Origin of the sequence: Rossellomorea vietnamensis NBRC 101237 (genome assembly GCF_001591825.1) — a bacterium.
Classification (GTDB): domain Bacteria; phylum Bacillota; class Bacilli; order Bacillales; family Bacillaceae_B; genus Rossellomorea; species Rossellomorea vietnamensis.
On the sequence record NZ_BCVQ01000030.1, the window covers coordinates 1 to 49,340 of the forward strand.

General features: G+C 46.0%; 51 protein-coding genes, 1 riboswitch and 1 other annotated feature. Of the genes, 20 read left to right on the top strand and 31 right to left on the bottom strand.

The window, feature by feature from the left end; genetic code table 11:
* Positions 1 to 355 precede the first annotated feature (355 nt).
* Positions 356 to 577, top strand: a complete 222-nt coding sequence (locus BVI01S_RS14650) for a DeoR family transcriptional regulator (protein WP_034765604.1) — start codon at positions 356 to 358, stop codon at positions 575 to 577.
* A gap of 103 nt (positions 578 to 680) precedes the next feature.
* Here BVI01S_RS14650 and BVI01S_RS14655 read toward each other — a convergent pair whose 3' ends face one another.
* Positions 681 to 1,406, bottom strand: coding sequence for a pseudouridine synthase (locus tag BVI01S_RS14655; protein ID WP_305793839.1), 726 nt, complete (start codon positions 1,404 to 1,406; stop codon positions 681 to 683).
* Between the two features lie 142 nt (positions 1,407 to 1,548).
* Positions 1,549 to 3,168 carry a putative polysaccharide biosynthesis protein gene (locus tag BVI01S_RS14660; protein ID WP_034765599.1) on the bottom strand — a complete coding sequence of 540 codons (1,620 nt, stop codon included), beginning with the start codon at positions 3,166 to 3,168 and terminating at the stop codon, positions 1,549 to 1,551.
* Positions 3,169 to 3,365: 197 nt separating this feature from the next.
* Here BVI01S_RS14660 and BVI01S_RS14665 point away from each other — a divergent pair, with 197 nt between their 5' ends.
* Positions 3,366 to 4,628 carry a BaiN/RdsA family NAD(P)/FAD-dependent oxidoreductase gene (locus tag BVI01S_RS14665; RefSeq protein WP_034765596.1) on the top strand — a complete coding sequence of 421 codons (1,263 nt, stop codon included), beginning with the start codon at positions 3,366 to 3,368 and terminating at the stop codon, positions 4,626 to 4,628.
* 47 nt (positions 4,629 to 4,675) lie between these two features.
* On the opposite strand, the gene BVI01S_RS14670 is transcribed toward BVI01S_RS14665, so the two are convergent.
* The 6 genes from BVI01S_RS14670 to BVI01S_RS14695 form a co-directional block, all read right to left on the bottom strand.
* Complete coding sequence (locus tag BVI01S_RS14670; RefSeq protein ID WP_034765594.1) at positions 4,676 to 4,858, bottom strand: sporulation protein Cse60; 183 nt, start codon at positions 4,856 to 4,858, stop codon at positions 4,676 to 4,678.
* A 111-nt stretch (positions 4,859 to 4,969) separates the two neighbouring features.
* Positions 4,970 to 5,284 (bottom strand): rhodanese-like domain-containing protein, encoded by a 315-nt coding sequence (locus tag BVI01S_RS14675; protein WP_034765802.1) that lies wholly within the window; start codon positions 5,282 to 5,284, stop codon positions 4,970 to 4,972.
* Positions 5,285 to 5,466: 182 nt separating this feature from the next.
* The gene (gene leuS / locus BVI01S_RS14680) at positions 5,467 to 7,881 is read right to left on the bottom strand and encodes a leucine--tRNA ligase (protein ID WP_061810761.1); all 2,415 of its coding nucleotides are present in this window, start codon (positions 7,879 to 7,881) and stop codon (positions 5,467 to 5,469) included.
* Positions 7,882 to 7,946: 65 nt separating this feature from the next.
* Positions 7,947 to 8,169 (bottom strand) — a binding site (T-box leader).
* Between the two features lie 156 nt (positions 8,170 to 8,325).
* Entirely contained in the window at positions 8,326 to 9,102 is a 777-nt protein-coding gene (locus BVI01S_RS14685; protein WP_061810762.1) for a 3-hydroxybutyrate dehydrogenase, read from the bottom strand.
* 4 nt (positions 9,103 to 9,106) lie between these two features.
* Entirely contained in the window at positions 9,107 to 10,429 is a 1,323-nt protein-coding gene (locus BVI01S_RS14690; RefSeq protein ID WP_061810763.1) for a GntP family permease, read from the bottom strand.
* A 272-nt stretch (positions 10,430 to 10,701) separates the two neighbouring features.
* The gene (locus BVI01S_RS14695) at positions 10,702 to 12,060 is read right to left on the bottom strand and encodes a sigma-54 interaction domain-containing protein (RefSeq protein ID WP_034765588.1); all 1,359 of its coding nucleotides are present in this window, start codon (positions 12,058 to 12,060) and stop codon (positions 10,702 to 10,704) included.
* A gap of 175 nt (positions 12,061 to 12,235) precedes the next feature.
* On the opposite strand from BVI01S_RS14695, the gene BVI01S_RS14700 reads away from it, so the two are divergent.
* A complete protein-coding gene (locus BVI01S_RS14700; RefSeq protein ID WP_061810779.1) occupies positions 12,236 to 12,739 on the top strand; it encodes a cupin domain-containing protein in 504 nt (167 codons plus the stop codon).
* Positions 12,740 to 13,064: 325 nt separating this feature from the next.
* On the opposite strand, the gene BVI01S_RS14705 is transcribed toward BVI01S_RS14700, so the two are convergent.
* The 3 genes from BVI01S_RS14705 to BVI01S_RS14715 all read right to left on the bottom strand — a co-directional run bounded on the left by BVI01S_RS14705 (position 13,065) and on the right by BVI01S_RS14715 (position 14,843).
* Complete coding sequence (locus BVI01S_RS14705; RefSeq protein WP_061810764.1) at positions 13,065 to 14,252, bottom strand: MDR family MFS transporter; 1,188 nt, start codon at positions 14,250 to 14,252, stop codon at positions 13,065 to 13,067.
* A gap of 136 nt (positions 14,253 to 14,388) precedes the next feature.
* Positions 14,389 to 14,553, bottom strand: a complete 165-nt coding sequence (locus BVI01S_RS14710) for a hypothetical protein (RefSeq protein ID WP_060672924.1) — start codon at positions 14,551 to 14,553, stop codon at positions 14,389 to 14,391.
* The gene (locus BVI01S_RS14715; RefSeq protein ID WP_034765559.1) at positions 14,550 to 14,843 is read right to left on the bottom strand and encodes a YtzC family protein; all 294 of its coding nucleotides are present in this window, start codon (positions 14,841 to 14,843) and stop codon (positions 14,550 to 14,552) included. The genes BVI01S_RS14710 and BVI01S_RS14715 overlap by 4 nt, the downstream gene beginning before the upstream one ends.
* A 200-nt stretch (positions 14,844 to 15,043) precedes the next feature.
* Between BVI01S_RS14715 and mnmL the strand changes: the two genes are divergently transcribed.
* Together mnmL and mnmM are read left to right on the top strand one after the other, a co-directional pair.
* The gene (gene mnmL, locus BVI01S_RS14720) at positions 15,044 to 16,009 is read left to right on the top strand and encodes a tRNA modification radical SAM protein MnmL/YtqA (protein WP_156477343.1); all 966 of its coding nucleotides are present in this window, start codon (positions 15,044 to 15,046) and stop codon (positions 16,007 to 16,009) included.
* A complete protein-coding gene (gene mnmM / locus BVI01S_RS14725; protein ID WP_061810765.1) occupies positions 16,006 to 16,578 on the top strand; it encodes a tRNA 5-(aminomethyl)-2-thiouridylate-methyltransferase MnmM in 573 nt (190 codons plus the stop codon). Before mnmL ends, mnmM begins: the two co-directional genes overlap by 4 nt.
* Before the next feature lie 40 nt (positions 16,579 to 16,618).
* Here mnmM and BVI01S_RS14730 read toward each other — a convergent pair whose 3' ends face one another.
* From BVI01S_RS14730 to BVI01S_RS14745, 4 genes are all read right to left on the bottom strand, one after another.
* On the bottom strand, positions 16,619 to 17,623 hold the full coding sequence (locus BVI01S_RS14730; protein WP_034765553.1) for an LLM class flavin-dependent oxidoreductase: 1,005 nt from the start codon (positions 17,621 to 17,623) through the stop codon (positions 16,619 to 16,621).
* Between the two features lie 104 nt (positions 17,624 to 17,727).
* Complete coding sequence (locus tag BVI01S_RS14735) at positions 17,728 to 20,130, bottom strand: immune inhibitor A domain-containing protein (protein WP_061810766.1); 2,403 nt, start codon at positions 20,128 to 20,130, stop codon at positions 17,728 to 17,730.
* 322 nt (positions 20,131 to 20,452) lie between these two features.
* On the bottom strand, positions 20,453 to 21,526 hold the full coding sequence (tbcS, locus tag BVI01S_RS14740; RefSeq protein WP_061810767.1) for a tetraprenyl-beta-curcumene synthase: 1,074 nt from the start codon (positions 21,524 to 21,526) through the stop codon (positions 20,453 to 20,455).
* A 13-nt stretch (positions 21,527 to 21,539) separates the two neighbouring features.
* Positions 21,540 to 22,343 (bottom strand): alpha/beta hydrolase, encoded by an 804-nt coding sequence (locus BVI01S_RS14745; RefSeq protein WP_061810768.1) that lies wholly within the window; start codon positions 22,341 to 22,343, stop codon positions 21,540 to 21,542.
* An 84-nt stretch (positions 22,344 to 22,427) separates the two neighbouring features.
* On the opposite strand from BVI01S_RS14745, the gene BVI01S_RS14750 reads away from it, so the two are divergent.
* The gene (locus tag BVI01S_RS14750) at positions 22,428 to 22,943 is read left to right on the top strand and encodes a gamma carbonic anhydrase (RefSeq protein WP_034765544.1); all 516 of its coding nucleotides are present in this window, start codon (positions 22,428 to 22,430) and stop codon (positions 22,941 to 22,943) included.
* 113 nt (positions 22,944 to 23,056) lie between these two features.
* Here BVI01S_RS14750 and metK read toward each other — a convergent pair whose 3' ends face one another.
* Positions 23,057 to 24,259: a methionine adenosyltransferase gene (gene metK, locus BVI01S_RS14755; protein ID WP_061810769.1), complete on the bottom strand. Its 1,203-nt coding sequence runs from the start codon at positions 24,257 to 24,259 to the stop codon at positions 23,057 to 23,059.
* A 216-nt stretch (positions 24,260 to 24,475) separates the two neighbouring features.
* Positions 24,476 to 24,619, bottom strand: a riboswitch (SAM riboswitch).
* A 319-nt stretch (positions 24,620 to 24,938) separates the two neighbouring features.
* Between metK and pckA the strand changes: the two genes are divergently transcribed.
* Positions 24,939 to 26,528: a phosphoenolpyruvate carboxykinase (ATP) gene (gene pckA / locus BVI01S_RS14760; protein WP_061810770.1), complete on the top strand. Its 1,590-nt coding sequence runs from the start codon at positions 24,939 to 24,941 to the stop codon at positions 26,526 to 26,528.
* 61 nt (positions 26,529 to 26,589) lie between these two features.
* Here the strand turns inward: pckA and BVI01S_RS22585 are convergent, their stop codons facing one another.
* Positions 26,590 to 26,739 (bottom strand): lmo0937 family membrane protein, encoded by a 150-nt coding sequence (locus tag BVI01S_RS22585; protein ID WP_106298475.1) that lies wholly within the window; start codon positions 26,737 to 26,739, stop codon positions 26,590 to 26,592.
* Positions 26,740 to 26,921: 182 nt separating this feature from the next.
* Between BVI01S_RS22585 and BVI01S_RS14765 the strand changes: the two genes are divergently transcribed.
* Complete coding sequence (locus BVI01S_RS14765; RefSeq protein ID WP_061810771.1) at positions 26,922 to 27,713, top strand: GNAT family N-acetyltransferase; 792 nt, start codon at positions 26,922 to 26,924, stop codon at positions 27,711 to 27,713.
* Between the two features lie 38 nt (positions 27,714 to 27,751).
* Here the strand turns inward: BVI01S_RS14765 and BVI01S_RS14770 are convergent, their stop codons facing one another.
* A complete protein-coding gene (locus tag BVI01S_RS14770) occupies positions 27,752 to 28,312 on the bottom strand; it encodes a biotin transporter BioY (protein ID WP_034765532.1) in 561 nt (186 codons plus the stop codon).
* A 165-nt stretch (positions 28,313 to 28,477) separates the two neighbouring features.
* Between BVI01S_RS14770 and BVI01S_RS14775 the strand changes: the two genes are divergently transcribed.
* Entirely contained in the window at positions 28,478 to 28,810 is a 333-nt protein-coding gene (locus BVI01S_RS14775; RefSeq protein WP_034765530.1) for a hypothetical protein, read from the top strand.
* A gap of 39 nt (positions 28,811 to 28,849) precedes the next feature.
* On the opposite strand, the gene BVI01S_RS14780 is transcribed toward BVI01S_RS14775, so the two are convergent.
* Positions 28,850 to 29,092: a DUF2584 domain-containing protein gene (locus tag BVI01S_RS14780; RefSeq protein WP_034765527.1), complete on the bottom strand. Its 243-nt coding sequence runs from the start codon at positions 29,090 to 29,092 to the stop codon at positions 28,850 to 28,852.
* Positions 29,093 to 29,118: 26 nt separating this feature from the next.
* The gene (locus tag BVI01S_RS14785) at positions 29,119 to 29,901 is read right to left on the bottom strand and encodes an alpha/beta hydrolase family protein (protein WP_034765524.1); all 783 of its coding nucleotides are present in this window, start codon (positions 29,899 to 29,901) and stop codon (positions 29,119 to 29,121) included.
* Between the two features lie 231 nt (positions 29,902 to 30,132).
* Between BVI01S_RS14785 and BVI01S_RS14790 the strand changes: the two genes are divergently transcribed.
* From BVI01S_RS14790 to BVI01S_RS14800, 3 genes are all read left to right on the top strand, one after another.
* Positions 30,133 to 31,089, top strand: coding sequence for an ABC transporter substrate-binding protein (locus BVI01S_RS14790; RefSeq protein WP_156030222.1), 957 nt, complete (start codon positions 30,133 to 30,135; stop codon positions 31,087 to 31,089).
* A 69-nt stretch (positions 31,090 to 31,158) separates the two neighbouring features.
* The gene (locus BVI01S_RS14795; RefSeq protein ID WP_034765516.1) at positions 31,159 to 31,935 is read left to right on the top strand and encodes an ABC transporter ATP-binding protein; all 777 of its coding nucleotides are present in this window, start codon (positions 31,159 to 31,161) and stop codon (positions 31,933 to 31,935) included.
* Complete coding sequence (locus BVI01S_RS14800; protein WP_439951113.1) at positions 31,916 to 32,716, top strand: ABC transporter permease; 801 nt, start codon at positions 31,916 to 31,918, stop codon at positions 32,714 to 32,716. Before BVI01S_RS14795 ends, BVI01S_RS14800 begins: the two co-directional genes overlap by 20 nt.
* On the opposite strand, the gene ytkD is transcribed toward BVI01S_RS14800, so the two are convergent.
* The 3 genes from ytkD to BVI01S_RS14815 all read right to left on the bottom strand — a co-directional run bounded on the left by ytkD (position 32,706) and on the right by BVI01S_RS14815 (position 34,058).
* Positions 32,706 to 33,179 carry an RNA deprotection pyrophosphohydrolase gene (gene ytkD, locus BVI01S_RS14805; protein ID WP_061810773.1) on the bottom strand — a complete coding sequence of 158 codons (474 nt, stop codon included), beginning with the start codon at positions 33,177 to 33,179 and terminating at the stop codon, positions 32,706 to 32,708. The genes BVI01S_RS14800 and ytkD overlap by 11 nt on opposite strands.
* 94 nt (positions 33,180 to 33,273) lie before the next feature.
* A complete protein-coding gene (locus tag BVI01S_RS14810; RefSeq protein ID WP_034765509.1) occupies positions 33,274 to 33,612 on the bottom strand; it encodes a hypothetical protein in 339 nt (112 codons plus the stop codon).
* A 56-nt stretch (positions 33,613 to 33,668) separates the two neighbouring features.
* Positions 33,669 to 34,058, bottom strand: coding sequence for a phage holin family protein (locus BVI01S_RS14815; protein ID WP_034765507.1), 390 nt, complete (start codon positions 34,056 to 34,058; stop codon positions 33,669 to 33,671).
* A 205-nt stretch (positions 34,059 to 34,263) separates the two neighbouring features.
* Between BVI01S_RS14815 and BVI01S_RS14820 the strand changes: the two genes are divergently transcribed.
* Entirely contained in the window at positions 34,264 to 34,509 is a 246-nt protein-coding gene (locus BVI01S_RS14820; RefSeq protein ID WP_060672906.1) for a DUF6154 family protein, read from the top strand.
* Between the two features lie 57 nt (positions 34,510 to 34,566).
* Here BVI01S_RS14820 and BVI01S_RS14825 read toward each other — a convergent pair whose 3' ends face one another.
* On the bottom strand, positions 34,567 to 34,749 hold the full coding sequence (locus tag BVI01S_RS14825; RefSeq protein WP_061810774.1) for a hypothetical protein: 183 nt from the start codon (positions 34,747 to 34,749) through the stop codon (positions 34,567 to 34,569).
* Positions 34,750 to 34,905: 156 nt separating this feature from the next.
* Between BVI01S_RS14825 and ytzI the strand changes: the two genes are divergently transcribed.
* On the top strand, positions 34,906 to 35,079 hold the full coding sequence (gene ytzI / locus BVI01S_RS22590; RefSeq protein ID WP_224522108.1) for a YtzI protein: 174 nt from the start codon (positions 34,906 to 34,908) through the stop codon (positions 35,077 to 35,079).
* Between the two features lie 41 nt (positions 35,080 to 35,120).
* On the opposite strand, the gene BVI01S_RS14830 is transcribed toward ytzI, so the two are convergent.
* Complete coding sequence (locus BVI01S_RS14830; RefSeq protein ID WP_034765503.1) at positions 35,121 to 35,594, bottom strand: S-ribosylhomocysteine lyase; 474 nt, start codon at positions 35,592 to 35,594, stop codon at positions 35,121 to 35,123.
* A gap of 177 nt (positions 35,595 to 35,771) precedes the next feature.
* Between BVI01S_RS14830 and yidD the strand changes: the two genes are divergently transcribed.
* The 5 genes from yidD to BVI01S_RS14855 all read left to right on the top strand — a co-directional run bounded on the left by yidD (position 35,772) and on the right by BVI01S_RS14855 (position 40,463).
* On the top strand, positions 35,772 to 36,008 hold the full coding sequence (gene yidD, locus BVI01S_RS14835; RefSeq protein WP_061810775.1) for a membrane protein insertion efficiency factor YidD: 237 nt from the start codon (positions 35,772 to 35,774) through the stop codon (positions 36,006 to 36,008).
* A 161-nt stretch (positions 36,009 to 36,169) separates the two neighbouring features.
* The gene (locus tag BVI01S_RS14840; RefSeq protein WP_061810781.1) at positions 36,170 to 37,087 is read left to right on the top strand and encodes a metal ABC transporter solute-binding protein, Zn/Mn family; all 918 of its coding nucleotides are present in this window, start codon (positions 36,170 to 36,172) and stop codon (positions 37,085 to 37,087) included.
* Positions 37,088 to 37,214: 127 nt separating this feature from the next.
* The gene (locus tag BVI01S_RS14845) at positions 37,215 to 38,573 is read left to right on the top strand and encodes a cytochrome ubiquinol oxidase subunit I (RefSeq protein ID WP_034765501.1); all 1,359 of its coding nucleotides are present in this window, start codon (positions 37,215 to 37,217) and stop codon (positions 38,571 to 38,573) included.
* 18 nt (positions 38,574 to 38,591) lie between these two features.
* The gene (locus BVI01S_RS14850) at positions 38,592 to 39,623 is read left to right on the top strand and encodes a cytochrome d ubiquinol oxidase subunit II (protein ID WP_034765498.1); all 1,032 of its coding nucleotides are present in this window, start codon (positions 38,592 to 38,594) and stop codon (positions 39,621 to 39,623) included.
* Positions 39,624 to 39,740: 117 nt separating this feature from the next.
* Complete coding sequence (locus BVI01S_RS14855; RefSeq protein WP_061810776.1) at positions 39,741 to 40,463, top strand: 3-ketoacyl-ACP reductase; 723 nt, start codon at positions 39,741 to 39,743, stop codon at positions 40,461 to 40,463.
* Between the two features lie 58 nt (positions 40,464 to 40,521).
* On the opposite strand, the gene menC is transcribed toward BVI01S_RS14855, so the two are convergent.
* From menC to BVI01S_RS14885, 6 genes are all read right to left on the bottom strand, one after another.
* Positions 40,522 to 41,631 (bottom strand): o-succinylbenzoate synthase, encoded by a 1,110-nt coding sequence (gene menC / locus BVI01S_RS14860; RefSeq protein WP_061810777.1) that lies wholly within the window; start codon positions 41,629 to 41,631, stop codon positions 40,522 to 40,524.
* Entirely contained in the window at positions 41,621 to 43,111 is a 1,491-nt protein-coding gene (locus BVI01S_RS14865; RefSeq protein ID WP_061810778.1) for an o-succinylbenzoate--CoA ligase, read from the bottom strand. The genes menC and BVI01S_RS14865 overlap by 11 nt, the downstream gene beginning before the upstream one ends.
* Before the next feature lie 90 nt (positions 43,112 to 43,201).
* A complete protein-coding gene (gene menB / locus BVI01S_RS14870; RefSeq protein WP_034765489.1) occupies positions 43,202 to 44,020 on the bottom strand; it encodes a 1,4-dihydroxy-2-naphthoyl-CoA synthase in 819 nt (272 codons plus the stop codon).
* A gap of 15 nt (positions 44,021 to 44,035) precedes the next feature.
* Positions 44,036 to 44,845, bottom strand: a complete 810-nt coding sequence (gene menH / locus BVI01S_RS14875) for a 2-succinyl-6-hydroxy-2,4-cyclohexadiene-1-carboxylate synthase (protein ID WP_034765488.1) — start codon at positions 44,843 to 44,845, stop codon at positions 44,036 to 44,038.
* Positions 44,826 to 46,580 (bottom strand): 2-succinyl-5-enolpyruvyl-6-hydroxy-3-cyclohexene-1-carboxylic-acid synthase, encoded by a 1,755-nt coding sequence (gene menD / locus BVI01S_RS14880; protein WP_034765485.1) that lies wholly within the window; start codon positions 46,578 to 46,580, stop codon positions 44,826 to 44,828. The genes menH and menD overlap by 20 nt, the downstream gene beginning before the upstream one ends.
* Complete coding sequence (locus tag BVI01S_RS14885) at positions 46,573 to 47,979, bottom strand: isochorismate synthase (RefSeq protein WP_034765477.1); 1,407 nt, start codon at positions 47,977 to 47,979, stop codon at positions 46,573 to 46,575. The genes menD and BVI01S_RS14885 overlap by 8 nt, the downstream gene beginning before the upstream one ends.
* Positions 47,980 to 48,284: 305 nt before the next feature.
* Between BVI01S_RS14885 and BVI01S_RS14890 the strand changes: the two genes are divergently transcribed.
* Positions 48,285 to 49,208 carry a 1,4-dihydroxy-2-naphthoate polyprenyltransferase gene (locus tag BVI01S_RS14890; protein WP_156030212.1) on the top strand — a complete coding sequence of 308 codons (924 nt, stop codon included), beginning with the start codon at positions 48,285 to 48,287 and terminating at the stop codon, positions 49,206 to 49,208.
* Positions 49,209 to 49,340: the final 132 nt, after the last annotated feature.

Genomic DNA, 49,340 nt, shown 5'->3' on the forward strand with positions numbered 1-49,340 from the left:
GGAAAGGAACGGTCTACGTTTTATTTCTACACACGTCCTACTTCCTATCATCTGTTAGGCAGCAATACTTTACACGAGAAGAGCATTATAGATATTAATACATATTTTTAGCATTTTCTTCATATTCTAGGAATACACCCAACAAGTTACTAGGTAAATTGTTTGTAAATTTGGACAATATTCTAGAAATTTTGTCGGATTAGGAGTACAATGTAATTGTCTGACATCTTATGAGTAAACTCTATTTGTAGAAAAGGGGTTGTCTAAAGCGCATAGTACATATGGTAGCACGTGAGGTGCACACATGACGCATGTAGTCTTTGCCTTTTTGGAAAAATGATGAGGGAGTGGTTTTTTGAAACCTTCAACCAATCGTATGCTCACTAGAATCAAAGCTGTATACATGTACATCAAACAGAAGGGTACTGTAACAACTCAAGATCTTGTAGACGAATTTGGCATTACTCCTCGCACCATACAAAGAGATCTCAACGTGTTAGCCTATAACGACCTTGTCCAAAGCCCGAGCCGGGGTCAATGGACAACTACAGAGAAAAAGGTGAAGTTGACGTCGTAAACAGACGTTGACGGTTACCGCCTAAATTAAAACTGACTAACTAAAATCATTAATAACAAAAAAACGGGACAGCACCTTTATCGAAGGGTGCTGCCCCGTTTTTTTATTGTGGTTTATATTCTTTCAGAAGGGTTACTTCCTCTTCCGTCAGTTCACGGTACTCACCAAGCTCCAGGTCTTCATCAAGCTCCAGAGGACCCATGGTCAAACGCTTCAGATAGACTACGCGCTTCCCGACACTTTCAAACATCCTTTTCACCTGATGGAACTTCCCTTCGGTAATCGTCAATTCGATATCCGAAGTCAGACCCGATTTTAAGATCGTTAGATCCCCCGGCTTCGTTTCATACCCATCGTCCAAAGTAACACCATTTTTGAATGCTTCCACATCGGCTTCGGTCACTTCTCCGTCGATCACGGCAAAATACGTCTTTGGCACATGTCGCTTCGGTGAAAGAAGCTGATGGGATAATTGACCGTCGTTCGTGATCAGAAGGAATCCTTCTGTATCCTTGTCCAGTCTTCCCACTGGAAACGGATTGAAGATTTGATCTTCCAGCTGAAGTAAATCAATGACCGTTTCATCCTGTCCGTCTTCAGTGGCGGAAATGACTCCCGGCGGCTTATTCATCAGCAGGTAGATGAATTCCTTATACTCGACCTGTTCACCGTACAGCATGACGGTATCCTTTTCTGTATCAATATGGACCTTTCCATCCTTGATGACTTCCCCATTCACCTGAAGGCCGCCATCCTTCAATAGTTTCTTTACTTCCTTCCGGCTGCCATAGCCCATGTTCGCAAGCATTTTATCTATTCTCAAGTCGATCACACTCCATTCATTATTCCTTTTAAGGTCGTACTTCAACGGGCATGCGCCCTTCCTTCTATTATTCTTCACACAGGCTGCTGAAGGTAAGCAGCTTTACTCAAAATAAAAAAGGGATGATCACGCATCATCCCTTTTTCTTTTACCCGATACGCAGCTTACTGCGGATCTTCGAAATCTTGTCACCGAACAATTTGTCTGCGAGTTTGCTTCTTAAGCTCAGGTAGAAGTATACGAGTGCTCCCACTCCGCCGCAGATGGCTACAAGGATGATGGATTGAAATCCTGTCTCCGGACTAAGGAATTTAACCAGGACAGCATACAGCACCAATACGACCCCTGCCATGACGGCATTCAAAGCGCCGATGAACATGGTCCTTCTCAAAATCAACCTGAATTGATATCGTGCGTACTTTTTGATCACATAGAGATTGATCAGGATTGCCACTGCATATCCGATCGTTGTCGCAAGCACGGCCCCCTGTGTTTCAAACAGGCGAATGAGCGGGATGTTCAGGACCAGCTTCAGAAGCAGGCCTACAAGCAGGCTGAAAATCGTGAACTTCTGCTCATCGATCCCTTGAAGGATCGCTGCTGTCACCGCAAATAATGCAAACAGGATCGCTACAGGGGCATATGATCGTAAAATCGACGTCCCGAGAGCGTCACTGTGATAGAACAACGTATACATCGGTTCAGCCAAAAGGGCCAGTCCGAGTGCTGCCGGCACGGTCAGAAACAACAGAATCTGAAAGGTCTGATCAATGTTCCTGCGCATCGTCTTCCGGTCACCGCTCGTATACGATGTCGTAATCAGCGGAATCAGCGTCATGGAAAAAGCTGTCGCCAGTGATACCGGAATGATGACGAGTTTGTGCGTATAGAAGTTCAATACGGCAAAAGCATGGTCCGAGACTTTCGCGTTCCCGATATCTGCCATGGCAGTGTTGAACGTGATCTGATCAACCAGTTGAAACAATGGATTGGCGAGTCCCACAAAAATGAAGGGAATCGAATAGGCAATGATTTCTTTGTACATTGCTTTTAACGAAACCTCTGCGTTCCCCCGGTCCTCTTCAAGGAGTTCATCCAAATGAGGTTTCCGCTTGAACCAATACCAGATCAAAGCTCCGAGACTTGCAAGCCCCCCAACGAACGCTGCAAATGTCGCAACGGAAATGGCCGTTGTCACGGTCCCATCCAGTATGTTCAATACGACATAAATCCCGCCAAGGAGGAAGACGATCCGGACGATCTGTTCGATCACCTGGGAAACCGCTGTCGGCCCCATGGATTGATGACCCTGGAAGAATCCCCGGATCAAACTCATGAACGGAATGATGATCAGGGCAAAGCTCACGGCCCGGATGACAGTGGTCACCTGAGCAACGGAAATGACCTGCTCATCGCTTTTGATCGTCATTTCTGCAAAGATCGGTGCGAATGCATACATGATGAGGAATGATACGACACCAGTCAGCGTCATGAGCAAGAGCCCGGATTTAAATAATTTCCGCCCTACGGCATATTCCCCGATGGCATTATATTTTGAAACGAATTTTGAAACGGCCAGTGGCACTCCTGCAGTCGCTACTGTCAGAAAGATCGTATAAGGTACATATCCATATTGATAAAGGGATGCCCCTTCTTCATGACCTTTTAACAAATCATCAAACGGTATAACATAAAAAAGACCCAAAAACTTCGAAATAAAGGTCCCTAACGTTAAGATAAACGTTCCTCTTATTAATTTAGATGACATAGTATCCCTCTCTATATATCTTGTTGCCCGTTACACAAACAAAATAAAATCCAACTCGAAATTTACACACTATCAGTAGTTTACTACTGTACGAATCGAATGACAATTTTTTTCGAATGTTGTATTTAAAACCCATCCCCTTTAAAATAAGGTGAAACTTCTTTTCTAGAAGCGAATATTAAAAGTTGGTGGAAAAAATGGTAAAAACATACGATGTCATCATCATAGGCGGAGGACCATCGGGCTTGATGGCCAGTATCGCAGCCGGGGAAAACGGCGCGAAAGTCCTCCTTGTAGATAAAGGGACAAAGCTTGGAAGAAAGCTTGCGATATCAGGTGGGGGCCGCTGCAATGTGACCAACCGCCTTCCTGTAGAGGAAATCATCAAACATATCCCCGGAAACGGGCGTTTTCTATACAGTGCATTTTCAGAGTTTAATAATGAAGATATCATTTCCTTCTTTGAAAACCTGGGAATTCAGCTGAAAGAAGAAGATCACGGACGGATGTTCCCTGTTTCGAACAGGGCCATGGATGTCGTGGAAGCTTTACTCGGGCGTATGAAGGAATTGAAGGTCGACACCCGGACAAGTACCAGTGTTGAAGAGGTTCTGTACGAAAACGGCAAAACGGCGGGCATCCTCTTAAAAGACGGGGAAACGATTGCTGCCAATGCTGTCGTGATCGCGGTCGGAGGAAAGTCCGTCCCTCACACCGGGTCGACAGGTGACGGGTACCCATGGGCGACGAAAGCCGGTCATACGATCACGGATCTGTTTCCGACAGAGGTTCCCCTTACGTCGGACGAACCATTTGTGAAAAAGAAAGAACTTCAGGGCCTTTCTTTGCGAAGCGTCGATTTAAGCGTGCTGAATCCGAAAGGGAAAAAGATCGTCACCCATAAGATGGACATGATCTTCACCCACCTCGGCATTTCCGGACCGGCTGTTCTCCGCTGCAGCCAGTACGTCGTAAAGGCCATGAAGAAATGGAACCTGACACACGTGGCCATGCAGATCGACTCCATGCCCGATCAAAATGAAGAGCAGTTATTCCAATCCCTGCATAAACAAGTGAAGGAAGATGGAAAGAAAGCGGCGAAAAATATCTTTAAAGGCCTGGTTCCTGAGCGGTACCTGCTATTTCTACTTGACCGTGCAGAAATCGATCAGGACGAAAAAGGGGATCACATCTCCTCAGAAAAGATCCGTCACTTTGCCAAGCTCTTAAAGCAATTCACCTTCAATGTGAACGGCACCCTATCCATCGATAAAGCCTTTGTAACGGGAGGCGGAGTGTCCATCAAAGAAATCGAACCGAAAACGATGGCTTCGAAAAAGATGGAGGGTCTCTTCTTCTGCGGGGAAGTGCTGGATATCCACGGATACACAGGCGGTTACAATATCACCTCTGCCTTAGTGACCGGCCGGCTTGCCGGGTTGAATGCAGCAAAGGTTTAATGGTCAAAAAGAAAGGTTGATCCTCACACCATGAGCGATCAACCTTTTTATTTTCTATACACGACCATGGCAGAGAAGCAATAGATCTGGTCCTCCACTTCCTCCGACATCGCAGCCACATGATATTTAATATCCACAATCTTCTTATCATCCATTTTACTGAGAAAATGGTTCATATCTTTCTCTAAATCTTTTTCATGTTCGTAATCGAATACCTTCACCTGGATCATGGGATCCCCTCCCGGATTGTTTTTGGTATTAGTATTGTCAGAATAGTTTATTTTCAAACAACAAAAAAAGCACACCCCTAAAAAAGGATGTGCCCCCGACTAAAAACACCATTATTTCTTCGCTGCCGTATCCCCGGCCCAGTTCATCATGCCGCCTTCCATGTTCACCACTTTATAGCCTTGTTCCTGCATATAGTGAGCAACATTTCCACTCCGGTTTCCGGAGCGGCAGATAAAGATATACTCCTTATCCTTATCGAATTGATCAAGTGACTCAGGGATTTCCCCCATCTTGATATGCTTCGCTCCCGGTATCATACCCTCTGCCACTTCTTCATCCTCACGCACATCCACTAGTAACAGATCTTCACCATTCTTCAACTTCTTCTCAAGCTCATCCGTTGTAATCGTCTTAATAGTATCCATATTCAACTTCCTTTCAGCATACATTTAATCATTCACCAAGATTATACCAAAGCCTGTCCCCAGAACAAAAACATCAGATCCAAAAGAAAAACCAAAAAGAGGGACGGACCTCATCGAAACGCCGATTTAAAGCGATTCCCGCTTAAAATCAGGCCCATTTCGAGGTCCGTCCCTCCTATTTATCAGTTGGCTACGATGTTGACTAGTTTGCCAGGTACGGCGATGACTTTGCGGATGGTTTTGCCTTCGATTTGTGTTTTGATTTCATCGTTTTCCATCGCTGTTTTTTCCAGGTCATCTTTGGTCATGTCGCGTGGGATCATGACTTTGGCTTTCACTTTTCCGTTTACTTGAAGAACGATTTCGACTTCGTTGTCCACAAGCTTCGATTCATCGAATGTCGGCCATGCTTCGTAAGAGATCGTTCCTTCATGACCAAGCTTGCTCCAAAGTTCCTCTGTCATATGAGGCGCGATTGGAGACAGAAGCTTGATGAAGCCTTCAACGTAATCCTTCGGTAGGGTTTCCGCTTTGTAGGCATCATTGATGAATACCATCAGCTGTGAAATCCCTGTGTTGAAACGAAGTCCCTCATAGTCCTCCGTCACTTTCTTAACGGTTTGGTTATACGTTTTATCAAGGTCACTGTTCGGTGCATCTTTCACTTTAGAGGATAATGAACCATCCTCTTCGACAAGAAGGCGCCATACACGATCAAGGAAACGACGTGCTCCATCAAGACCGTTTGTGCTCCAGGCGATGGATGCTTCCAGTGGACCCATGAACATTTCATATAGACGAAGGGTATCGGCACCGTGAGATTCCACAACTTCATCCGGGTTCACGACATTCCCTTTTGATTTACTCATTTTTTCGTTGTTTTCCCCAAGGATCATTCCTTGGTTGAATAGCTTTTGGAATGGCTCCTTCGTCGGAACTACGCCGATATCATAAAGGAATTTATGCCAGAAACGTGCGTACAGTAAGTGAAGGACCGCATGCTCGGCTCCTCCGATATACGTATCCACCGGCAGCCACTCCTGCATTTTCTTCGCATCGGCAAGGGCATCTTCGTTATGTGGATCGATATAACGGATATAGTACCAGCAGCTTCCTGCCCATTGCGGCATCGTATTGGTTTCACGACGACCTTTTTTGCCTGTTTCAGGATCCTCGACGTTCACCCATTCACTGATGTTCGCAAGTGGAGATTCACCTGTACCGGACGGTTTGATTTCAGTCGTCTTCGGAAGAACAAGCGGAAGTTCACTTTCTGGAACAGTCGTTGTCGTACCATCTTCCCAGTGGATGACTGGAATTGGTTCACCCCAGTAACGCTGGCGGCTGAATAACCAGTCGCGTAGACGGTACGTGATTTTCTTCGTTCCGATATTCTTCTCCTCTAACCAGGAAATGGCTTTGGCGATTGCTTCTTCCTTTCCAAGTCCATCAAGGAAACCGGAATTCACATGATCTCCGTCACCTGTGTACGCTTCTTTTTCAACGTTTCCACCAGCGACGACTTCCACGATTGGAAGATCGAATTCTTTCGCAAACTCATAATCCCGTTCGTCATGGGCAGGAACGGCCATGATGGCACCGGAACCGTAGCTCATCAGAACGTAGTCGGCGATCCAAATCGGCATTTTCTCACCGTTAGCCGGGTTGATCGCATAAGCTCCTGTGAAAACACCCGTTTTTTCTTTCGCAAGATCTGTACGTTCAAGATCACTTTTCGACTTGATCTTGTCGATGTACTCATCCACTTTCGAGCGCTGTTCGTCCGTTGTGATTTCTGCGACGAACGGATGCTCAGGAGCAAGAACCGCATAGGTCGCACCAAAGATTGTATCCGGACGTGTCGTGAATACATCGAATGATTTGTCATGACCCTCGATGGCAAAATTCACTTCTGCCCCTTCAGAGCGCCCGATCCAGTTACGCTGCATATCTTTAATGCTTTCCGGCCAGTCAACCTCTTCAAGGTCTTCAACAAGACGATCGGCATAAGCCGTGATCTTCAGCATCCACTGCTTCATCGGACGGCGCTCTACAGGATGACCACCGCGTTCGCTTTTCCCGTCGATGACTTCTTCATTGGCAAGGACCGTTCCAAGTGCCGGACACCAGTTCACTGCAACCTCATCTACATAGGCCAATCCTTTTTCATAAAGCTTGGTGAAGATCCACTGCGTCCACTTGTAGTAGCCGGGATCCGTCGTATTTACTTCACGGTCCCAGTCATATGAGAAACCAAGTGATTTGATTTGTCGGCGGAATGTATCAATATTTTTTTGAGTGAATTCTGCCGGATCATTCCCTGTATCAAGGGCATATTGCTCAGCCGGTAAACCGAATGCATCCCAGCCCATTGGATGAAGGACATTGTACCCCTGCATACGCTTCATGCGGGAAAGGATGTCCGTTGCCGTAAAGCCTTCCGGATGCCCGACGTGCAGACCGGCACCAGATGGATACGGGAACATATCCAGTGCATAGAAATTGGACTTCCCTTCGTCTTCCGTTGCCTTGAACGTTTTATTCTCTTCCCAATACTGCTGCCATTTCGTCTCAACACTTTTATGATTAAAACTCATATTGAGATCCTCCTTTAGTTTTCATGTTCTTTTAAAAAATAAAAAAACCCTCATCCCAAATAAATATTTGGGACGAGAGTTTGTATGTACATTCTCCCGCGGTACCACCCACATTAGTGTACGCGCACTCAGCTTCATTCATCCTTAACGCGGAAAACGGCAAGTCTTACTGTTACTTCACACTTGCAACTCAGCAGGCGAGTTCATGATGCTTCTGGTTGACTTTCACCACCCGTCAACTCTCTACGACAGAAAACCGTCACTACTACTCCTGATCAACGTTTCAATATAAGTAAACACTATATGTATTCACTATTTTAGTGAAAAATATACAGATGCGCAAGCCTATTATTGGTTTGCGGATAAGAATTTTGTCATTTGTTTAAGAGTATGTTCGAAAATAATAGAAACGGTTCCCTAAAGAACCGTCTCTCCTCCATCATTCTATTGAACCGTATAGCCGCCATCCAGTACGACTGCCTGCCCGGTGATCCCTTTTGCGGCATCACTGCACAGGAACATCGTATAGTCGGCAATTTCTTTTACGTCCAGGAGCCTTTTCTGAGGCACCAATGGATAGATGACTTCTTCGATCACTCTCTCGAAAGGGACGTTGCGCGTCTTTGCGAGATCTGCCAGTTGATTCCGGACCAATGGCGTATCCACGTAGCCCGGACAAACCGCATTCACGGTGATCCCGTGCTCTGCCGTTTCCAGTGCGGCGACTTTCGTTAAACCGATGACTCCGTGTTTCGCAGAATTATAGGCGGCTTTGCCTGAAAAACCGACCAATCCGTTAATGGATGCCATGTTGATGATCCGTCCCGATCCCTGCTTTTTCATATGGGGAAGAGCATGCTTGATCGCAATAAATGGAGCCGTCAGCATGACTTTTAACAGGAGCTCGAACTTTTCAGTAGGGAACTCCTCGATATGTGATACATGCTGAAGCCCCGCATTGTTGATCAGGACATCGAGCTGCCCGAAATGAACCACCGTTTTTTCGATCGCTTCTTTTAATTCTGATTCAGATGTTACGTCACAGCCCAGTCCGATAACCTCATATCCTTCTGCTTTAAGAGATTCTGAAGCTTCCCCCACAGCATCTTCCTTCAAATCCGCCAGGACGACTTTCGCTCCTCCAGCGGCAAATTCCCTGCCGATTTGGTAACCGATCCCCTGTGCTGCACCTGTTATGAATACCACTTTATTTTCTACCATTTTCTTAAATCCCCACTCCCAGGCTGAATAATACAATCGCCAGTGCCAATCCGATAAGCGGGACGATGACGGTCAATGCTCCGACAGCGCCATACGCTTCTCCGTGTGATTCATTACAGATCGAGCGGATCGTCGTCACGACGTAACCATTATGCGGAAGTGAGTCCAGTGCTCCTGAAGATATCGCCACTACCCGGTGAAGAGCTTCTGGGTTCACACCCATATCGACATAGTGCGGTGCAAGGATCGGCAGGGCAATCGCCTGACCACCCGAAGCCGAACCAGTCATACCGGCGATGACACTGACGGCGATGGCTCCTCCGATCAGTGGTGAACCAGGAATATTCGTCATGACATCGACTGCTGTAGTGAAGGCAGGAACCGCTTTGGCCACCCCACCGAAACCGACAACGGCTGCCGTGTTCCCGATGGCGATCAACGCTCCGACCGTCCCTTCGGAGACCGCTCCCCAGAAGCCTTTGAAATACTTACGATTCAACGCATAAGCAGAAATGACCCCACCGAGCAAGGCGATGATCAGAGCCGATTGTTTTAAAGAATCGTGGAATGAAAAAGCCAGGATGAGGACGACCAATAACGGGATCAATCCCATGAACGGGTTTGGTAACGGCCTGCCTTCATCTATGACAGGATCTTCCTCACGGGCGTGGAATTTCTCTCCTTTTCTCACAGCCTTCGTGATCATGCGCTTTAACCACCAGTACCCAAACACCGCCATGAATACAGCAACGATCAAGCTTACCTCCCAGCCTGCATAAGGCGTTGTGTTTAAGTATTCGATGGGAATCCAGTTCTGGATCTCCGGTGAACCGGCTGAGGTCATCGTGAACGTGACCGAACCGAACGCCAGTGCCGCCGGAATGAAACGACGTGGCAGATCCGCTTGTTTAAACAGACTCACCGCCATAGGATAAACCGAGAATGCAACGACGAACAGGCTGACTCCCCCGTACGTTAAAACCGTACAGGCAAGTACGATGGCAAATACTGCATATTTCATCCCCAATTTTTCTACTACAAAACGGGAGACACTGTCTGCGGCCCCGCTATCCTCCATCACTTTCCCGAACACGGCTCCCAGTAAGAACATCAAGTACCAGGCAGCGACAAAGCTTGTGAAACCTGACATATAGTTCGTGACAAGATCTGCTTCACCTTTTCCCGCCAGTTGCGGAAAAAGCGGCATCCCGCTCAGCACTGCGACGAATAATGCCGAGATGGGTCCAACGATCAGGATGTTCATGCCCCTCATCGTTAAATAGATTAATAAAATGAGTCCTCCAATCAAACCGATCATGCTTAACATGATATTTCCCCCTTTGTTCTCTAAAGATGATGACGCTTACATTTTTAATCTTGCTGCGTGTGCTCCCCTTTCCAAAAAATATGTTCACTTATTACACATGCAATAATTGTGCCAACTTTCAGATTACTACAAAAACACTCGTGGCGAATTTGCTAAGTCCGAAATACTGGACAAATCCACTCATAAGTCACGAAATGTTCACCATTTTTCTAAAAAATAAGATAGTCCGGAAAAGCGGACTGTTTTCCACGTTTCCGGACTATCTAATGAGTTTATAGAAGACCATACTTATTTAATTTTTCATACATACTGGATTTACTGATTCCCAGTGACTTGGCAGCCTTTCTCTTATCGGGCTGGGCTTGCAGACTCTGGGTGAGAACGGACTTTTCCGTTTCTTCCAGGATTTCTTTCAACGTTTTAGAGCCCACTCCATATACATTACCCGACTTCATATACGTCGGTAATGACTGAAGGGAAATGGTGCTCCCATTCGTCAGGTAGGTGGAAGCGTGAATGACATTTTCCAGTTCACGGAGATTCCCGGGCCAGCTGTAGGAAAGAAAAATCCGCATCACCTCCTGGTCGAAATCCTTGATGCGTTTTCCCGAGGATTTTGTGGATTTCTCCAAGAAAAAGGATGCGAGGGTTTCAATATCGTCTTTCCGCTCACGCAGTGGAGGGATCTGAAACGGGATGACATTGATCCTGTAATACAGGTCACTCCGGAATCTCTTTTCTTCCATCATTTTCTCCAGCGGACGGTTCGTGGCGGCAATGATCCTCACGTCCACATTCTGTACCCGGGTTGAACCGACAGCCTCGACCTCCCCTTCCTGTAATACTCTGAGAAGCTTCGCCTGCATATTAAGGGGCATATCACCGATTTCATCAAGGAACAATGTCCCCTTATGGGCAAGCTGGAATTTCCCTTTCTTTCCGCCCTTTTTGGCACCGGTGAATGCTCCTTCTTCGTACCCAAAGAGCTCCGACTCCAAAAGTTGCTCAGGGATAGCAGCACAGTTCACTTTAATGAAGGGCTGTCCGCTTCTTTCACTCAGCTGATGGATACTGTGTGCGAACAGCTCTTTACCCGTTCCGCTCTCCCCTCTGATCAGGATAGAGATATCACTCGGGGCGATCATTTGGGCTTTGTCCTTCAATTCATTCATACCGGGTGATTCCCCGATGATGTCATTGAGAGAGTATTTGACCCCGGTATTGATATCCTGTATGTAACTCTGGATCTTTGACATCATGTTTTTCACATGTGAACTCATTTGCATCCATTCACTCGTGTCACGGAAAATGACGGATCCGAATGCCCCGATCACCTTCCCGTCCACCAGAATCGGGATTCGGTTGGCGATCATGTAGTTTCCTTTAATATATTGGAGATCTGCCACCTCTTCTTTCCCGCTCTCCGCCACTATGTGCATCCTCGTGTTTTCAATCACGTTTGTTACGTGAGATCCTATCGCTTTATCCCGTTCAACCTCAAGAAAGCGACAGTAATTGTCGTTTATATAGATGATGATCCCTTCGTCATCGACGACGACCAACCACTCGAAAGCGTTTTCAAGAATGATTTCAATCATGTCGACGGACACCTTTTTCAATAAACTGCTCATTTCCCATCGCCTCCGCTGTTTTGCAAGAGAATATACACTTCTATAGTAGCACATCCTTTCAGGCGTTTTTTGAAAACCATTTATATTTGTCAATAATTTCAATTACCAGTCGGGATTCGGTTTAATGCCTGTCGTATTAGGGAATCTTCTTAACAATGAATGGAGGAATGAAAGGATGAAAATCGCAGAACTGAAAATATTTTATTTCGAAGACGATGGAATCATCCCGAATAACCCGGACCTGCCCGTACTCATTTACCGGAACGCACTCGATGAGTCAAATGAAGCCGAAGAGATCTTCAATCGAAATCACTGGCTGAACAGCTGGACAAATGGCATTTACGATTATCACCATTATCACAGCAACGCCCATGAAGTATTAGGTGTCATGCAGGGTGAGGCAACCGTTCAATTGGGCGGGGAAATGGGCGAAGAAGTGACGGTTCATCAAGGGGATGTGATGGTACTGCCAGCCGGGACGGGTCATAAGAAATTGAAAGCAAGTCCGGACTTTAAAGTCGCCGGCGCTTATCCTGACGGGGATCGTTATAATCTAAAAAAGGGTTCATTACGCGAACGTCCCAGTGTGTTAATTGAAATCAAAAACGTTTCTCTTCCAACATCAGACCCTGTATTTGGCGATAAGGGTCCTCTGATAAAATATTGGCTCAAAAAATGAGTTAGAAACCATTCTGCACTGTATTCATTCCTATTTCTCTATAGTAATGCTTCTTAGAAACGACTATCATTCCTTATAAAAGCACATTATAATCTTCGGTTAAAGATTATATTTATAAAATAGTCTTGTTTTCTTTCAAGTCCTATGCTATTCTATTATAGCGATGAGCTGAATTGTGTAAGTCGGTGATCACGTCCTTGTGACAACAAACGATGTGGCGTTTGCTGATCATCCGCCTCAATTTTTTGCAAGTGGGCTTCCATAGGAAATGGGAGCCCTTTTTATATGGAGAAAACCCCCAATGACTCATTCATTGGGGGTTTCTTCATTGTTGAACGGATACTGTCACGGCGCTTTTCTTTTTCAAAGGACGGTCATATTGACTGGTAATCCATAATGATACGACGAAAAACGCGATCAGCGTCATGAAGAGCACCTGCATGCTGAATACATCCACCAGCACTCCTCCGATAAACGGACCGATCATTCTACCACCCGTTGCCGTACTGTTGACGATCCCCTGGTAGAATCCTTCCCTGCCCTTTGGAGCAAGTGAGTTGGCGATCGTCGGTACCGCCGGCCAAATGAGCATCTCACCGATCGTTAAGATGATCATGGCAATGGCAAACCACTGAAATTGATCGGCAATCGAAGCTACACCAAACGAAATCATGAAAATGATGGTCCCGATCATGATTTGGAGCTTTAAATTGTTCTCAAAACGCTTGATCGCTTTGGATAAAAGCGGCTGAGCCAGAACAATCAACGCTCCATTGATCGTCCACAATAAACTGTACTGTTTCAGCGATATATTGATTTCCTGCGTATAGGTGGCGATGGTGGACTGCCATTGCACGTACCCCATCCAGCATAAAAGATAAGCAACACATATGAAGAGCAACGCCTTCAGCTTCGATTTGTCCCTTATCACCTTCGATTCATTCAATACCGATGTTTGATGACCCGCAACCGAAATGTTCCGGTATCCGAAGAAGGCGATGAAGAAAAAGACGATATACATACTCAGATTAGCCATAAATATATAGTTAAAGGAGAATGAGGCGACGAACCCGCCCAATGCGGCTCCTACGGCCACTCCAATGTTCTGGGCGACATAGACGGAATTGAACGCTTTCCGTCCCCCTTCCGGCCACACCGAACCTGCCATGGCGTACATGGAAGGAAATACGATGCCTGAACCGAATCCGACAACGGTCAGGAAGACGACATAGTATGAAAAGCCGTGCCATATATTCATTCCGATCAGGGCGGATAATGTAATTGAAATTCCCAACAGGATGGAACGATAACCGCCAAGACGATCGAATAACGTCCCACCGATCAGATTCCCGATCACACTCGCGCCTGCATTCATCATCAGTACAATTCCCGCTACAGACAATGACTTTCCTAAATTTTCATGAAGGTAAATCGTATTAAGCGGCCATAAAAAAGAGGCTCCCGTCACATTCACCATCATTCCAATGACAAGTAACCATAATGATTTGGGCATCATTCTGCCCCCTTTCCACTCTTTTATTTCGAGTCCCAAAAGGATTTTACTCCTTTTCCGGAGAGGGGGCAAGAATTATTTTTTTATAATATAAAAAAGACCAGGCACTCCTTTTGAGCACCTGGCCGGGAACGTTTTATTTCCCGTTATGATGATTGGATTTGACGGGCTGACCCTGTTTCTCGTAGCGCTTCTTGGCTTCTTTGACAGGATTGTTTTCAGCACCGAATTCTGTATCCAATTTTCGGAAATCACTGCGGGTCTTTTGTTCAGGATTGTTTTGATCAGAGCGTGTACTCAATGTAATTTACCTCCCACTACATTCGGATCATGATCCAGCAAAATCATTTCATTCTGCAAGGTTTGAAGTTGAAGTCTCATGCGATGCAGTTGTTCACGCTGCTGGGAGTTTGCACTGTTCGCCATGTGCGCCACGTCGTTGACGGCTTCTTCAAGCTGCTGCATGGCCTGTGTGTATTCCACATCATGATAGTGCTCCTGCTGTGACCCTGCTTTATATTGTTGCTGAGCGTAACGAATGGCATCTTCGCATTTCTGAATGCATTCATCCATCGAATTCCTTGTTGCCATTTCGACTACCTCCTTGATGATTGGAATCAAGAAGAGGAAGGTCCTATCCTTACTCCCCTCCATCTTAGTTTGAACTTGTTTGCCCGTTTCAGAAGTGGTAATCTTCGCCTATTTCTATGGTCAGGATACATTTGTCCCCGTGTTCATGATAAAATCTCTTTAGCGTCATACATACCGCTATATCACTTGAAATTTAGGAGGTGTTTGTCATCGGGACAAACCCATTTCCATATGCTACAGATTCAAAACGATATCACACATGGAATTATCACCTCCGAAACCATTTCGGACATAAGGTGTTTAAAGTCGCCCTCGACGGCGGGTTCGATTGCCCGAACAGGGATGGCACGGTTGCACACGGCGGCTGTACCTTTTGCAGTGCAGCCGGTTCCGGGGACTTTGCCGGAAGCAGGGTCGACTCCTTAGAGAAACAATTCAATGACATCAAAGGAAGAATGCATCAAAAGTGGAAAGACGGAAAGTACATGGCTTATTTTCAGGCGTTCACGAATACCCATGCACCCGTTGAGGTCCTGAGGGAAAAATACGAATCCGTTTTGAAGCAGGATGGAGTCGTAGGCCTTTCCATCGCTACACGTCCTGATTGCCTTCCTGACGACGTCGTCGAATATTTGGCTGAATTGAATGAGAGAACGTATTTATGGGTTGAGCTCGGGCTTCAAACCGTCCATGAAAAAACCGCGGGCTTGATCAACAGGGCTCATGATTACCAGTGTTATATGGAAGGCGTTCAAAAATTACGAAAGCACGGAATCCGTGTGTGCTCTCATATTATTAACGGACTTCCCCAGGAAAATGAGGAAATGATGATGGAAACGGCACGTGAAGTTGCAAAGCTTGACGTCCAGGGAATTAAGATCCATCTTCTTCACTTACTGAAGGGAACACCCATGGTCAAGCAATACGAAAAAGGACTGTTGGAATTCATGGATTTCGATCATTACGTCAAACTCGTTTGTGACCAATTAGAAATTATCCCTCCTGAGATGATCGTTCATCGCATCACCGGGGACGGACCTATTGACTTGATGATCGGACCGATGTGGAGCGTGAATAAATGGAGCGTACTGAACGCCATCGATGATGAATTGAAACGCCGGGACAGCTGGCAGGGAAAATTTTACAAAATGGATGTGAAAGCATGAAAATAGATCGAATACTACCTTTCGCGAGAGAGCTTCTGGAACGGGCGGTCAAACCGGGAGATATTACGATAGACGCAACGCTTGGAAATGGGCATGACACCCTGTTCCTTGCCCGCCTGGTCGGGGAAAACGGCCGGGTATACGGCTTTGATATCCAGGAAGAAGCCATCCACAACACGAGGGAACAACTTATCACCCATGATCTCGCCGACCGGGTGACCCTGTTCCACCAGGGACATGAGACCGTCATGAACGTCATCCCGCCATTGCATTACGGTAAAGTGACAGGGGCCGTCTTCAATCTTGGGTATTTACCAGGCGGTGACAAGGATATCGTCACCCGTCCGAAGACGACGATACTCGCCTTGAATCAGATCCTTGAAATGATGGCCCCTGAAGGGATCCTTGTCCTTGTCATTTATCACGGACATCCTGAAGGTGCCGTCGAACGGGACTACATCCTCCGCTACGTAGAGCGGCTGGATCAAAACTACGTGCATGTCCTGAGATACCAGTTCATGAACCAACTGAATAATCCACCGTTTATCGTAGCGTTGGAGAAAAGATAAAAATAGGGACGGACCTTCGCGGAGGTCCGTCCCTATCTATTTATAATAATTCGTTTGCGATCAGTTCGAATGATTTGAGTTTATCTTTAAAGTCGTATGTGATGCTGACAAGCATGATTTCATCCGTCTGATACTGCTCGCTGAGTGCAAGGAGCTTTTCTTTTACTTTTTTCGGATTCCCGACCACCATGCGCTTGCGGTTTTCCCGCACTCTCATTGCTTCGAATGGGGTGTACTGATACGCAGCCGCCTTCTCAGGGCTCGGGGTTCCGTTCGAGCGCATGCCCTGTTCGATCATCAGGATGGATAGGTCGATGCTTGATGCGACCCTTTCCGCTTCTTCATCCGTTTCGGCACAAATGGCAAAAACGGCTACGATGTTCTTCGGTTCCTTCAAGTACTCGGAAGGAACAAAGTTATTCCGGTAGGCTTGAGTATATTGCGGTCCGCCTTCCCCATTGATGAACTGGGCAAATGTGTATGGCAGTCCTTTTTGCGCGGCAAGCATGGCACTGGATGGACTTGAGCCGAGCATCCAGACTTCCGGCATGGTTTTGATCATCGGAGCTGCCGTGAGTCCCTGGTAAGGGTGGGCATCAGGGAGGGAATCGGTCAGATAACCGAGTAAGTCATCGATTTGTTCCGGATAACGGTTTACATCTCTCGGCTTCCCATCATGCAAGGCCATCGTGGCCATCGGCATTCCACCGGGAGCCCTTCCCAACCCTAAATCGATCCGATTCGGATTCAAGCCTTCAAGCAAACGGAAATTTTCCGCCACTTTATAAGATGAGTAATGGGGAAGCATGACCCCTCCGGACCCGACACGGATTCTTGACGTATTTTGGGCAAGATGGGCAATCAGCACTTCCGGTGATGAACCGGCAAGGCTCGTTGAATCGTGATGCTCGGATACCCAGAACCGTTCAAACCCTAATTTCTCTGTATGTTTGGCTAACTCTACTGTATTATTCAAAGCCTCTTGAGGGCTCATTCCTTCTGCAATCGGTGACTGATCTAGTACACTTAGCTTCAAAATGGACATCTCCTTTAATTGATGTGTGTATTATTATCAATTCTGATGAAAAAAATGTCCACTAACATGCTTAAAGGGTGATGGCCGGAATGGCCATCACCCTTTTTGCTTGCTTATTTTTTGTAAAGTAACACTTTACCAACTGTACCGTCAGCACTTTCTCCTGTTACACGGAAATTCAATCCGTAGTTCGGTACGTTACGTCCAGCATCTACCAATCCTTTGTTGCTGTAATCCGCACTGTCACTGAATAATGGGTTTCGGGCAGTGTGGTTGTCTTTCATTGTGATGCCTAGTAAATCAGTGTAATCAAGGAACATTTTTTCTGATTTGTTCAGGCTGAATGCAGCATCGTGGATCTGGTAACGGGTAGACCCAACTGTACCATCGCTCCAATAGTTTGTCTTTTGATCTGCATCGACAACTCCAAGGTATCCATCTCCCGGATGTTTACCAGTCCAGTTATCAGTAAATGAATTATCCACATACCATACAACTAATCCTTCGTTGTATTCCATCAGGCTTGCACCACGGCGGATGTTTGCTAGACCTTCATCCACACCGTTGTGGCTGCGCCATTCAAGCAGGTAGTAGTGATCTTTGTAGTCGATACCATTGGAAGCTACGAAACCATCCATTTCGAATTGAGGTTCCCCTTCAGCATCGTCTTCAAACACGACATTTCCATCAACTGTCAGTGTTACATTATCCATAGCGAAGCCGTCAAGAGCCAAGCCGCCATCCGTTACATAGTTGAATTCAAGCGTCACTTTCTCACCTGCAAATTGGCTTAGGTCATAGGACTTATCGACCCATTCACCATTGGTTGTTTCAGCACTTCCATCACCATTTGTATCCTGGTCACCGATGACATCCAATTCTACTTCCTCACCACTCGCTGTTTTAGCCGTCACATATAGGTAGTCATATCCATACTCAACATCATATAACGTTTTGAAATCGAATGAAGCGGTTGTAGCGTCGGTTAAATCGAACTCCGGAGACACTAATGTTGTATTGAGGTCGTCTCCTTTTGTACTATAGTAGTACTTTTCACCAAAGGCTGGATCAATTCCTTTTACTTCTTTTTTAGGAAGGTTCACTTTTACTACATCATTATTTGTTCCTTTTGTAGCAGCTTCGTCCAGAAGAAGTTCCATTCCTTTACTATCTAAGTCTTCAAGGTTCACTTCAGTTCCCGTCTGCCAATTACCTTTTGTACCTTCGTTATCCACTACAGCTGAAGCCTGAAGCATTTCCTTTGCATAAGGACTGAAACCTGTTGGCTGCGCACCAGGGATATCCCCAGCCCAGCTTCCGCTTGCCATGATGGACCAGTAGCTGACTGCTTCACCAGCTCCTGTGTACTGCGTGTCATACTCATCCGGCAATCCTAGATCATGTCCGAATTCGTGGGCCATGACTCCAACTGCACCGTCTTCTGGTTCGATTGTGTAGTCATAAGCAGCCATTGCGCCGCCCCAATAGTCAACCTCCGCTTCTGTTCCAGCGATTGGAGTTACTCCATTTAAACTCCAACGATGTGACCAGATAGCATCTGAGCCAAGTGATCCACCACCTGCTTCTTCACCGACACCTGAGTGAATGACCATCAAGTGATCGACAAGTCCGTCGGGCTCAAGATAATCTCCGTCTCCATCAAGGTCGTAACGATCCCATTTGTCATAATCCGCAAGGTCCACATTTGGATCCGCTGCAGCAGCTGCCAAAGCTTCTTTTACGAGACCTCTTGCGTTGACATCACTACCATCTTCAGTCGGATAGTTTCCACCATACTCAGCAGCAGGTTTTTTCGCTGTATACCAGCCGGCTACCTCACCATCTACTGAATAACTTCCACCCGATTGCTGCTCATAGTATTGCTTCATTGATACATACGTCTTTCCGTCTGGACCTTCCCATCCGCCTGTACCAAACAACATATCCTGATAATGCTCACGGGAATAAGCGTCTTCTCCCTCGTAATACATATCTGTTTCATCAGCCGTCATTGAATTGTGAGGCTTGTCCGGATAATCAACGAGAAGGACCAATACTTCATCTGTTCGCTTCTCACCGTCATATGCTTCTTCTTCAACCGGGTCAGGTTTATTCTTCTTTGCATGTCCAAGCTTATTTCCTTTACCATGAGTCAAACCGTTTTTATTCATTTCTTTTTTCAGTTTGGCCTTAGTTTCCGCTACCTCATCCTGTAGTTCCCCTGGATGTTTTTCAGCAGAATCCGCTTTCGCTTTCAGGAATTTTTGCAATCCCTTCTGAGCTTCTGCAGCAGTAGCATTCTTCTTGATCGTTCCTTCTTTCTTCAGCATCTCGATCAGGCGTTCATCATTTGCAATCCCTAAATCAAAACCCCCACCATGCTTATGATCATATTTCACCGTTGGCTTCGCTAATACATTCTGAGGTCCTACGGTTGCAGCTGATGCAGGTACAGCAAATGCCCCTACACTAAGCGCGGCAGCCATGGCCATGGATAATACTTTACGTGATTTCAAGCACGATTCCCCCTTAGTTATGTACTAAATTTTTACACTAACTACAATATACTCCACTATTCTGAAAAGTAAATATATTCAGATAGTATTTGGTTATTTAGTATTACGAAATAAAAAGAATATAGTTAAAAAGATTCATGTGCCCCCGACAGAAAACAAGGACTATTGTCACCAAACCGGGAAAATCAACAAAAATTTTATGTATAATTATGGTATATTTGGTCTCTTATTGTGTGACCGTGTCCAACTTTGGTTGGGCAAAACAGACAGAAAAAGGGACGGACCTCCGAAGTATTTCGGAGGTCCGTCCCTCGATCGTTTATTAAGATGTTTTTTTGCGGTTTCTCCATTTGCGGTAGATTTTCCCGTTCAGGTAGAAGAATTTGGTGATCCAGCCGGCTTCTCCGATGAATTGTTTGGAGAAGGATTGGACGCTTGCCTGTTTACTGGCTTTGTCGTCAGACAGGTAAACCCCGATGAGTCCTTTATTGATCAAACGGTGAAAGTGAGCATGGGGAAGTTCATGGGTATGTTCATCTGCCTTCTGCAGAAAATGGATGAGACGCTCTTTTAAATGCTCATCATTTTCATAGTAGAAGCAGAAGTTCAAATCTCCCCCTTCCCGGTCCTCATCCTGATCGATGAAGTAATCGAGAAGGATATGTAATCCCTGTATGTACGGGAAATAGCCCCGCTTGATTTTCTCCGTATACGATGGCTTGAAGTCACTTCGATTGGCATAAGAGACCAAGCAGAAGATGCCAAGGGTCGAACCTGAACAAGCAGAAAACTCATACCAGTCCATTTCAGGCAGCTTCGGGCGATGGGTTTCAAACCATCCTTGAAGCCTCGCCACCCTCTCTTCTTTCTTCACGTGTTTATGTATCTGAAGGTCACAATAATACTCACACAGTTCCAGGAGATCATCCTTGATGCTTTCGTAATGACGTAAGCTGCGCAGAACGGATTGACAGGTCAGGACCAGATCCCTCAGGTATCCTCCATCATCCTGATCCCTTCTTAAAGCATAATAATTGACGGGTTCTGCCCCCACCGTCAAGGAATCCTTCATGGACTGATGCAGGAGGGCAAAGTCATCGGGATCAAGGGACACACTGCGATCGCACAGATTATCCAGGTAATCGCTGATCGTCTGATACGCGACGATGAACCGGATCGTATCTGCTTTATGCTCCAATGCCAGAAGGGAAAGGATCGATCCTCCCTCGCAATGGAATGTTTTATGCTGGATGCTCGCAAGTGCCTGATTCCTCAGTTCCTGATTCGGTATTTTTTCCGCCCGCTTTTTCCAGCCGTCCAATTCTTCGTGCACGATGGGAAAAACGGTGCGGTACACTCTTGTCATTAATGAAAAGGGATCACTTGGTATCGACATTTCATCACCTCTTTTACAAAATGTATCCCAGCGCTTTCAATCTGCTTTCAATGAAGATCTTAGAATACTCATAGATCTCTTCTCTTTCAGGTTCATTATAAATTTCATGATAGCACTTTGGCCATTCTTTGTAATGCATTTCAGATAATGACAGCTCATTGAACCATTTTTTCACTGTCTTTTTTTCGACGATTTTATCATCCCCCGCCTGCATCACAAGCAATGGGACGTCAGGCATTTTTTCCAGGTTGGCAAATGCTGCCTTCATCGCCTGTACAAGCTCCCTGTACCAGCGGACAGATACTTTCGTGATATAAAGCGTATCATTGCTGTCGATTTCCCGAACATCTGCGTTCCTTGTCGCCATATCGATGGTTAAACCTGACGGGAACTTCACCATCGGAGCGATTTTATTTAAGCCGAGGGATAATAGCTCGACCGGTTTAGCCGGGGTGGTAACCAATCCCAAACATGGCGAGGATAAAATGACACCTGCTACGTTCACGTGGGATTCCTGCAGGAGTCGTATGGCGATCAGACCGCCCATACTATGGCCGATCACAAAGACGGGCAGTTCAAATTGATAGGCAGCCTGGACCCAGTCCTTCACTTCCACAATGTACTCATCAAAGGAATCGATATGTCCCCTTTGGCTTCTTGACGTCATTCCCTGACCGGGTAAGTCACCCATGATGACGTGAAAGCCTGATGCACGCCACATTTCAATGAGCCAACCATATCTTCCGTGATGTTCCATCGCTCCATGAATGATGACGATGACTGCCTTTGCCTCCTGATCTGATTCCCATTTCCACATGGCAATTCCTCCTTTGTAGTTCTCTCCATGAATGAATTCTGCTACCATTATTATAATAAATATTATTGAAAGGGGTAGTAAAAAATGCTCTATCCGTATTATGATAAGAAACCCATCATCGCCCGTTCGGCATTCATCGCCGATTATGTCACCATTTCAGGGGACGTGGAGATCGGTGAAGAATCAAGTATCTGGTTCAATACCGTCATCAGGGGGGATGTCGCTCCCACAAAGATCGGGGATAAAGTAAATATACAGGATAATTCCATTCTCCATCAGAGTCCAAATAACCCTCTTATCCTTGAAGATGAAGTGACCGTCGGCCATGGGGTGATCCTACATAGCTGCAAAATCAGGAAAAAGGCATTGATCGGCATGGGCTCCATCATCCTTGACAATGCCGAAATCGGCGAAGGAGCGTTCATCGGAGCCGGAAGCCTTGTCCCACAAGGGAAAGTCATCCCGCCAAATACCCTTGCTTTCGGACGGCCGGCAAAAGTCGTGAGGGAGCTCAATGAGCACGATATCAGTGAAATGAAGCGTATTTCAAGGGAATACGCAGAAAAAGGACAGTACTATAAGAACATCAAACCGTTTTAACTTCCTATACTTGGGATACCCCATCCTCCTTGAGAATACTCATGGAAGATTTTCTTTTGATCATCAACAAAAAGACCAACACCCCAAAAAGTGTTGGTCTCTTCTATCTTTCCTTATTCAGCTAATGCTTCTGCTTTCAACGCATCCGCTTTGTTTGTGCGTTCCCAAGGAAGATCAAGATCGTTACGGCCGAAGTGTCCGTAAGCTGCTGTCTGCTTGTAGATCGGACGACGAAGGTCAAGCATCTTGATGATTCCTGCAGGACGAAGGTCAAAGTTATTGCTCACAACGTCAATTAATACATCTTCTGATACTTTCCCTGTTCCAAATGTATCAACGGAGATGGATACGGGCTTCGCCACACCGATTGCATACGCTAATTGAACTTCACATTTCTCAGCAAGTCCCGCTGCCACGATGTTCTTCGCTACATAGCGCGCTGCATAAGCCGCTGAACGGTCCACTTTCGTTGCATCCTTACCAGAGAAGGCACCGCCACCGTGACGTGCGTATCCGCCATAAGTGTCAACGATGATTTTACGTCCTGTCAGACCTGCATCACCTTGTGGTCCACCGATTACGAAGCGTCCAGTCGGGTTGATGAAATATTTCGTTTCTTCATCGATCAGTTCTTTCGGTACAACCGGGTCGATGACATATTCTTTCAGGTTGCGTTGGATTTGCTCAAGCGTCACTTCAGGGTGATGCTGAGTAGAGATAACGATCGTGTCGATGCGGACCGGCTTATCGTTTTCATCGTATTCGACGGTTACTTGTGTTTTTCCATCCGGACGAAGGTAAGGAAGGATCTCTTCTTTACGTACTTCCGTTAAACGACGGGAGATTTTGTGGGCAAGGGAAATCGGAAGAGGCATAAGCTCTTTCGTTTCATTACAAGCGAATCCGAACATCAATCCTTGGTCACCTGCACCGATTGCATCGATTTCTTCCTCCGTCATTTGACCTTCACGGGCTTCAAGGGCCTGATCGACACCTTGAGCGATATCGGCAGACTGTTCATCAATGGAAGTCAGAACTGCACATGTTTCAGCATCAAAGCCGTATTTCGCACGGGTATAGCCAATTTCACGGATCGTTTCACGAACGATTTTCGGGATATCAACATACGTATTCGTAGTGATTTCACCTGCAACAAGCACAAGACCCGTTGTGACAGACGTTTCACACGCTACACGTGCATTCGGGTCATTGGTCAGAATTGCATCAAGAATTGAATCAGAAATTTGGTCACAAATTTTATCTGGATGTCCTTCGGTTACGGACTCAGATGTAAACAGACGACGTTTAGTTGACATCAAGGTTCCTCCTTAAGCATATTTGTCAGAACGATTCTTCTGACAAAACAGTAAACAGATACGGTACTCATTTCCCTAAGTAGTATGAAGTAAACATGATTCTTTTATAAATAAATCATGATTTATGTGCATGTGGTCCACTATAAACAGAAAAAACCCTTCCTCGGGGAAAAAAGTTTCAGAGGAAAGGTTTCAGATCATAGCCGCGCCTTTTCTCTCTTATCGTTCAAGGTTTTAGAGACCTTGCCTCAGTTTAGCACCTTCGCTTAATCGGATTCATTAAAGAAATGGATCCATTCACTATTTAGCAGGTTGCTGGGTTTCATAGGGTCTGCTCCCTCCACCAGCTCAGGATAAGAGTATCCGTTCAAGGAACAATGATAACGGTTAGGACAAGTGGTGTCAACTTTTTTTGAATGACAGGTTTAACCATTCATTTCGTGGTTTCAGCCTGTTTTTTATCATGTACATAACCTAATGGGGTAATGAGGCTAATCATTGAGAGGTGCATTTCATATTAATAAGAAGAAACAAGCTTTATTTGGTCAAGAAATGTGACAAAATGAAGACACATTATAAAATTAAATAAATAGTATAGACTAATAGCTTGATTGTGTTATACTATTTTTGTAAAGTAAACGATACCATTTAAATAAATTTATATAAAGGAAGGGTTCGAATGAATTCAGTGAGCATGTCTAATGAATTAACGGAATTACTTAACGGTCAAAACATCCAGGAACAATTATCTGTTTCTCAACTAGTCGAAAAGGTCCTTCAGCGAAATGAAGGCGTTTTAACTTCATCAGGTGCAATCAGAGCAGAAACTGGTAAATACACAGGACGCTCTCCTAAAGATAAATTTATTGTAGAAGAACCAACGACGAAAGATAAAATCGAATGGGGTTCTGTCAATCAGCCGATTTCTTCGGAATCATTCGATAAATTATATACGAAAGTCATCGAATACTTAAAAGAAAAAGAAGAAGTATTTTCATTTAAAGGGTTTGCAGGTGCAGACCCGAAACATAGACTGCCGATCCAGGTGATCAATGAGTTTGCCTGGCATAATCTGTTTGCCCACCAATTATTTATCCGCCCGGAAACAGAAGAGTTAAAAGATCATCAGTCTGAATTCACCGTCATTTCAGCACCGAACTTCAAGGCTGATCCAGAAGTGGATGGCACTCACTCTGAAACGTTCATCATCGTTTCATTTGAAAAAAGAATCGTGTTGATCGGCGGTACGGAATATGCCGGTGAAATGAAGAAATCCATCTTCTCGGTCATGAACTATGTACTTCCTGAATCCGACATCCTTTCCATGCACTGCTCTTCGAACGTAGGTCGTGAAGGCGATGTAGCATTGTTCTTCGGATTGTCCGGTACAGGGAAAACGACTTTATCCGCTGATCCAAACCGCCGCTTGATCGGTGATGATGAGCACGGCTGGTCCCCGAACGGCGTATTCAATATCGAAGGCGGATGCTATGCTAAGTGCATCGGGCTGACACGTGAAAAAGAACCTCAGATCTTCGATGCGATCCGTTTCGGTTCGGTCCTTGAAAATGTCGTTCTTGATGATATGTCCCGCATCGCGGATTATGATGATAACACTTTAACAGAAAACACGCGTGCTGCCTACCCCCTTCAAGCGATGGAAAATATCGTGGAGCCAAGTATCGCAGGACACCCGAATACGATTGTTTTCTTAACAGCTGATGCTTTCGGCGTATTACCTCCGATCAGCAAGCTGACAAAAGAACAGGCAATGTATCATTTCTTAAGTGGATATACATCTAAGCTTGCAGGTACAGAGCGTGGAATCACTTCACCACAGGCAACTTTCTCAACTTGCTTTGGATCTCCATTCCTTCCGCTTCCTGCCACTCGTTACGCAGAAATGCTCGGTAAGAAGATCGATGAGCACAATGCTCAGGTATTCCTCGTGAATACGGGTTGGACCGGCGGCGAATACGGAGTTGGGAATCGCATGAAGCTTTCCTACACCCGCGCCATGATCCAGGCGGCACTTGAGGGTGAACTTACGAATGTGGAAACGGCAACAGACGAGATTTTCGGTCTGAACATCCCGGTTCACGTTCCTGGTGTTCCAGACGAAGTACTTCAACCTAAGAAGACATGGTCCAATGAAGCGGCTTATGAAGTGAAAGCAAAAGAACTTGCTCACAAATTCAACGAGAACTTCAAGAAATTCTCGAACGTCCCTTCTGAAATCGAACAAAAAGGCGGCCCGTCCGTTAAATAAGTCACTTAACCAACATACAAAGGTCCGTCCCTCAGGATTGAGGGACGGACCTTTGTTATCGTTATAGCCCTTTTTTGCGGCCGGTGATTCTGTTGAATAAGAATACGACAACGGCGATGATCAGTAGAACATGGATGACGGCTCCACCGATTTTAAAGATCAATCCTAGTAACCAAAGAACTAATAAGATTCCGATGATGGTCCAAAGCATGTGTGCTCCTCCTTAGAACTGTTATAGAAAAACTGTTATTGATCATAAGTTTCCCTAAAAGATGATTTTTAAAACCGCTACCATTTCCCTATTCTTTTTTTACGATTCCAAAGAAAATAACACTTTACTAAATATTACTAATTTTGGTATGATTATGATTAAATTTCACAGGGGGAATTGAGATGATCAGACAGCTTACAGAGAAAGATCATGTTATTTGTCAGCGACTCATTCAGCAGCAGCCTGCTGAGAACTTGTTCATCATCGGGGACATAGAAGCATTTGGATATGAACAGGATTTCCAGAAGATTTGGGGAGATTTTGATGACGAAGGAAATCTCAGGGGGATCCTCCTCAAATACAGGGAAAATTTCATCCCTTTTTCCATAGGGGATTTTGATGCAGAAGGCTTTGCTGCCATTATCAACGAAACAAAAGACTACAGCATCGTTTCAGGATTGAAACGGATTGTCACTGAAGTTGAACCCTTCTTATCCAGGGAAATCAATTCGAAAAGACATATGTATTACGCCAAATGTGACAGTGCATCTTCCATGGAAGACCGGGAGCTTCCTCATGTGAAAGAAGCTTCTTTCACCGATCTACCTCAACTCGTGGAACTGTTGAACGCTATCCCGGAATTCAGCGGAGGAGACTTTACCGTAGAGAAAAGAAAGCATGGGATGGAAAAGGGCGTAGCCCGCAGTTACTATGTAGAAGAGGACGGAAAGTTCGTTTCTTCCGCATCCACCACGGCGGAAAACAGCATGTCCGCCATGATCGTCGCCGTATGCACACATCCCCAATACAAGAAAAAGGGCTACGCAACAGAGTGCATGACAAAGCTTTGCCGTGACGTGTTGAACGAAGGAAAAGAACTATGCCTTTTTTATGACAATCCGGAAGCAGGAAAAATTTATAAGCGTATCGGCTTTAAAGACATTGGTTATTGGTCAATGTATAAATTCAACTAAAAAAAGTGGATTCCTAAAAATAGGAGTCCACTTTTTTCTTATGCTGCCACGTTCCGGTTCTGGATCAATTTCGCCTGTACCAAGCGTTTTCTCACTGTGATTCCAATCCAGCTTGCCAGGAATGCTTTAATAAGTCCCACGACGATAAATGGATAAACCCCCGCTGCCATCGCCTGACTCCAGCCAAGATCCGCCACAAATTTCAGTTGGATGGTCCCAAGAATCAACGTGATGATCATGCCGACCGTGTTGGCGATCATCGCCATCGGAATCGTAAATCTCGTTTTTTCAAGAATGAGTCCTGTAAAGTAAGCCGCAATGATAAATCCGAAAATATAGCCTCCGGTCGGACCGACCAGGACTTGTGCCCCTCCACTGAAACCGGCAAACACCGGGACCCCTACCGCGCCCAGTGCCGCATAGCATATCAAGGACAGCGCCCCGTATCTGCTTCCAAGAATCGTAGCCGTGATCCCGACTGCCAGGGTTTGGCCGCTGATGGGAACGAGTGGCAGTGGTATTTCAATCTGTGCGAAAATTCCTGTCATGGCAGCAAAGATGGCACAGTGAATGATCATCCGCAGTTTTTCTCCATTCATTTGTAAATCCCCCTTATGTATGTAAACTTCTTATACCATTAAGTTTACACAAATCCCAGGAATTAAGGAAGCACCATTTCCATAAAAAAAGCGGAAAAAATATCATGTTAGCGTACAAGCTTGAATATCTTTTGAGTATGTGCGGAATGGAAAAGGAGGAGACATATGAAGCGTCTGGCCGTATTAGTGTTATGTGTATTCCTATTGAGTGCCTGCGGGGAGAAGAAGCCTGCATCGTATGAATTATGCGGGTATGGGGATATGATGGTCGTGAACGACAAACAGTATGTGAAGGTATCTGCCGAGAAGAAACTCACCCTTCAGAAAAAGGTGGGATCCATTAAAGAAAAGATCGAAACCAAGTATCACCCCGTCAATAATTTCACCGCCAATACGCTGGCGGAAGGTACCCCCATTTATAGCGTAAAAGACCACAAGAACTATCTAATCGCACAAACGAAGGATAACCGCTATCTGCTATATGAGGAGATCAAATAAAACGGAAGGCTGTAAGCAGTAGTTTACAGCCTTCCGTTTTCAATTGGTGGAATTAAGGGAAATGAGCCGGTAGACGATCGTCGTCTTCTCATCCTTCCACTCCATCTTTTCAATTCTCCCGAAACCACTCGGATCACTTTGCTTCGTTTTTTTCACATCTATGGGAAGATGCATCGGATAGAGGCGGTATCCGTCCTTTTGAAGCTGAAACAGATTCTCTTCTTTTCTCACTTCTTTTCCTTTTGTCACAATCATCGTATTCAACTCAAGACCCATGCCCATCTTATATGACCTCAATCCTTATTAGTTTATTGATTTTTCATCCATGAACAGAGTAGGGAAACAATCTCTTGATTCTTCCGGGGCGGAAAGTAGTGCGTAAACTCTTTGAAATAATGGGACGAAACCCGCTTCCCGAGCTCCTTCAATCGTTTTTCTAATCTATATGCATGCTCGACGGAAACGTTCTGATCTTTTTCACCGTGAATGATCAAGACCGGTGCTTCAAGGTTTTCAAGTGAATACAGGGGAGTCCTCCATTCGTATCGTTCGGGCACTTTATTCGGACTTCCCCCAATCACCCTCTTCATCATTCTACGCATGTCCTTTCGTTCATCATACGTCAAGAACATATCAGACACGCCTCCCCATGTGACGATGGACGTCACGTCCCTCGACTCGATCCCTGCCATCAGGGCCATGACGCCACCCCTCGAGAAGCCGAAAACATGGATACGATTCTTTGCCACCCGGGAGTGATTTTTCAACAGTTCTACGCCTGCAACAGCATCTTCACGGTCATCGCCGGCGAAATCTTCATTCCCTTCTCCCCCCAGGTTCCCCCTGTAATATGGCGCAAACACGATGAATCCGTGTGATGCAAACTGAGCGATCCTGGCGGGCCTGACCATGCCTACACCTTTAATCCCTCCCCTTAAATAGAGGAAACCATCGTATGTACCCTTTAAAACAGGCTCAGCCAGTAAGCCCTTCACCCTCAGTCCCGAGGATAGATAGGTGATTTCATATAATTCGACATGTGGGTTCGGAGAGGGAAACAACGTTTTCTTCACGATCATTCCGTTCTTCATATTCTCTTCCTTTCAAAACGTGCTATGGGTATTCACACATTTTTTATACTCTACATAGACTATTTTAGCAAATTGAATTCACGTTGCTTTATGACCATCCTACCCTACTGCCAACGAAATAAACAAGGCAGGGCTGCACTCATCCCGACTACTGATTACGTGGAAAAGTAAAGGAGGAAGATTAAATTGAAAAAATGGCTTCGAAGCGGTTTAGGTGTATTCCTTATTCTTATGCTGACTATTGGATTGACGGCATGTGGAGAAAAAGAGGAGGCTGTCCAGAAGGTTCGTGTAGCGGAAGTGACCCGCTCTATTTTTTACGCACCTGAATATGTAGCGATTGAAAAAGGATTCTTTAAAGAAGAAGGACTCGACATCGAACTGACCACCACATGGGGAGGGGATAAAACAATGACCACCCTATTATCAAACGGTGCGGATGTCGCATTGGTCGGCTCTGAAACGTCCATCTACGTCCATGCACAAGGCTCGGATGATCCCGTCATCAACTTCGCTCAATTAACCCAAACCGACGGTACGTTTCTCGTCTCCAGGGAAAAGGTGGAGAACTTCGAATGGGATCAGTTGAAGGGTTCGACCTTCCTTGGCCAGCGTAAAGGCGGCATGCCGCAAATGGTCGGGGAATTCGTGTTAAAGAATCACGGCATCGATCCTCAGAACGATTTGAACCTGGTTCAGAATATTGATTTCGCCAATATTGCCAATGCCTTTGCATCCGGTACTGGCGACTACGTCCAATTATTTGAACCAACCGCCTCCATCTTCGAACAAGAAGGCAAAGGCCATATCGTCGCTTCCTTTGGCACCGAATCAGGGCATGTGCCGTATACAACCTTCATGGCGAAAGACAGTTATATGAAAGAAAACAAAGAAACGGTGGAGAAATTCACGAAAGCCCTTTACAAAGCTCAGCAATGGGTGGAAGAACATTCAGCGGCCGACATCGCCAAAGTGATTGAGCCATATTTCGAAGATACGGAAGTGGACCTGATTGAGACGGTTGTCGACCGGTATAAATCTCAAGGGTCCTTCGCAACAGACCCGATCCTGGATGAAGAAGAGTGGAACAATCTTCAGGCCATCATGGATGAAGCAGGGGAACTCCCTCAGTCCATCGATCACAAAACGCTCGTAAACACTTCCATCGCTGAAAAAGCGGCAAAGTAGCAATACCCGGGGGCTGACACATGTCAGCCCTTCCGTTGTAAAAAAATTCGAAAATGGAGGCTTAAAACAGTGAACTTTCTATCGATCGATTCCGTCCACCACACCTACTTTTCACCGAAAACGGCCACCCATGCCCTTACAGACATAACATTACAGGTAGAGGAAGGGGAATTCGTCTCATTCATCGGTCCATCGGGGTGCGGAAAGACGACGCTGCTTTCCATCATTGCCGGTCTCATTCAACCGACAGAAGGAACCGTCACCTTACACAATAAGCCCATCAGGAATATGAAGAAGAAATTGGGATACATGCTTCAGCAGGACTATCTGTTTCCGTGGAAGACGATTGAAGAGAATATTCTCCTCGGTTTGGCAATTATGGGGAACCTGACAGAGGATAAAAGAAAAGAAGCACATGCTTTATTGAAGGAAATGGGCCTTGAGGGTGTAGAGTCATCCTACCCACGGGAATTGTCAGGGGGAATGCGTCAACGGGTCGCACTGATCCGGACACTCATCACCGAGCCTCAACTGCTTCTCCTGGATGAACCTTTCTCTGCACTTGATTATCAAACGAAATTGAAGTTAGAGGATCTGGTATTTTCTACTTTGAAGTCCTTCGGGAAAACGGCCATCCTCGTCACACATGATATCGGGGAAGCAATCTCCATGAGTGATCGCATCATTTTATTCGGTTCGAAACCGGGGCGTGTTCATATCATATTCGAAGTGCCACAGCCGTTAAAGGGATTGATGCCTTTCGAGGTCAGAAATCATGAAGCGTATCCGGAATTTTTCCAGACGATTTGGAAGGAGCTTGAGAAACTTGAATCAAGAATCGATTAAACAAAAACACCAGGAATACATTCAATCATTGAAAAGGGAGCAGCGATGGGTTTTGTTTTATCAGGCCCTTATTTTCACCGTCTTCTTCTCACTGTGGGAGATCGCCAGCCGAAACAGCTGGGTGGACCCCCTCATCTTCAGTTCGCCTTCGAAGATATGGAAGTTGTTTATCGTGAAGTTGGGGGACGGTAGCCTGTTAGCCAATCTGTCTGTGACACTTGGTGAAACCGTCATCGGATTCATCCTCGGCACCCTGCTCGGGACCCTGCTTGCCGCTTTACTTTGGTGGTCTCCGTTTCTTTCGAAAGTATTGGACCCTTATCTTGTCATCCTGAATGCCATGCCTAAGGTTGCCCTCGGACCGATCTTGATTGTCGGACTCGGACCGGGGTTCACGTCCATCATTGCCATGGGGACTGTCATTTCTGTCATCATCACCACCATCGTCGTCTATACATCCTTTCGGGAAGTCGACCCGAACTACTTGAAGGTGATGCAGACATTCGGTGCGAAACGGGGACAGATGTTTAAAGAAGTCATCCTTCCCGCTTCCTTCCCTACGATCATTTCGACCTTGAAAGTCAATGTAGGGTTATCCTGGGTCGGTGTCATCGTCGGTGAATTCCTTGTGTCCGCCAAAGGTCTCGGATACATGATCATCTACGGATTCCAGGTCTTCAATTTCACCCTTGTCCTCCTCTCCCTACTCGTCATAGCCGTATTCGCAACCATTATGTATAAGCTCGTGGAGCAGCTCGAGAAGAAATGGATCAAGTCATAAGATCGCGTTCTCTCACTCTTTTCAGGGCCGATTCCACCATCCGATCCTTCATGATGAAACTAAAGGAAGGGTCTTCGTGAATCTGTGTAAAATCACCGTCCCAAAGCACGGATCCTTCTGTTTCCAGGTAATCATCTTTTTGGATCATCTCTTCTGCTTCCGCAAAGAAAATCGTTTTGACAAATGGAGTATGGTCAAACACCTTATATTCCCCAATGAAAAGAGGCTCTTTGATCACTCCCCCCGTCTCTTCAAACGTTTCGCGAATCGCAGCTTCCTCCAGGGTCTCCCCCTTTTCCCTCTTTCCCCCCGGGAACTCGAGACCCCTTTTTTTATGACGGGTCAATAACCATCTGCCTTTATAGCGGCAGATTACAAGGACATGGCAGGAATCCTGTTGAAACTCCCCCTTTTGGAAGGATAATTCCACTCTCTTGTCATTTTCATCTATAAACCGTTCCATCTACGTCACCTCATCCGTACACACTTTCTTTCATCTAACCACAAATAAAAAGCATTGGTCCACAGATATCACTTCTGAACCAACACTTTTATCATTACTCGTGATCTTCATGGGGCTTGGAGTCGAGGATGCCTATGCTTTCGATGAAAGTCTTGACGTCTTCATCTCCCAGCCGGTGAAGCATTTCATACACTTGATGCAGGTTTTCATCATAGGCATCATTTTCCCGGTCAAAATGATATTGAACATAAGGAACGTGAGCCCTGTAGAAATTTTGCCAGTCGACCGAATGATTGGAATCGAACACTTCCCGGAGCTGGGTGATTTCTTCATCGGTCGCAGATATTTTAAAGTTCCATTCGGAATCCGTCGAGCTTCTTGAAATTTCACCGGTGGCCACTTCAATATAATAATCATGTCGTTCTTCGCTCATCTTCCCACTCCTTCACTGTACTTACCCTTCATTTTCCTCAATTGACGGAATTCTATTCACTTGGATTTCTTCTTCAACACTTCAACCGCTTTCCGTAAAAATTCCGGTACGGGCACTCCGGCTCTCCCGACATTCTCAATGATCGAAATCAACTCATTGCATAAATAAAAAATAATCGTAGCATTACGAATAAAGTGTTGATTTGTTAGTATAGTATCAATAAGGTGAGCAACTGTGACAAGCGAGAAAATCAGCACTTTCCGGCCGATCCCCCTTACACCGAATTTGCTTGAAAGCTTTCCTTCGATCCCGCTTGCAATCATCCCTGTAAAATAATCGAGGGTCACGGCGATCAACAGGAATGTAATCAGCATGTCCCACTCTCCGAATAAATTTAGAATAAGGGCACTGAGACCCGACCCAACGAACAGCAAGCTTTTCTCCAATTAAAGCATCTCCTTTTTCTAGTAGCTGGTTTATCGAAAGACAACTTTTTCATCACCAGTGAAACGACGACGCAGCGGCAGAACGCCTTTACGCGGTTAAAAAGTCCGATAAAAGGGTAAAGACAAATAAGAGTTGTCCTAGCATAATATGTAGAGTAATTCATAAACGTTCATGTTAAAATGGAACAAAAGGGAGGTGAAGTGCATGAAGTTAATCGAAGAGATTTATGAAATGTACCGTGGAAGAATCAAAGGTACCGACGAAGACTTAGACCTCATTGCCCTTACAATCTTAGAAGATACATCCAGGAATGAATTATTGGAAATGATCCAGGAAATGGAAACAGAAGAGTTACAATACTTCTTCCGCTTATACATATTCGAAACATTGAAAGAAAAATGGTCCAACAGCGAGGAACGGGTGAGGCTTGAAAAGAAGAGTCTTCATTAAGCCGAAACCTTTTCGCAAAAAAAAGCGTTGCCCCGATTACCCGGAGCAACGCTTTTTTCATCCTTTTATATCCACTGCATGTCCTTTACTTGGATGAGGAGCAGGTTGACTGGCCTGCATATCCCTCATCATCACCGTGACCTGAGCCGTTTGAGTCGCCATCTGGCTCTTAAGCAGGTTCATGCTGAGCGTCCTCTGAAGCTCAGCCACCTGTTTTCCCATTATAGAAGACATTTCCATGGTATCTTCCCCCTCGCTTCGTCTTTCAAGGATTGTGCATACTATATTCAGAATAACAAACATCCAATGGAAAACATAGGAAACGTCATAAAAATGTTGTTTTTTCTCCTATATGGCTGATCCTTATATGGTAAAATAGTGAAAAAAGGGGGTTTCATGATGTCAATGACTCTTGTTCTGATTATTGCGGTTGTCATATGTATCCTGGTGATTTTCGTCAGTGCCCTTACCACGTCCAAAGCCTATACAACCGTTAAACATACAGTCGATCCACTCGAAAACAATCCTCACCTCGAACAGATGAAACAGGATGAGGAAAAGAAAGAATAAATTCAAAAAAACCACCGCTCATGATGAACGGTGGTTTTTCTTTATGCAAATACTTGCTTCAATTCTTCGTTGCTCTGACTCAACCAGAAACGCATCAGTTTCTTGGCTCCTTCTAAATCATGAAGCTTCGCCTGCCCGCATTGCTTTTCATTGGCTGCAGGGATTTCTTCGATTTCTACCGCTTCTTTCATGGTAGCATTCAACAGGTCGATGATCTCTTCCACTTTCGGCTCACCGCTAACGACTAAATAATAGCCTGTTTGGCAACCCATCGGGGAAATATCAATAATATCAAAATGAGCATACGGCTCAGCATATTTCCGGATCGTGAAGGCTAATAAATGCTCAAGAGTATGAATCGAATCAGGCTTCATCGCCTGCTTGTTCGGCTGACAGAAACGGATATCAAACTTATTCACAAGTCCGTCGCTTCCCACTTTATGGACACCGCAATGTCTCACATATGGTGCTTTCACTGCATCATGATCTAATTCAAAGCTTTCTACTGAAGGCATTAAAATCACTCCCATTTAGTTTCTACTTCATAGTATAACGTAAATTCATAGTTATTTCATCAACTTAATCTGAATTAGGCGGAAATCCTATTTTTCCACCTGGGCTGACAGGCCAAAACCTTTTAATCCCCCTCCAGATTCTGATATAGTAAAAGAAAATCAACAGGGAGACGGATCATGAAACGAGTATTGTTAGTATTGTTCAAGTTTTACCAGCGCGTCATTTCTCCTCTTAAACCCCCTACTTGCCGCTTTTATCCTACCTGCTCCCATTACGGTGTCGAAGCCGTTAGCCGGTTTGGTGCACTAAAGGGCGGCTGGCTGACGATCAAGCGGATCGTGAAATGTCACCCATTTCATCCTGGAGGGATCGACCACGTGCCGGAAGAATGGCCACGGCAAAAAGATAAATGATTCAGGCTGGCTCCAAATCGGGAGGCAGTCTTTTTTTATAAAAACAATCCATTTACCTTGCTTATTCCCCCTATCGGTAGTAAAATAACCTTTGTGCTAAATCGTAATCATTACAGTTAAGAAACAAACACCACTAAAAAGGAGGATTCCTCTTGAACTATATTCGCATGAGTATGCTATTATTATTGATTTTCGTATTGTCTGCCTGCGGAGCCGACTCCGGTCAGGACGGCAAAAAGAAAGATGTGTTAGAGATTTACACAACCGTCTATCCACTGGAGGATTTCACCAAAAAAATCGGCGGGGACTATGTGGATGTTGAAAGCATCTACCCTCCTGGGGCCGATGAACACACCTTCGAACCATCTCAGAAAGATATGATGAAGATGGCCGACGGGGACGTTTTCTTCTATGTTGGAATGGGTCTTGAAGGATTCGTTGAAAACTCCAAATCACTATTAGAGAATGAAGGCGTTACTGTGGTACCGACAAGCAAAGGTATCGAAGTGCCTCATGAAGAAGCTGCTGATGAACACGGCCATGACGACCATCACCATGATGTGGACCCTCACATATGGCTGGATCCCGTATATTCGAAGGAAATGGCCAAGAACATCACCGACACCCTCTCGAAGGAAATGCCCGAGCATAAGGATGAGTTCCAGGCGAATCTTAAAGCTTTGTCGAGTGACCTGGACGAGTTGGACACTGAGTTCAAAAAGATGGCTGACAATGCGCCAAAGAAGACATTTTACGTGTCCCACGCCGCCTACAGCTATTGGGAAGAACGCTATGGACTTCACCAGGAAGCCATCGCCGGCTTGAACACAGCCAATGAACCGTCCCAGCAGGAGCTGAAAAAAATCATCGAAAAAGCAAAAAAAGACAATGTTCAATACATCCTCTTTGAACAAAACGTCTCTTCACGTCTGACAGAAGTCGTCCAAAATGAACTCGGTGCGAAGTCACTGACACTTCATAATTTATCCGTCCTTACAGCAGATGATCGAAAAAAGGATGAGGATTATTTTTCACTGATGAAAAGGAACATCGATACGTTGAAAAAAGCATTGCAGTAGAATAAGTGAAAAGAGCAGCCACGGTGGCTGCTCTTTTTTTAAACCCTCCCTCCTAAAAAACATGAATATTATTTTCCATTAAGTGGACAATAAGGAAATGTTAAAGACTAGTAAGGGAGATTTGAAAATGGATGAATTAGTAATCGCTCGGTCCATGTTTGGGATCACAATGGGGTTTCATATCATTTTTGCCACACTTGGAGTGGGTATTCCGTTAATGATCCTCGTGGCCGAAATCATGTTTCAACGGACCAATGACCTGGATTATTCCGTGATGGCGAAGCGCTGGACGAAGGCGTTTGCCGTCCTGTTAGGGGTGGGAATCCCTACAGGGACGATCGCCGGCGTTCAACTGTCACTCCTTTGGCCGGGATTCATGGAGGTCATCGGGCGCGTCATGGCCCTGCCGTTTCAAATTGAAATCTATGCTTTCTTTGTGGAAGCATTGTTTATGTCCATTTATGTGTATGCAGCAAGTCGAATCGCACCGTGGATGAGGATCGTGAGCCTGGTCCTTGTCGCCATCGGCGGTCTTGCTTCAGCCGTACTGATCACCAATGTACATGCGTTTGAAGGAACGCCTGCGGGATTTGAAATCATAAACGGGCAAATCACCAACGTAGATCCGTGGAAAGCATTCTTTAATCCGAGTTTCTTCGTGACGGCCGGACACGTGGCGTTATCGGCCTATGTAGTCGGGTCGTTCACGATTGCAACGGTATCCGCATTTAAAATGCTCCGATCTTCTTTCGGATCAAGGATTTATGCCTTTCACCGCAAATCGCTCATGATTTGCTTATTAGTCGGGGGTGTCTTCGCATTCTTGACCGCCATTAATGGACATGAATCAGCCCAGAAGCTCCATGAGTATCAACCTGAGAAATTGGCAGCTGCCGAAGGTCTGTTTGAAACCCAGACTCATGCTCCGCTTTCGGTTGGAGGATTCACCGACCCAGTCACTCAAGAAGTGAAGTGGGGGATTGAAATTCCGTGGGCCCTCAGTTTCCTTGCCGGTAACAGTTTCGATACGGAAGTGATCGGATTGAACGATTTCCCCGAGGAATATTGGCCACCTCTATTCGTCCATACACTTTTCAACGCGATGGTAGGCATCGGCTCACTGCTTATCTTACTGTCACTGGTCGCCTATGTATGGAACAAGTTACTGAAAAAAGACCGATTCCCGAAATGGTTGATGTGGGCATTCGTTGCAGGTGGGCCACTGTCGATCATGGCCATCGAATTCGGATGGATCTTCGCCTGTACAGGCCGTCAGCCTTGGACGATCTACCGTATTCTCAGTACGGAAGACTCGGTGACCACTTCAGGGAACTTAGGAACCCTCTTCATCCTATTCGTTTCGGTTTATGCGATTTTGGCCGTTTCTGTCGTTCTCGTTCTTCTCTATTATTTCAAACGGAATCCGCCTGAAAAGGATATTACCAAAGCGGAAGCGAGTCACAAGGATATTCCTTTATCAACTTAAACAGCAGGAGGTGAAGATATGACACAATCATTGATTGCCATCACGATCCTATGGGGATTCGTTTTTATCTATGCCGTCATGGCAACGATGGATTTCGGGGCAGGATTCTGGTCGATGATCTACATCAATCATGACAAAACGAAAGCGACGAATATCGCCAATCGCTATCTGTCCCCGACCTGGGAGGTCACCAATACATTCATCGTCGCCCTGGTCGTCGCCGTGTACAGTATGTTCCCCGGAGCCGCCTATTCGTTAGGTACCGTATTGCTCGTTCCAGGAAGCCTGATTCTTTTACTTCTGGCCCTCCGGAGTGCCTTCCTTGTATTCTCTCATGTAGCAGATGACTACAGAAAGCCGCTCACCTACGTCACAGGGATCACCGGGTTATTGATTCCGGGACTGCTCATCAGTGTACTGCCCATTTCCCATGGCCCTTATATTGATTTCAGCGACGGACAGACCCTTCACCTGGGAAAATTGTTTAGTAGTCCACATGAATATGCCTTCTTCGGTTTCGCCGTCGCAAGTACGTTATTTCTGTCATCTCTGCTTCTCGCTGACTACTCCAAGGCTTCAAAGGAATTCGAAGCCTTTAAGGTATATCGCCGGGACGCTCTGATCATCGGTCCCATATCGGTTGTCATGGCCTTTCTTATCATGTTCACCATGAAAAATGAAGCAAGATGGATATACGATCGTATGATGGATGACCTGCCGATCCTACTTGTCTCCCTTCTCGGGTTCCTCGTCGCCGGAGGTGCATTGTTCCTGCCGACGAATAAGGAAGGGATGAAAGGGATGCCCCGGGTGGCCGTCATTGCCGTTACCTTTCAATATGTACTGGCAAGTTATGTGTACGGTAAAGCACATTTACCTTATATCATCTATCCTGAGGTTACGATCCAATCGGGTTTTACCGATCCCAACTCCTTTAAGGCTGTATTCATCACCTATATCGTCGGGTTCATCATCCTGTTCCCTGGTTTTGTCTACTTCTGGAGTTTATTCATGAATGATAAACGGTACTTACGGCAAAAAAGTGAATAAGTGCGCTCCGGGACTCCCGGGGCTTTTTTCATTCTTATCCGGCAGGTAGATTAGTTGCCTATCTGCACTCCTACACTTTACACTTACGATAGAACCTAATGGAAAGGATGATGGAAGATGGCACAAACGATTAAAGGCAAAACGGCATATATTACGGGAGCTGCCCGGGGAATCGGAAAGGCGACTGCATTAGAGCTTGCCCGTGAAGGCGTGCATGTCGGGTTGATCGCGCGCACAGAAAGCACCCTGGCACAAGTCGCGGAGGAAGCACGATCCCTTGGAGTGAAAGCCAGTGTCGCTGTAGCTGATATTTCCGATATGGAGCAAGTGGATATGGCCGTTTCAAAACTTACAAATGAATTGGGACCGGCAGACATCTTAATCAATAATGCCGGTATCGGAACGTACGGACCGTTCCTGGACATAGATCCCGAAGAGTGGAAACGGACCTTTGAGGTCAATGTATTCGGAACCTATTATGTAACCCGTGCGGTCCTGCCCCAGCTGATCGAGAAAAACCGGGGGGACATCATCAATATCTCATCCAGCAGCGGCTTGAAAGGGACTGAAGGAAGCACGGCATACAGTGGATCGAAGTTTGCCGTCCAAGGAATGACAGAGGCACTGATGCAGGAAGTCCGAAAACATAACATCCGTGTCATGACCCTGAATCCGAGCCTGGTGGCAACGGATCTTACCTTTGGAGATAAGCTTGAGGACGCAGACAAAGAAAAGTATATGCAGCCCGAGGATTTGGCGGAGCATATGGTATCCCAGCTGAAATTACACCAGAGGATCTTCATCAAACAATCCCTTCAGTGGGCGACGAATCCGTTTTAAATGAATGAAAGAAAGCCAGGGAGCATGCGCTCTCTGGCTTTTTATCGGTGTTGATCGACTACATGTGTTGGAAGGATTCCTTAAACAATGTCACCGCACTCAAGCGCTTTCTGTTGAGTTCCACACCGATTCCGCTTCCTTCCAGACGATGCGCTACACCATTTTTTACAATAATCGGAGATGTAATGATATCCTCCTCCCAATATTTCGAGGACGAAGAGATATCACCGGGGATCCGGAATCCTTCAAGGGTGGAAAGCGCCAGATTATGAGCCCGGGACACCCCGAATTCGATCATCCCGCCGCACCATACCTTGATCCCGTTTTCCCGGCACAACCGGTAGATCTCAAGCGCACTCGTATAGCCCCCGACCCTGCCAAGCTTGATGTTGACCACTCCACAGCTATTCAAATGAATCGCACTCTTCATGTCGTGGGGGGTCACGATGCTTTCATCGAGGCAGATCGGCGTGGTTATCTCCTTTTGCAATAAAGAATGTTCAATCAGATCATCGACCCCAAGCGGCTGTTCGATCATCTCTAAATCAAATTCATCCAAAGCCTGAAGCTGTGATTTATCTTCCAGCTTATACGCTGAATTGGCATCGGCAAAAAGAGAGAGGTCAGGGAAATGGGTCCGTAATTCCTTTACAATTTCCCTATCGGCACCCGGGGAAATTTTCAGCTTGATCCGCTGGTATCCTTCCTCCACCAAATCTTCTGTCTGTTCGACCATCTCTTTCAAAGTCCCCGATCCAACCACAGCTCCGGCAAGGATTTCTTTCCGTGTCCCGCCGATCATGTTCCATAGCGGCTCACCTTGCTGCCTTGCATAAAGATCCCATAAGGCCATTTCAAGGGCAGCCTTCGCCATGGCATTTCCCCGTACCGCTTCGAACCGCTTCCCGATTTCCTCAGGATGATGAAATGGTTTACTGTTCATGAGGGGGATCAACACATCTTTCAGCATATGAAAGGATGTGTTCACCGTTTCTTCTGTATACCACGGTGTGGAAAAGGCGACACCTTCCCCCAGTCCGCACATTCCATCACTGTCCCTGACTTCGACGATGATGCCTTCGCGGTCTTTAACCGTTTGAAGATGGGTGACAAATGGCTTTTTTAAAGGCATGGAAATAACATGGAGGGTGATGGATTCAATCTTCATCTGCAACCATTCCTTTTTCCCACTGCTCTCTTAAAACTCTCCTCAGCAGTTTGTTTGACGCATTCCGTGGGAGTTCATCCACAAACACGAATTTTTTCGGACGCTTATAAGACGCCAGGTTTCTCTTGCAGTGTGTGATGATATCCTCTTTTGTCAGATGATCTTTCTTTACAACGAACGCACACGGCATCTGCCCCCATTCGTCACTTGTGATACCAGCCACTCCTGCATCCTCCACACCGTCATAGCTGAGGAGGACACTCTCGATTTCAGCCGGATACACATTTTCCCCTCCGGAAATGATCAGGTCCGAACGCCGGTCCAGGACAAATAAGAACCCTTCTTCATCCACATATCCGATATCCCCCGTATGAAACCAGCCGGATTCAAAGCTTTTGGCGTTGGCTTCCTCCCTCCGGTAATATCCACCCGTCACATTCGGGCCTTTCACAAGGATTTCGCCTTCCTGGTTCGCCTTGGCGGTTCCTTCTTCACTCTTGATTTTTAATTCAGAAGGGAAGAGGGGTTTTCCGGCCGATCCGAGCTTAGTCATACTGTACTCTGGTGACAAAGTCACGATCTGAGAGGCGGTCTCTGTCATACCATAGGTTTGGAAGACCGGCACCCCTTTTTCTTTACACTTCTGCAGTAATGGAAGTGGCGCGGGACCACCGCCCAACAACATGCAGCGGAAACTGGGATGATAGGTTTCATCCCCCATGTCGTTCAACAAACGGGAAAGCATATTGCTGACAACGGACATGATGGTGACATTCCCGGACATCAATTCACGGTTGATCCCTTTCACATCGAAGGTTTCAAACAGACGCACGTTCATTCCGTAAATCACACTTCGCATCAGGATGGAGTAACCACTGATATGAAAAAGGGGTACGGAACAAAGCCAAGTATCATTTTCATTTATACCAAGATTCAGGGAAGAACCGATGGCACTCCACCAATGGTTGCCGTACGATTGGAGGACACCCTTCGGCGCTCCCGTCGTACCTGATGTGTACATGACCGAGCATGCTTGGTCCAATTGAAAATGATCCTTCACCTCAAAGTGTGTCGGGGCAGTGTCGAATAATCGAGAGAAAGAGACTCCCACCACTTCTTCCCCTAAAAAAGAAAGCTTCCCTTCAAATTCATCATCATAAATGACCGTCCCTAATCCCATATCTTGAATCTGGAAAGAAAGTTCATTTTCACTTAACTTATTGTTTAACAGTACAGTCGTGAAACCGAGCTGTTGAATGGCATGAACAAAGAAGACAGACTCCACTTTATTTTTAATCATGAGTCCCACAAAAGGATGAGACGAATGTTTTACGATGGTATGCAGTTGTTCCCCGATCGAAATGGCTTTCTCCCAAAGCTCACTAAATGTATACTCCACATCCCCATTGCTTAACGCCTTCCGGTCAGGGGTTAAAAACGCTCTTTGTTTCAGCCAGTTAGGTAATTCCTGTGTAGTCATCCTGTCATTCTCCATTCCTTTCGTATTGATCTATTTTTCATTTAAAAAAGCCCGATGAATCCATGTCAGATTCATCAGGCCACCCTCAAATCAAGGGAAACGAGGGAATTGTCCGAAGTCCGGCTTACGCTTTTCTTTGAATGCGTCGCGTCCTTCTTTTGCTTCTTCCGTTGTGTAGTAGAGAAGGGTAGCGTCACCTGCAAGCTGCTGCAGACCTGCCAGTCCATCTGTATCTGCGTTAAATGAAGCTTTTAAGAAACGAAGGGCAGTCGGACTTTTCTCAAGCATCTCTGAAGCCCATTGAACCGTTTCCGCTTCCAGCTGCTCATACGGCACCACTGTATTGACAAGACCCATTTCAAGTGCTTCTTGGGCATTGTACTGACGGCATAGGTACCAGATTTCTTTCGCTTTCTTGTGGCCGATGATGCGTGCAAGATATCCTGCACCGTATCCAGCATCAAAGCTTCCTACTTTAGGACCTGTTTGTCCGAAGATCGCATTGTCAGCGGCGATCGTAATATCACATACGACGTGAAGGACGTGTCCGCCTCCGATCGCATAACCGGCTACCATTGCAATGACCGGCTTAGGGATCACACGGATCAGACGCTGTAGGTCCAATACATTCAAGCGAGGAATTTCATCTTCCCCTACATATCCTCCATGACCGCGTACACGTTGGTCTCCGCCTGAACAGAATGCTTTCTCACCTGCACCTGTTAAAACGATGACACCAACCTTGGAATCGTCACGAGCATAAGCAAATGCATCGATTAGTTCCATGACGGTTTTAGGACGGAATGCGTTACGAACTTCTGGTCGATTGATCGTAATCTTAGCGATTCCATTGTATGTTTCGTATAAAATATCTTCGTAATTTCTTTCTGAAACCCATTCAAAAGCCATTGGTTTGTTCCTCCTTTATGTAGTTAACAGTAGTTCCTCTATTATTGTACCAAACTTTCGCGATTCTTCCACATGAATTGCATGACCGGTGTTGGAAAATGTCAGGATTTGAAAATCGGGATTGAGCTTTTTCATTTCTTCTGCAATCTGAACGAACTTATGATCCAGCTCTCCCACAAGTAATCGGACTGGGAATGTCAGTTCACCAAGCCGGTCCCATAAAGAATCCTGAGCCCCGGTCCCCATCCCTTTCAAGCTATGGGATAAGCCTGTGGCCGACTGGCTCAGACGCTGTTGCCTGATGTCGGAACGCTCTTGATCCGACAGCCTTTTCTGAGATGTGAACAAGGGAATCTCCTGCCAGAAATCGACAAAGTCTTCGATGCCTTCCCTTTCTATTCTGTCCGCCAGTGCATGATCCTTCTTCCGGCGATCTGCTCTTTCTTCACTCGTCCTCAATCCAGGAGAGGCGCTTTCCAATATCAAGGCCTTCACTTTTTCAGGATAAGTCAAGCTGAAGTGAAGGGCCATACGCCCACCCATTGAATACCCGACCAACACGGCGTTGTTGATGCCGAGCTCATTCAGCAGAGTGTTTATATCTGCTGCAACCCGCTCCATGGTGTACCTTGTGACGTCTCTCGGGGACTCCGTACGGCCATGACCGATCAAATCAATGCTGATACATCGATAGTTCACAGACAATTGATCGGTGACCCTGGACCACGTTGTTGTGTCGCCTGTGAAACCGTGAAGGAAAACCAAAGGGTCTCCCTCTCCTTTCACTTCTACAAAATAACGGATATCATTCACTTGAAGAATCAAGATCTTCACCCTTTAGGTTGTTCGTCATTTCCCGGGAAACAAAATTCCACAATTTACGATGATTTGCTACATTTTCTTCTCTATTGGTCACAACCTCAATGATTTTTATCCCCTTGCTTTGCTCTGCTTCCTGAAGAGCCGGGATGAATTCTTCCTCGTTTCCAACATGGAAATAATGTGCTCCGTATAGTTTGGCTGCATGAGCAAACTCCAAGTCCATCGGGGTTCCGAACAGGTCTTCGAAGTGAGTCTGGTCACCCGCTTGAGGCAGGTAGGAAAAGATCCCGCCACCATTATTGTTCATCACCACAATCGTCACGTCCAATTGATATTTCCTTGCTGTCAGTAACCCATTAAGATCATGGAAAAAGGCGAGATCCCCAATCAGGAGATACATCGGCTGAGATACCGTACTCATACCAAGAGCCGTGGATACCACGCCGTCAATCCCGTTGGCTCCGCGGTTGGCAAAAATCCGCTGGGACCGGTCATTCGTGAAAAAGTATGTATCCAAATCACGGATCGGCATGCTGTTACTGGAAAACAGGGTGGATCCTTCAGGCAAATGCTGGATCAACTGATGGACCGCCATCCCTTCATCCCAGGATTGGTGACCCTTGACGAGTAACCCCTTCGTTTCCTTATTGACACGCTTCCACTTTTCCAGCCAGTCCATATTCCTTCGCCCACTTTGGTCAAAAAAGCTTTGACAAAACAGGTTTTCCCCGCAGTGGATGAAATCGGTGCCCCGTGCCGTCGGATCCTGCCACTCTTCCCCTTTACTCACAACCCACGCCGGGATTTCCGGCAGGCCTTTCAGGAACAGCATAAGAGCCTTCGAGACCGGCATGGCACCGAAACGGATAATAAGATCTGGCTGAAGTGATTCTTTCAGTTCATCTATTCTTAAGAACGTGTCGTAGCAGTCCATGATATTATCTTTGGAATGGGTCCCGCTCCGGACGAAGGACAACGGATCCGCTACGATTGGCAGCGCATATTCCTTGGCAAATCGGACAATGGATGGAACAGCTTCTTCACTTAGCCCCGGTCCGCACACGATGAGGCCGCGCTTTGAATTCACCAATGTTTCCTGAAGTTCATTCTTGAAGTCAGAAGACAGCTGCCGATCCCCTTGAAGGACCCTCTTTGCCGGTCTTCCACTTGAGAATTCAACTTTTTGTAAATCCGGGATCAACGGTTCCCTAAATGGGAAGTTATAATGAACCGGACCTTCCGGATGCGCATTTGAAAGAGCCACACCCCTGACAGCAGATGATCGTGCATACTGCAGCATCGACGGGATGCTTTCAGGCAACGCCATATCGATGGACCATTTCACATGCTTCCCATAAAGATCGATCTGATCAATGGCTTGAGGGGCCCCCACTTCCCTAAGTTCATGGGGCCGGTCGGCCGTCAGCACGATGAGGGGCACCTTAGCATAACGAGCTTCAATGACAGCAGGATAATAATTGGCCCCGGCCGTCCCTGAACTGCATAGGATGGCGACGGGCTTTTTCTTTGCCTTGGCGATCCCCAACGCAAAAAAAGCCGCAGAGCGTTCATCCACATTGATGTACGTCTTCACCCCGGGATGGTGCGCAAATAATAACGCTAAAGGAGTAGAACGAGAGCCGGGACTGATGACGACTTCGTCTACTCCATTTCCAACTAATTCTTCCATGAAGGCCGCTAAATAATCTGTCAGTTTCTTTTGATGTTCATCATTCATGTACGGTCCCTCCTAATGCCCGGAGCATCGGCCGAAATTTCATCTGTGTTTCCTTAAACTCACTTTCAGGTTCAGAGTCGGCTACAATCCCGCAGCCTGCATACAAGTAGGCCTTGTCTCCCTGAAGGAGGCCTGAGCGAAGGGCCACGGCATATTCACCATTTCCATAGGCATCGATCCAACCGATGGGAGCGGCATATAGGCCACGGTCCATATCTTCCTCCTGCCTGATCACATGCATCGCCTTGTCCCTCGGGACACCACCCAGTGCGGGAGTGGGATGCAATTTTTCAACAAGGCTCAAAAGCGACGTATTCTCGGATGCCTGTCCGATGACCGGTGTATAGAGATGCTGGATATCCTTGAGCTTCATAAGTTGTGGCGTAGAAGGAATCGAAAGTGTCTCACAGAATGGATTGAGTGCCTGTTGAATGCTCTCCACAACAAGCTGATGTTCGTATCGGTTCTTTTCATCCTCAAGGAGCTCTTCCCCAAGTCTCTCATCACGTTCCAGGGTATCCCCCCTGGCGATTGAACCCGCAAGGCAGGTGGAGAGGATTTCTTCCCCTGTTTTCTTTACGAGTCGTTCAGGAGTTGCACCGATAAAGCAGCTTCCTTCCCATTCAAAACTGAATACGAAACTGTCGGGCTGCTGCTTCCACAGATTATCCAAGACGAAATCAGATGATACCTGTTGGTCGAATGACACTTCACATTTTCTCGCTAGGACGACTTTATCCATCTCACCCTTTTGCAGCCGATTCACCACACTCTGGACGGACCCCTTCCATTCTTCGGGTTTCACATCACGGTTCCCGATCCACTCAGGGCGTTCGGGAATGATGACCTTTCGGGCGTTTGCAAGAAGTTCTTCCTTTAACCTGATCCGTTCATGGAATGAGCGTTCATCTTCATCCGGATGACAGATGACATTCATCGTCAAGTAGTTCGTTTTTTCAGGTTTTGTTAACATGAACATCGGGAGTTGGAATGTCCCTGTAGAGAATTGATTCCATTCTTCACTATTATCATTCAACGGGTCAAAACGGAACCCACCGTATAATAGCGGGCCTGTTCCTGCCCATTTTTCCTCAGTCACGATCACAGATTCCTGGGTAAAGCGCTTCCACTCGTTCTCAACGGTAAAAAAGCGCCCTTCTTTTTCATCTGTAGACAGAATATGAGCCGCTCCGAGCCCTACCAGCGTGATGGTATGATCGCGGTCCTTCCATAGAAAGCGCTCTCCATGAAAAGAGTTCCCTCCATAATAAAAAGAAAGAGGGTCCACGGCATCCACTTCCTCCACTATACTGAGAAGGACGGGGCGATGTATTTGTTTAGCCTTCATTCTGGCTGTATCATATGCTTTTTCAATACTGGTCTTATGGATGGTAACCAATTGAATTCCCCCAAACAAAATCACGTACAATAGTCAAACTTACTATAAGATACACCTGTCCTTATGGTGTGTCAACGGCGTTCAAGACATGTTTACAATATTTATCCTTATTATATATATAATAAACCCTTTTTCTACTTTTGAGAAACCAAAAGCTTTGTAAAAGTCCTCAATTACTGGAAAATAGAACCTTCACGAATTTGTAGAAAATGATTGACAGTCCCCTTCCCTTTACCTACACTTTAATCTGTAAAGGAATTGTAATGTTTTCTGAAAATTCCTTATTGCGTAAGGGAGAGAGTATGATGGAACAACAAGCATCCAACGTGTTGGAATCAGATAAAGGGTGGAAGATCTGGTGGCAATTAACCCGGCCCCACACTCTTACAGCGGCATTCGTACCTGTACTGTTAGGGACGGTACTAGCGCTGCAATTTACGAAAGTGGACATTTTACTGTTTGCAGCCATGCTGGTTGCCTGCCTGTTGATCCAGGCGGCCACGAATATGTTCAACGAATATTATGATTATAAAAGGGGCCTGGATACAGAGCACTCGGTCGGGATCGGCGGAGCGATCGTCCGTAATGGTGTCAAACCATCAACGGTCATCAACCTTGCCTTTTCACTATACGGGGTCGCCCTCCTGTTAGGGATTTATATCTGTCTTAACAGTACATGGTGGCTGGCGCTCATAGGAATAGTGTGCATGGCAGCGGGGTACTTTTATACTGGCGGACCAATGCCAATTGCTTACACACCATTCGGCGAAATCGTAGCCGGATTTTTCATGGGATTTGTGATCATCCTCATCTCATTTTACATCCAGACCGGCTATATCAATGGGGACAGCGTCCTCATCTCGATTCCGGTTTCCATATTGGTAGGTTCCATATTACTGGCCAACAATATCCGTGACCTCGATGGAGACAAAGAAAACGGCCGCAAAACCATCGCGATCCTGTTAGGAAAAAAAGGAGCGATCATCCTCTTAGGCAGTATGTTTGTCGTTTCCTACGCCTGGATCATCGGATTGGTCGTTACAGGGATCTCATCCCCATGGCTGTTCGTAGCCTTTTTGAGCATCCCTAAAGCAATCAAAGCCACGACAGGGTTCATCGGGAAATCACAACCCATCGAAATGATGCCCGCCATGAAAGCAACCGCACAAACCAATACCATCTTTGGTTTCCTGTTATCCATTGGATTATTGCTTGCTTATTTGCTGTAAAAGATTTAGGTTCCCTTGATAAACCGCTGTTGATTTCCGTGCAAGACTTCGCTTTCCTCGGGCGGAAGGCGAGCCTCCTCGTCGCTGCCGCTGAGGCCACTGATAATATACCGATTATTTGATTTGTAAAAC

What these genes read in the sequence shown, in the direction of transcription:
- BVI01S_RS14890 (WP_156030212.1), top strand. Translation starts at nt 48,285, where the DNA reads ATGGAACAACAAGCATCCAACGTGTTGGAATCAGATAAAGGGTGGAAG.
- BVI01S_RS14705 (WP_061810764.1), bottom strand. Translation starts at nt 14,252, where the DNA reads ATGCCCAAATCATTATGGTTACTTGTCATTGGAATGATGGTGAATGTG.
- BVI01S_RS14670 (WP_034765594.1), bottom strand. Translation starts at nt 4,858, where the DNA reads ATGATCCAGGTGAAGGTATTCGATTACGAACATGAAAAAGATTTAGAG.
- BVI01S_RS14660 (WP_034765599.1), bottom strand. Translation starts at nt 3,168, where the DNA reads ATGTCATCTAAATTAATAAGAGGAACGTTTATCTTAACGTTAGGGACC.
- BVI01S_RS14665 (WP_034765596.1), top strand. Translation starts at nt 3,366, where the DNA reads ATGGTAAAAACATACGATGTCATCATCATAGGCGGAGGACCATCGGGC.
- BVI01S_RS14695 (WP_034765588.1), bottom strand. Translation starts at nt 12,060, where the DNA reads ATGAGCAGTTTATTGAAAAAGGTGTCCGTCGACATGATTGAAATCATT.
- menB (WP_034765489.1), bottom strand. Translation starts at nt 44,020, where the DNA reads ATGGCTTTTGAATGGGTTTCAGAAAGAAATTACGAAGATATTTTATAC.
- BVI01S_RS14850 (WP_034765498.1), top strand. Translation starts at nt 38,592, where the DNA reads ATGACACAATCATTGATTGCCATCACGATCCTATGGGGATTCGTTTTT.
- BVI01S_RS14730 (WP_034765553.1), bottom strand. Translation starts at nt 17,623, where the DNA reads ATGTCCATTTTGAAGCTAAGTGTACTAGATCAGTCACCGATTGCAGAA.
- BVI01S_RS14675 (WP_034765802.1), bottom strand. Translation starts at nt 5,284, where the DNA reads ATGGATACTATTAAGACGATTACAACGGATGAGCTTGAGAAGAAGTTG.
- BVI01S_RS14865 (WP_061810778.1), bottom strand. Translation starts at nt 43,111, where the DNA reads ATGACTACACAGGAATTACCTAACTGGCTGAAACAAAGAGCGTTTTTA.
- BVI01S_RS22585 (WP_106298475.1), bottom strand. Translation starts at nt 26,739, where the DNA reads ATGCTTTGGACCATCATCGGAATCTTATTAGTTCTTTGGTTACTAGGA.
- ytzI (WP_224522108.1), top strand. Translation starts at nt 34,906, where the DNA reads ATGATGTCAATGACTCTTGTTCTGATTATTGCGGTTGTCATATGTATC.
- BVI01S_RS14820 (WP_060672906.1), top strand. Translation starts at nt 34,264, where the DNA reads ATGAAGTTAATCGAAGAGATTTATGAAATGTACCGTGGAAGAATCAAA.
- BVI01S_RS14830 (WP_034765503.1), bottom strand. Translation starts at nt 35,594, where the DNA reads ATGCCTTCAGTAGAAAGCTTTGAATTAGATCATGATGCAGTGAAAGCA.
- BVI01S_RS14780 (WP_034765527.1), bottom strand. Translation starts at nt 29,092, where the DNA reads ATGGGCATGGGTCTTGAGTTGAATACGATGATTGTGACAAAAGGAAAA.
- BVI01S_RS14825 (WP_061810774.1), bottom strand. Translation starts at nt 34,749, where the DNA reads ATGGAAATGTCTTCTATAATGGGAAAACAGGTGGCTGAGCTTCAGAGG.
- BVI01S_RS14775 (WP_034765530.1), top strand. Translation starts at nt 28,478, where the DNA reads ATGAAGCGTCTGGCCGTATTAGTGTTATGTGTATTCCTATTGAGTGCC.
- menC (WP_061810777.1), bottom strand. Translation starts at nt 41,631, where the DNA reads ATGAAGATTGAATCCATCACCCTCCATGTTATTTCCATGCCTTTAAAA.
- tbcS (WP_061810767.1), bottom strand. Translation starts at nt 21,526, where the DNA reads ATGTCGATACCAAGTGATCCCTTTTCATTAATGACAAGAGTGTACCGC.
- pckA (WP_061810770.1), top strand. Translation starts at nt 24,939, where the DNA reads ATGAATTCAGTGAGCATGTCTAATGAATTAACGGAATTACTTAACGGT.
- BVI01S_RS14855 (WP_061810776.1), top strand. Translation starts at nt 39,741, where the DNA reads ATGGCACAAACGATTAAAGGCAAAACGGCATATATTACGGGAGCTGCC.
- BVI01S_RS14845 (WP_034765501.1), top strand. Translation starts at nt 37,215, where the DNA reads ATGGATGAATTAGTAATCGCTCGGTCCATGTTTGGGATCACAATGGGG.
- BVI01S_RS14765 (WP_061810771.1), top strand. Translation starts at nt 26,922, where the DNA reads ATGATCAGACAGCTTACAGAGAAAGATCATGTTATTTGTCAGCGACTC.
- BVI01S_RS14770 (WP_034765532.1), bottom strand. Translation starts at nt 28,312, where the DNA reads ATGAATGGAGAAAAACTGCGGATGATCATTCACTGTGCCATCTTTGCT.
- mnmM (WP_061810765.1), top strand. Translation starts at nt 16,006, where the DNA reads ATGAAAATAGATCGAATACTACCTTTCGCGAGAGAGCTTCTGGAACGG.
- BVI01S_RS14715 (WP_034765559.1), bottom strand. Translation starts at nt 14,843, where the DNA reads ATGGCAACAAGGAATTCGATGGATGAATGCATTCAGAAATGCGAAGAT.
- BVI01S_RS14745 (WP_061810768.1), bottom strand. Translation starts at nt 22,343, where the DNA reads ATGTGGAAATGGGAATCAGATCAGGAGGCAAAGGCAGTCATCGTCATC.
- BVI01S_RS14785 (WP_034765524.1), bottom strand. Translation starts at nt 29,901, where the DNA reads ATGAAGAACGGAATGATCGTGAAGAAAACGTTGTTTCCCTCTCCGAAC.
- BVI01S_RS14750 (WP_034765544.1), top strand. Translation starts at nt 22,428, where the DNA reads ATGCTCTATCCGTATTATGATAAGAAACCCATCATCGCCCGTTCGGCA.
- BVI01S_RS14685 (WP_061810762.1), bottom strand. Translation starts at nt 9,102, where the DNA reads ATGGTAGAAAATAAAGTGGTATTCATAACAGGTGCAGCACAGGGGATC.
- BVI01S_RS14700 (WP_061810779.1), top strand. Translation starts at nt 12,236, where the DNA reads ATGAAAATCGCAGAACTGAAAATATTTTATTTCGAAGACGATGGAATC.
- ytkD (WP_061810773.1), bottom strand. Translation starts at nt 33,179, where the DNA reads ATGGAACGGTTTATAGATGAAAATGACAAGAGAGTGGAATTATCCTTC.
- yidD (WP_061810775.1), top strand. Translation starts at nt 35,772, where the DNA reads ATGAAACGAGTATTGTTAGTATTGTTCAAGTTTTACCAGCGCGTCATT.
- BVI01S_RS14790 (WP_156030222.1), top strand. Translation starts at nt 30,133, where the DNA reads ATGCTGACTATTGGATTGACGGCATGTGGAGAAAAAGAGGAGGCTGTC.
- BVI01S_RS14690 (WP_061810763.1), bottom strand. Translation starts at nt 10,429, where the DNA reads ATGTTAAGCATGATCGGTTTGATTGGAGGACTCATTTTATTAATCTAT.
- metK (WP_061810769.1), bottom strand. Translation starts at nt 24,259, where the DNA reads ATGTCAACTAAACGTCGTCTGTTTACATCTGAGTCCGTAACCGAAGGA.
- leuS (WP_061810761.1), bottom strand. Translation starts at nt 7,881, where the DNA reads ATGAGTTTTAATCATAAAAGTGTTGAGACGAAATGGCAGCAGTATTGG.
- menD (WP_034765485.1), bottom strand. Translation starts at nt 46,580, where the DNA reads ATGAATGATGAACATCAAAAGAAACTGACAGATTATTTAGCGGCCTTC.
- BVI01S_RS14810 (WP_034765509.1), bottom strand. Translation starts at nt 33,612, where the DNA reads ATGAGCGAAGAACGACATGATTATTATATTGAAGTGGCCACCGGTGAA.